The sequence below is a fragment of the Micromonospora sp. NPDC047793 genome (assembly GCF_040642635.1).
In the GTDB taxonomy this organism is placed as follows: domain Bacteria; phylum Actinomycetota; class Actinomycetes; order Mycobacteriales; family Micromonosporaceae; genus Micromonospora.
In genome coordinates this window covers 113,715-171,385 of sequence record NZ_JBEYSG010000010.1, presented here as the reverse complement: position 1 = coordinate 171,385, position 57,671 = coordinate 113,715, and the positions used below count along the sequence as shown (strand labels likewise).

The following is a 57,671-nucleotide window of genomic DNA, read 5'->3' as shown; positions in this document are numbered from 1 at the left end:
ACATGTCGCTCTACGGCAAGCTCGTCGGAGGCGGTATGCCGATCGGCATCATCGCGGGCCGCAGCAGGTACCTCGACGCCGTCGACGGCGGCGCGTGGTCGGACGTGGACGACTCCAAGCCGGCGGTCCCCACGACGTTCTTCGCCGGGACCTTCTGCAAGCACCCGTTGACGATGGCCGCGTGCCGGGCCGTGCTGTCCTATCTGCGCGAGCACGGCGCCACCGCACTCCCCGCCGTCAACCGGCTCACCGCCGACTTCGCCCGTCGTGTGAACGACTACTTCGACGCGGAGGAGGTGCCCCTGAAGGTGACGCACTTCGCGTCGCTGTACAAGTACGAGACGGTCGTGCCGCGCGACATGGGGCACATGTCGTTGACGCTGAACCTGTTCTTCAAGCTCCTGGTGTTCCACGGCGTCTACGTGTGGGAACGCAGGACCGCCTACTTCTCGCTGGCGCACACCCGCGAGCATCAGGACCGCATCTTCGAGGCCATCCGCGCCAGCGTCGAGGCGCTGCGCGGTGGGGGGTTCGACTTCCGGCGGTCGACGTCGACCGCGCCGCGTGGCCTGCCCGTCGGCGCGCCCCGGGGCACCGATCTCACGCCGCTCGACCCCACGGCGGTGTCCGAGCAGGAGAAGCGGGTCTACGTGCTGTCGCGGATGCGCGGCGGTAACGAGGCGTACCAGATCCTGGCCGGCCTGCGTTTCGACGGCGCCCCCGACCGGGAGCGGCTCGCCGAGGCGTTCCGGGCGATCGCCGACAAGCACGAGAAGCTGCGCGGCTACTACGAGATCGACGCGACCGACATCAAGGCCCGCGTCGCGGCGGAGGTCACCCCGGAGTTCCACCTCTTCGACCACACGCGCGAGCCCGGACTGCGCGCCGAGGACGTCGTCGCGGTGATGAACCGGCCGTTCGACCTGGCGACGCCGCCGCTGTGGCGTTACGGGATCGTCATCGACGAGGACGGCGTCCACCACCTGCTGCTCTCGCTGCACCACATCATCGCCGACGGCGGGTCGATCGACATCCTCCTCAACGACCTCGCCGAGCACCTCGGGCGCGGTGAGCTGAGCCCGGTGCGGTCCGACGGCTACCCGGCGTTCGTGCGGCAGCAGGCCCGCTCCGTCGGCCTGGCCTCCTACCAGGAACACCGGCGATGGTGGCTGCGCGAGTTCGAGACCGTCCCGCCGCCGCTGAGCCTGCCGACCGACTCCCCGTACCCGCTGGTCAACGACTTCCACGGGACGCACCACTACTTCCGCATCGACGACGCGCTGCACCAGGCGGCGAAGGCGGTCATCGAGCGGCACCGCACCACCCCGTTCATCTTCTATCTGTCGCTGTGGTCGGTGCTGCTGGCCAACGCCGCCGACACCGAGGACCTGTGCGTGGGCGTCCCCCTGGACCAGCGGATCATCGGCACGTACGACGACACCGTCGGCATGTTCGCCCAGTCGCTGCCGCTGCGTGTCCGTACCGCCTCGGACGCCCGTCTGCCGGACCTGCTCCACGCGGTGCGCGACACCAGCCTCGCCGCCGTCGAGCATTCGCCCTACTCCTACGACGTGCTGGTCCAGGAGTTGGACCTCGACCGGGACTTCGGACGCAACGCCCTGTTCGACGTGATGTTCACCTTCACCAACGCCCGCGAGCGCGTGCGGCGGTTCGGTGACGTGAGCGCCACGTCGGAGGACTTCGGGGTGCCCCGCTCGATGTTCGCGCTCGCCCTGGAGCTCACCGAACGCGACGGTGGCCTTTTCGGCGACCTGAACTTCTCCAGCGTGTACGGCGAGCGGCGGATGACCGAGTTGGCCGAGCAGTTCGTGCACCTGATCGCCCAGGTCGTCCGGGAGCCGGACCAGACGCTCGGGGAACTGTCCCGGTTGGACGACGAGACGCGGGACCGACTGTTGACCATGGGCACCGGACCGGTCGTGGTGGACCTGCCGACCCTTGCCGAGGCGTTCGACACGGCGGTCCGCGAGCACGCGGAGCGGGCCGCGCTCCGGTTCCGTGGCGAGGAGGTCAGCTACGCCGAGCTCGCCGAGCGGGTGAACCGGTACGCCGGTCTGCTGCATGAGCACGGCCTCGGTCAGGGCGACCTGGTCGGGCTGCTGCTGCCGCCGACGCCCGAACTGGTCACGCTGATGCTCGCGGTCAACCGCATCGGTGCCGCGTGGCTTCCGATGGACGTCAAGGACCCGGCGAAGCGGCTCCGACTCGTGATCGACACGGCCGAGCCCACGAGGGTCGTCTGCGCCGAGGAACTGGCCGGCGCGGTGGGACTCGGTGACCGTGCGCTGCATCTACCGGCGGACATCCCGGCCGGTCCGACGCCGCCGGTCGGGTCGCCGGGCGGGCCGGACGACCTCGCGTACGTGATCTTCACGTCCGGGTCGACCGGAACGCCCAAGGGCGTCGCGGTCACGAACGGGTCGTTGGCGAACTTCCTCGTCGGGATGCCCGAGGCGCTCGGATGGGCGGACCGGAAGGTGGTGGGCTGCCTCACCACCCCGTCGTTCGACATCCACCTGCTGGAGACGCTGTTGACCCTCACCAGCGGCGGCACGGTGGTGGTGGCCGGTGAGTCGGAGGTCCGTACGCCGGCGGACATCGCCGAGTTCGTCGCGGCCAACGGTGTCGAGTACCTCCAGATGACGCCGACCCGGTTGCGTCTGCTCTGCGCCGACCCCGAGGCGGCCCGCGCCACGCTGGCGCGGCTGGACAAGCTCGTCGTCGGCGGTGAGGCGTTCCCGGAGGACCTGCTGCCCCGGTTGCGGGAGCACCGGTCGCTGGGTGTTCACAACGTCTACGGCCCGACCGAGACCTGTATCTGGTCCAGCGTCAAGGACCTCACCGGGGACGACGCCACGGTCACCATCGGCGTCCCGATCGCCAACACCACGATGTACGTGCTGGACGACAACCTCCGGCTGGTGCCGGAGGGAGTGACCGGGAACCTGTGGATCGGCGGGCTCGGTGTGTCGCCCGGGTATCTGCACCGGCCCGAGTTGACCCGCGAGCGGTTCCTTGCGAACCCGTTCGGTGACGGCAGGATCTATCTCAGCGGCGACCGCGCGCGGTGGCAGGACGGCGAGCTCCACTGCCTGGGTCGGGTGGACGACCAGGTCAAGATCCGGGGCTACCGGGTCGAGTTGGGTGAGATCGAGCTGGCCATCACCGGGCACGAGATGGTGACCGGCGCGGCGGTGATCGTCCAGGAGTTGCCGAGTGGCAGCCAGGTCATCCGCGCGTTCTACCAGGTACGCGAGGGCGGTTACCTGGCACCGGAGGCGCTGCGGAACTGGCTGACCGAGCGGCTGACCGACTACATGGTCCCGGCGACCCTGGCCGTGGTGTCGGACATCCCCATGACCACGAGCGGCAAGGTCGACCGCACGGCGTTGGCGGCGCAGGCCGACGCCGGCCCGCCGGTGGAGCCGGGGCGTTCCGAGGAGCGCGGTGTCGGCGTCGCCCAGGAGTTGGTCACGGCCTGGCGCACGGTCCTCGGTGACATTCCGATCGGCGCCGACGAGAGCTTCTTCGACCTCGGCGGCAACTCGTTCAGTCTGGTCCTGCTGCTGGAGGAACTGCACCGGCAGTTCCCGGGCATGCTCGACGTGAGCGACCTGTTCGCGAACCCGACGATCGGCAAGCTCCGCAAGCTCCTGGAGTCCCGGCTCGCCGGGCAGGACTCCGACGCGCTGCTGACCGGTTTCGGGGTACGCCTGCCCGAATCGTGGTTCACGCACGACGCCACCGCCGACGGCCGGGTCGAGGCCGCGCTGCCCGCGCGGACCAGGGCGACGTTGCGGCGGCTGCGGCGCAGCGGAGCGCGGGAGCCGGAGGATCTGGCCCACGTCGCGTTCGCCGTCGCCCTGCACAAGCTCGTCGGCACGGATGACATCTCGCTGTGCGTCCTGGACGACGACGCCCGGGTGACCGTGGTGCGGTTCGACTTCGCCGGCAAGACCGATCTGGCCGACGTGCTGGACGACTACCGGCGGCAGCGCGACCACAACGACCGGCTCGACCTGCACCGCTTCGTCGCCTGCCGGGGTGTCGACCGCACCGTCTCCGTGGCGTGCGGCAGCGCCCGGCAGTGGGAGGAGGTGGACGTCCTCCGCCACTTCGACATCGGGTACGCGATCGACGTCCTGGCCGACCCCGTCGCGGTCCAGATCGACCACGCCCGCGAGGTGGACTCCACGCGGGTCGAGCAGGTGATGGGCGGCCACCTGAAAGTCCTCGCAGTCCTGGGCCGGCCCGCCTCGAAGGAGAAGGTGCAGTCATGAAGGATCTCGTGATCGTGTTTCCGGGGCAGGGCTCCCAGTTCGCGGGCATGGGCAGGAAGTGGTTCGACGAGCACGAGAGCGTGCGGGACCGCTTCGGGCAGGCGTCGGACATCGTCGGGTACTCGCTGGCCGACCTGTGCTTCACCGCACCGCCCGCCGAGGTGACCAGGACCCGGCACGCGCAGGTCGCGTTGCTGGTGCTCAGCTACTCGATGTACGAGGTGATGGCCGCCGGGCGCAGGGTGCCGGTCTCGTACCTGACCGGCCACAGCCTGGGGGAGATCACCGCGTTGCTCGCGGCGGGCGCGCTGACGTTCGAGGACGCGGTACGCCTGGTCAAGGCGCGCGGTGAGGCGATGGAGAGCTGTGCTGCGGGCAGCGGCACCGGGATGATCGCCGTGGTGCGGATGCCGGCCGCCGACGTGGAGAAGTGCGTCGGGGACTTCAACGCGGCGGGTCACGACGTGCAGGTCGCCAACTACAACGGCGAGACCCAGACCGTGCTGTCGGGCAGCCTGGACGACCTGTTGGGCGTGACCGCCCACCTGGAGGACCGTGGGGCGCGGGTGATCAAACTCAACGTCGCCGGCGCGTTCCACAGCACGTACATGGCCGCCGCGCTGCCCGAGTACACCAGGGCGCTGGACGAGATCACGTTCGCGGAACCCGCCGTCCCGGTCTACAGCAACGTGACCGGCGAGGTGTACGAGAGCGCCGAGGCCATCCGGGAGGCGCTGGCCGTCCAGCTGACCAGCCCGGTGCGGTGGAGCGACATCATGGCGTCCCTGGTGGAGCGCAAGGCGGCGGTCTGGATCGAGGTCGGGCCGAAGCAGGTGCTGAAGAAGATGCTCACCGGTGCCGTCGGCTCGGGCGAGGTGTACAACCTGGACGAGGAGCCCGAGCGGGTCGGCGCGGTGCTCGACCAGCTCGTCGAGCTGAAGAAGCGCGAGCCGGGGCTGGTCGGGCTCTGCCTGGGAGCTGCGGCGGCCACCCGCAACCGGAACTTCGACGCCGACGAGTACCACAACGGCGTCGTCGTGTCGTACCGCAAGCTCCAGGAGCTCAGCAAGCTCGACCAGGAGTCGCTCTCCGACCGGCAGAAGCAGACCGCGTTGGACCTGCTGCTCACCATCATGGGAACGAAGCGGGTCCCCGAGGCCGAGCAGCGGGACCGGGTCGAGTCGATCGTGTCCCGGACTCGTGAGGTCGGCCTCCGGACGAACGCGGGGGCGCTCGCCACATGAGTTCCCTGCTCGATCTTGACGACCTGGACCTGACGGGGCCCCCGGACGACGCCGACGTCCCCGTCACGCGCTCCAGTCCACGGCGGAAGGCCGAGCCAGTCGCCATCATCGGGATGAGCGGCCGGGTCGGCGAGGCGGAGAACCTCGACGCGTTCTGGTCGACGCTGCTGCGCGGCGAGGAAGGATACCGGGACCTGCCGGAAGCCCGACGGGCCGACGTCGACGCCTACCTCGCCGCGCGGGGCGTCCGGCTGCCGATCGCGGCCGAGCGCTACTCCGGCGGCACCCGGCTGCCCAGCGTGTCCGAGTTCGACTACCGGTTCTTCTCGCTGTCCCGGCAGGAGGCCAAGTCGATCGACCCGAACCAGCGGATCTTCCTGGAGACCGCCTGGGCCGCGCTGGAGGACGCCGGTTACCTGAACAAGGACATCGGCGGCCGGAAGGTCGGCGTCTACGCGGGCATGTCGGCCGACTTCGGCGAGGACTACCGGGCGATGATCCAGGCGGTCAGCCCGGGGGCGCCCGAGATCGCGGTCGCCGGCAACATCCGGTCGATGATCGCCAGCCGGATCGCCTACCTGCTGGACCTGCGGGGACCGTCGCTGCTGGTCGACACGGCCTGCTCGTCGGGATTGGTGGCCGTGTACACGGCGTACCGCGCGATCCAGAGCGGCGAGTGCTCGATGGCGATCGTCGGCGCGGTCAAGACCGACCTGCTCCCGGTCGACGCCGACGACGAGTCCGGCATCGGCATCAAGGACATCCAGGACACGCTCTCCGAGGACCGGCGTACCCGGACCTTCGACCGCAGGAGCGACGGCACCAGCGCCGCCGAGGGCTGCGTCGTCTTCGTGCTCAAGTCGCTGGACCGGGCGCGGCGCGACGGCGACAACATCCACGCCGTCATCATGGGCGGCGCGGTGAACCAGGACGGGGCCTCCAACGGCATCACCGCGCCCAACGCCGACGCGCAGGCCGACCTCATCACCGAGGCACTCGCCGACTCCGGGGTCCGGGCCGAGCAGATCAGCTTCATCGAGGCGCACGGCACCGCCACCAGGCTCGGTGACCCCGTCGAGGTCAGCGGCATCCAGCGGGCATTCTCCCGGCAGACCGACCGCAAGCAGTTCTGCGGCATCGGCACGGTCAAGACGTACATCGGCCACATGGACAACGCCTCCGGCCTCGCGGGGCTGGCCAAACTCGTCCTGTCGCTCAAGCACCGGGTCCTGCCGGCGAGCCTGCACTTCGAGGAGCCGAACCCGAACATCGCGTTCGCGCAGACGCCCGTGTTCGTCAACGACCGGACGGTGGCCTGGGCCGACGACGACCAGGAGACGTTGTTCGCCGGCATCAACAGCTTCGGGCTGAGCGGGACGAACTGCCACCTCGTGCTGCGCAGCGCGGACCCGGTCGGCGCACGGCCCAGCGGGGGCTCGCCGTCCTGCTTCCTGCTGCCGCTGAGCGCTCCCGACGCCCCGGGCCTGACCAGGCTCGCCGAGCGTTACCGCGAGGTCCTGGCCCGGCCCGAGACGGACCTCGCCGACCTCGCCTTCACCGCGTCGGTCGGCCGGTTGCACCATGGCGTACGCGCCGCGTTCGTCTTCGAGAACCGGGCGGAACTCGACGCGTTGCTGGCCCGGTTCCTCCAGGACGGCGACGTCGGTGCCGCAGGTCCGGACCTGAGCCGGGGCGCGTTCCGCCTGGTACTGGAGCGTGGCGACAAGCGGGAGCCGCACGACCTGCTGCACTCCGAACACGACGAGCTGAACCGGGAGGCGGCGGCGACCCTCGGTGCGACCGACCGCGCCGCGCTGCGCCGGTTGGCGTCCCTCTACGCCCGGGGTGCGGAGGTCGACTGGCAGCGGGCCGCCCCGGCGGGCGCGCGCCGGACGTCGCTGCCGACGTACCCGTTCGCGCAGACCCCGTGCTGGATCGACGCCGTCGACCAGGCACGGCGGGGTCTGGTCGACGGCGCGGACGTGGTGCGTTCGCTGCACCGCGACATCGTGGTGTGCCGGCTGACCCCCGAACGCTTCTGGGAACTGGCCGAACACCGCATCCACGGGGTCAGCGTGCTGCCCGGAACCGGGCTGGTCGAGATGGTCGTGACGTCGGCGCGGCGGCTCGGCCTGGCCGAATCGGCGGTGACGCTGCGCAACGTCCTCTTCGCCATGCCGCTGGCGGTGGCCGACGGCGAGGAGAAGGAGGTGCACGTCATCTTCGAGAGCGCGGGCGACCTCACCGCCGTCACCATCGCCAGTCGGGGCGCCGACGGTGAGTGGGTGGAGAACGCCCGCGCCGACCTGGTCCGCGACGCCGTCGTCGAGCCGGTCGCGACGCTGGACGTGGAGGGCCTGCGGCGGCGGTTGGACCGGCCGCTGCGGGAGCCGGAGGGTTCCGATCACGCGAAGGGGCTGGACGTCAGCGAGCGGTGGACCGCGACGCTGGGCGCCGGGCACGCCGACGCGGAGTCGACCGAGCTGCTGTACGAGTTCGCGCTGCCGTCGCGGTACCGGTCCGAGCTGTCGGACTACGTCCTGCACCCCTCGCTGTTCGACACCGTCATCAACGCGCCGAGCAACGTCTACGACCAGGAACGGCTGTATCTGCCGTTCTCCTACGGGGTGCTGACCGTCCGCGACTCGCTGCCGGCCCGGGTGCTCGCCCACTTCCGTCGGCGGCCCGAGTCCGTGGCCGGTGCGTTGTACGCGTTCGACGTGACCGTGGTCGACCCGGCCGGCCGGGTGCTGCTGACGGTCGACAACTACTGCATCAAGTCGGCGGTCGACCTCGATGTGACGGGGTCCGGCGAGTACGGGTACGTCCAGACCTACCGTCGGGTCGCTTTGCCCGCGTCGCCACCGCAGGGCACCGGGACCGTGCTGCTCTGCGGAGACTTCGGCACCACGTTCACCGGCGTCCGGGATCACCTCGCAGCGTCCGGTTACGACTGCGTCCACGTGTCCGGTGTGGCCGACGCGGTCGGCGACGAGCGGCTGGGGGAGCGGCGCGAGTTCGCCTTCGGCGTGCTGGCCTGCCTCCCGGCCGAGGGCGCCCCGCTGGCCGATGCCACCGGCGAGCCGGTCGAACGGGCATTGGGCCTGCTCAAGCTCATCTCGGAGCGGCAGGTCACGTTCGCCGACGGCCTGCTGGTCCTGACGCACAACGCGCTGGCGGTCACCGGCGACGAGTCCGCGCTGCACCCCGGGCAGGCCGGTCTGCTCGGGATGATGCGTGTCGCGGCCCTGGAGTACAAGGCGCTCGGGATCCGGTGTGTCGACAGCGACGAGGACACCGGGCCGGTGCTGCTGGTGGGTGAGGCCACCAGTGCCGATCGGCCGCCGTTCCTGCTCTACCGCGACGGGCGTCCGTACGAGCCGCAGGTGAAGCGGCACCCGATCCCGTCGTCCGCCGGTGAGCGGGCGCTGCCCGGTGACGAGCGGACGCCGCTGCCCGGCGGTGACGGGGTGACGGTCATGTCGGGCGGCACCGGTGACCTCGGCACCGCCGTGGCGCGGAACCTGATCCGGCGGGGCGTGCGTCGACTCGTTCTGCTGGGGTCCGACCGCGCGGCCGGCACCCGGCCGGAGTGGTCGGAGTTCGCGCGCGACCTGGACGTGTTCGAGGTGGTCCGGCTCGACCTGGGTGACCGGCAGGCGGTCGAGGCGATGGTGCGGGACCTCCGCGCGCGGCACGGCCGGATCTCCGGGGTGCTGCACCTCGCCGGGCGGCCCGGTGTCGGCTTCCTGTACACGAAGAACCTCGACGAGTTCATGGAGGTCTACCGGCCCAAGGCGCTGGGCGGGGTGCACCTGCACGAGGCGACCCTGGCCGACCGGCCCGACTACTTCGTCGCGTTCTCCAGCATCGCCGGGCTCCTGCTCAACCCGGGCCAGTCCGACTACACGGCGGCGAACCTGGTGTTGGACAGCCTGGCGCAGTACCGCGACCGCGAGCGGCTGCCCGGCCTGAGTGTCCAGTGGCCGGCGTGGCGCGAGATCGGCATCGCCCGGCGGATGGACGCGGCCGACGAGGACGAGTTGTTCCCGCCGCTGGACACCGCCGAGGCGGTGGACCTGCTCGACGCCCTGATGAGCGCCGGTGGGCGCCCGGCGGCGCTCATGCCCGGCCGGATGAGGAGGACGACCCGGCAGGCGTCCTCGGACGCCGGGCGGAGCGCGGTCGGGCGTTCCGTCGAGTTGCACGGGCTCGCCGAGTTCGGCGACCTCGAACGGGGTGTCGCGCAGATCTGGGCGGAAGCGCTCGACCTCGACGTGCTCGACGCGTACGAGGACTTCGGTGACCTCGGCGGCAACTCGCTGCTGACGGCGCAGATGTTGAAGCTCTACGACGAGCGGTACCCCGGTCTGATGGACATCACGGACCTCTTCCGCCACACCACCGTCGCCGCTCAGGTGGCCTGCCTGAAGGCCAGGCTGCACCCGGACGAGCCGACCGCCGAAGGGCCGTCATCGGCCGCCGAGGCGGACGAGGGCGACATCGACAAACTGCTGGACCTGCTGGAACAGGGCGCGATCACGGTCGACGGCAGGCGGGGCCTTCTCGAGGGAACGGACACCAGATGAGCAGCGTGAAGGATTTCATCCTCGAGCAATTCGTCAACAAGCAGATCGACCGGGAGCGCACCAAGCGGCTGCTGCGCGAACTGTCCGAGGCGAACCTGCACGAGGACATCGCGGTCATCGGACTGGCCGGTCGCTTCGCCGAGGCCACGAACGTCGACCAGTTCTGGGACTTCCTCAAGGTGAGCCGGGACTGCATCCGGGACTATCCGCAGTCCCGCAAGGAGGACATGTACGACATCCTCCGCAACCCGTACTACGCGGAGGTCATGCTGGGTCGGCCGGTCGACGAGGCCGACCTCGACCGGCTCTACTCGGTGAGCGGTTACCTGGACCGGATCGACCACTTCGACTCGCGGTTCTTCGGCATCCCCCCGCTCGAAGCGGACTACATGGACCCGAACCAGCGCATCGCGCTCGAGGTGGCGTACGAGGCGCTGGAGAACGCCGGCTACGGCGGCGAGAGCGCGATCGGGTCGAGGACCGGGGTGTTCCTCGGCCGCGACCAGTCGAACTACTCCTACTACCGGATGTTCTCCGAGCGGCACCCGATGCAGCTCTCCGGCTCGTGGGAGGGGATGGTCGCCAGCCGCATCTCCTACCTGCTGGACCTCAAGGGCCCCTGCATCATGACCGACACCGCGTGCTCCGCCGGCAGCGTCAGCGTCCACCAGGCCATCCAGTCGCTGCTGCTCGGCGAGTGCGACATGGCCCTGGCCGGCGGCATCAACCTGTCCTCCGGCGGCGAGCCGAAGACCAGCTTCCTGTCCGGCGCGACGATGGACAACGTCGTCTCCGGCGACGACAGCGTGCGCACCTTCGACGCCCGCGCGAACGGCACGCTGTGGGGCGAAGGTGCCGGCATCGTGCTGCTCAAGCCGCTGAAGAAGGCGCTGGCCGACCGCGACCACGTGCGCGCCGTCATCAAGGCCTCCGCCGTCAACAACGACGGCACGTCGAACAGCATCACCGCGCCCAACGCGCTGATGCAGGAGCGGGTCATCCTCGACGCCTGGGCCAAGGCGAACGTGCCGGCGGAGACGATCACGTACGTGGAGGCCCACGGCACCGGGACCGTCCTCGGTGACCCGATCGAGGTCAAGGGGCTGACCAACGCGTTCCGCCGGCACACCGACCGCAAGCAGTTCTGCGGCATCGGATCCCTGAAGACCACGATGGGCCACATGGTGGCCGCCTCCGGGTCGGCCTCGCTGGCGAAGGTCGTCAGGTCGCTCGAATCCGGCCTGTTGGCGCCCTCGTCGAACTTCGACGTGCCCAACCCCTACATCGACTTCACCGACAGCCCGCTGTACGTCAACGACCGGCTCATGCCCTGGGACACCGACGGCGAACCCCGTCGGGCCGGGATCAGCTCGTTCGGTTTCATCCGCACGAACTGCCACATGGTGCTGGAGGAGGCGCCCCGCTACCGCGCCGCGCCGCAGTCGCGGGAGCGTTACTGTCTCACGGTCAGCGCCAAGACCGAGGCGGGGCTGACCGCACTCCTCGACGGGTACGCGGCCGTGCTGGCGGACAGCCCCTGGTCGCTCGCCGACATCTGCTACACGTCCAACGTCGGTCGAGGCCACCACGAACACCGCGTGATGATCATCGCGGCGACGAAGGCGCAGTTGGCCGAGTCGGTCGACCGGCTCCGGCGGCACGGCCCCGGCACCGACGCGCAGCAGGGCATCCACCACGGCGTGCACGCCGTGGTCAGCGACAAGAGAGGCGATCTGCGTCCCGGCGACATCACCGCCCAGACCGGCAAGCGGCTCTCCGACTCGGCCAACGCCACACTCGCCGAGTACCGCTCGCGGGGTGACGCCGCCGCCCTCACCGCGTTGGCCGACGCGTACGTCCGTGGCGCCCGCGTCGAGTTCGCCGAGTTCTACGCCGACGAGCCGCGTCAGCGGGTGCCCCTGCCCACCTACCCGTTCGAGAGGATCCGGCACTGGGCCAAGCCCATGCACACGAGCGTGCGGAGCTTCGGCGCAGGCGAGACCAACCCCCTGCTGGGCACGGAGATCAGCCGCTCGGACAGCACGGTCGTGTTCGAGAACCGGCTGTCCGTCGACCGGCACTGGGTGCTCTCCGACCACCGCATCGAGCACCGGCCCGTGGTGCCCGGCACGACGTACCTGGAGATGGCGCGGGCCGCGCTGGCCGCGGTGGAGAACACCGGCAGCATGCGGTTCGAGAACGTGTTCTTCCTCGTCCCCCTCGCCGTCGAGGAGGGGGAGGAGGCGACCGTGCGTACCCGGCTGGACCGGCTGGAGCGGGGTTACTCCTTCCAGGTGGCCAGTGCGCAGGAGGGCGAGTGGGTCACTCACGTCGAGGGTCGGATCGGCCCGCTGGGTGACGCCGGCCCGTTGGCGTCGGTCGACATCGAGGCCCAGCAGGCCGCCGCGATCGAGGTGACCGACCCGTACCCCACCGAGACCGACACGGGTGTGTTCCAGTTCGGTGCGCGCTGGGACAACGTGCGGGCGGTGTGGCGACACGAAGCCGGTGCGTTGACCCTGCTGCGCCTACCGCAGGGCGTGCCGAGCGAGACGTTCGGGCTGCACCCGGCCAAGCTCGACAACGCGGTGAACCTCATCTCGCAGAACAGTGGCGAGACGTTCCTGCCGTACATGTACAAGAGCTTCGTGCTGCGCCGGCCGATGCCGGAGACGTTCTACTCGCTGATCCGTACCGTCCGCGACGACAGCGACGAGGGCGAGACCATCACCTACGACGTGGATCTCGTCGACGTCGACGGTGAGGTGTTCGCGCGCATCACCGACTACACGGTGAAGAAGGTCGACTGGCGGCGGTTCAGCCTTTCGGGACCGCGCCGCTTCCTCCAGGTCGAGTGGCTGTCGGTGCCACGGGTACCGGCCGACGCGGCCGGCGGCGAGGTGTGGGCGCCGGTGGTGCTGGACAACCCGGCCGGCCGGCGGCTGGTCGCCGCGGTCGAGGCGCAGGGACACCGGGTCGTCCCGTGTTACGTCGGCGAGCGGACCGACCAGGGTCGCCACGTGTTCGCCCTGCACGAGGACGGCGCGGGGCCGCTGGCCGAACGGCTGCGGCAGGAGGGGGTCGACGGCGTCCTGTTCGCCACCGACTTCACCGCGCCCGAGCACACCGACGAGGCGGCGCTCACCCACAGGCAGCGGCGGGCAACCGGTGTGGACGCGCTGTTCGAGCTGTACCGCGCCTTCGTGGCGCACCGGGTCAAACTCGCCCGTGGTCTGAAGGTCCTCGGTCGACACGCCTGGCAGGTCGGGGCCGGGGACGGTGTCACCGATCCGTACTCCGCCGCCACCGAGGCGCTCGCCCAGGTGGTCGGGCAGGAGCACCGGCATCTGCTGGTGGACGTGCTGGACGCGGGGGCGGACGTGGACCTGGACCTCCTCGTCCGGGAGTCGTTGGGCGGCGCGGGCGGCGTGCTGCGGGCGGTGCGCGGTACGCAGACCCACCTGCGGCGCCTGCGGTACGCCGAGGCGCCAGACGAGGCGGGCGAGTCGCCGTACCGGGGTGGGACGTTCGTGGTCACCGGCGGTGCGGGTGGCCTCGGCCTGAGCGTCGCCGAGGAGATGGTCCGCGAGGGCGCCGAGCGGGTCATCCTGCTGGGTCGCAGGCCCCTGGCCGAGGAGACCGCGCGGCGTGTCGAGAAGATCGTCGGCGCCGAGTACGCCCTGTGCGACGTGTCGCGGGAGGCCGAGGTGCGCGCGCTGGCCGCGCGCCTGCGGGAGGAGTCGGTCACCCTCGGCGGCATCGTCCACGCCGCGGGCGTGGCGGGTGACGGGTTCCTGGCCACCAAGCCCCGTCCGGCCTTCGACGCCGTACTGGCGTCCAAGGTCGACGGCAGTCTCGCCCTCACGGAGTTGGCGAAGGAACACCCCGGCGCGTTTCTGGTGTTCTTCTCGTCCATCACCGCGATCGTCGGCGGGCAGGGGCAGGGTGACTACTGCAGCGCCAACGCGTTCATGGACTCCCTGGCCGTGCGTGCGCGCGCCGAGGGCGTGCGCGCGCTGTCGATCAACTGGCCGACGTGGTCCGAGGTCGGCATGGCCGTGCGGTACGGGATCGGTGACGGCGACTCGCCGTTCCGCGCCCTCACCGTGAAGGACGGCCTGGCCTGGCTCGGCCACTTCCTGCGCGCCCCGGCCGACGGCGTCGTCCCCACCCGGTTCGACCTCGGGGCGCTGCGCGAACAACTGGACGAGATGCCCTTCCTGCTCGACGAGGACGTCGCCGCCGCCGTCGCGCGGGCGGGCACGGGCGGGTCGTCCGCCGACGGCGAGGCGGCCGAGGTCCGTGTCGTCGGCCTGTCCGACCCGAACCAGACCCAGCTGAGGATCGGCGCGGTCTACGGCGCGGTTCTCGGCATGACGGAGGTCGACGCCCATGAGAGCTTCCAGGACCTCGGCGGGAACTCGCTGATGACGGCGCAGCTGTTGCAGAAGATCGAGGACGTCTATCCCGGTCGGATCGACATCGCCGACCTCTACTCCTACGCGAGCGTCGTCAGCCTCGCCGGCTACATCGACGAGCGCGTCGCGGCGGAGTCCGGTCCGGCCGCGCCGGGCGCGGCGCACCTCGGAGAGATGGACCAGTCGCTGCAGGACGTCCTGGCAGAGATCGGCGACGCGGAGCTCACCACCATGTTCGCCGCCGAGACCGGCGGTGCGGGGAGGAACCAGGGATGACGTCGAACGCCGAGCTGAGGAAGGACCTGCTGCGGTACCTGCTCATGCAGGTCAAGCAGGAGGCGCTGGACGTCGACCGGGCGAAGGAGTTCATCCGGGCGATCGGAGACGAGGGCCGGGACGCCGACGACCGCGTCGCCGTCGTCGGCATGGCCTGCCGATTTCCCGGGGCGTCGGACAAGGAGCAGTTCTGGCGCAACCTGGTGGAGGGCCGGGAGTCGATCGGTGACTTCCCGCCGCTGCGCCTGGACGATCTGCGCCGCGTCGAGGGCGGCACCTCGGCCGTGCGCCGGGGCGGCTACCTGGACCGCATCGATCTGTTCGACGCGGAGTACTTCGGCATCCCGCCGCACGTGGCGACGCAGCTCGACCCGTACCACCGCAACCTCCTGGAGGTGCTGGTGGAGACGATGGAGGACGCCGGGTACGCCAAGAGCGAGTTGTACGGGTCGAGGACCGGCGTCTTCGTCGGCAACGATCACACGCACCGGCTGATCACGTCCTATCTGCCGTTCCTGTCGGAGTTGGACTTCGCGGCCATCACCGGCTCGTGGTCGGGGATCCTGGCCAGCCGGCTGTCGTACCTGCTCGACTTTCGCGGACCGGCCTCCGTCGTCGACACCGGATGTTCGTCCGGGCTGGTCGCGGTGGACGCGGCGATCAAGGCCCTGCGCAACGGCGATTGCGACACCGCGTTCGTCGCCGCCGTCAACCTGTTCCTGTCGCCGTCCAGCCTCGGCAACGAGACCGAGTCGGCCGGCCACCGGGTGCGGGCGTTCGACGCGGCGGCCGACGGCACGGTGTGGAGCGAGGGCGTGGCCGGGGTCTACCTCAAGCCGCTGTCGCGTGCGCTGGCCGACGGTGACCACGTCTACGGCGTGCTCCTCGGCAGCGCGGTTAACAACGACGGCCGCAGCAACGGCCTCACCGCCCCGAACGCGCAGGCGCAGAAGAACCTGCTGGTCAGCGCGTGGAAGCGGGCCGGGATCGCGCCGGAGTCGGTGTCCTACATCGAGGCCCACGGCACGGGTACCACGCTGGGTGACCCGATCGAGGTCAAGGGTCTGACCAGCGCCTTCGCCGAGTTCACCAGCCGCCGGCAGTTCTGCGCGATCGGCTCGGTGAAGACCAACATCGGCCACACCGTCGGGGCCGCGGGACTGGCGTCGCTCATCAAGACCCTGTTGTGCCTGGACCGTCAAACCATTCCGCCGTCGATCCACTTCGACGTGCCGAACGAGCTGCTCGACCTGGCCAACGCCCCGGTCTACGTCGCCGACCGGCTCACCGAGTGGGAGCAGGGCGACACCCCGCGTCGGGCCGGCGTGAGCAGCTTCAGCCTGAGCGGGACGAACTGTCACGTCGTGCTGGAGGAGGCGCCCGCCCGCGCGGCGGTGCCCGCCCCGGCATCGCCGCCGCAGGTCTTCCCGATCTCGGCGCGTACCGAGGACCTGCTGGCGCGCACCGCGGCGCGGCATCTGGAGCACCTCGACCGTCATCCCGAACTCCGCCTGGCCGACGTGTGCTTCACCCTGCAGGTGGGCCGCGAGCACCAGGCCGTGCGGGCGGCCATCCTGTGCGAGAGCCGGGCCGGTCTGCGCGACGGGTTGCTGCGGCTGCTGCGCCCGGAACAGGTCGACGACTCGCCGCCGGTGGACGGTGCCGTCGTACTGCGCGAGGACGCGCCGGCCCGGTCCGGCGGCACGCCCGGTCACCTCCGCGACGCGGTCGCCGCCTTCCTGGCGGGTCGCGCGCGGCCGTTCGCCGGCCTCCACCGGGACGCGGACGTGCGGCGGGTGCCGATGCCACCCCAGATGTTCCAGCGCGTACGCCACTGGGACGAGACGGTCCGGGCGCAGCCGGCTCCCGGCGAGGAGCGGTCGGCACCGGCGGACCCGGTCGACCGGCTCCGGGGCATCCTGTCCCGGCCGCCGCACCTCGAAGGGCTCCGGGAGTCCGACGCGGACGCGGTGCCCCGCACGGTGATCGCCGGGGTGTGGTCCGGCATCCTCGGCTACCCGACGATCCGTGGCGCGGACGACTTCTTCGCCCTCGGCGGCGACTCGATCTCGTCCGTGAAGATCACGCAGTTGCTCAACGCGGTGCTCGACGTCGAGATCCCGCCGACCACCCTGCTGGCGAAGCCGACGTTCGACGAGTTCGCGCACGTGGTGATCCGGGTCCACGGGGTGGACGAGCACCTGGTCCGGTCGCGGCTGAGCGGGGCGGCCCGCCGCCCGGCGCACGCGGAGCACGTGGTGGAGTCCTACGAGCTGCCGCTGACCGCCGCGCAGCGCAGCATGTTCGTCTCCAGTCAGGTCGACGAGGAGTCGGTGACGTACAACGTCAGCGGCCTGACGATCCGCTCCGGCACGCTCGACATCGGCGAGCTGGAGGCGTGGCTGCGCGTCCTGGTACGACGGCACGACAGCCTCCGCTCGACGTTCCATCTGCGGGACGGGGAACCGTTCCAGCGGGTGCACGCGGAGGTGCCGGTCGCGGTGGAACACCGCCGGCTCGGTGCCCTCCCGCCAGGTGAGAGCCACGAGAGCGCAGCCCGCCGGGCGATGCGGCTGTTCGTGCGTCCGTTCCGACTCGACAGCGCCCCGTTGTTCCGCTTCGGCTACTTCGAGTTCGACGACGGCGTGTCGTGCGTGGCGATCGACATCCACCACATCATCACCGACGGCACGTCGATGGGCATCCTGTTCCGGGACCTCGGCACCGTCGCGGACCGGGCCGCGCTGCCGCCGTTGCCGGTGAGCTACCGGTCGGCGATCCGTGGGCTGCTGGAGCGGCAGAACAGCGCCGGCATGGCGGCGCACCGCGACTACTGGGTCGCCCGGTTCGCCGACGGCGCGCCGACGCTTCAGCTCACCACGGACTGGCAGCGGGCGGAGGTCGCCACGGCGGCGGGCGCGACGCTCTTCGCGTCCGTGGACGGCGAGACGCTGGAGGCCGCCAAGCGGTACGCCCGCCACCACAACCTCACCCTCTACATGGTGCTGCTGGGCGTGTTCCAGCAGGTGTTGTCCCGGCTGAGCGGACAGGGTGACGTCGTGATCGGCGCGCCGGTGATGGGCCGGCCCGACCTGGCCTACCAGGATCTCGTGGGCATGTTCGTCACCACGCTGCCCATCCGGGTCACCGCCGCGCCCACGACCGGCGTCGGCGACTTCCTCACCGGCCTGCGGACCACCCTGCTGGAGGCGTTCGCGCACCAGGAGTACCCGCTGGAGTCCCTGGTCGAGGAGCTGAACCCGCCACGGGTGCCGGGCCGCCGGCCGCTGTTCGACGTCTGCTTCGTGCACCAGAACACCGACATGGGTCTGGAGCCCGACGACGAGCGGATCCTCCCGTTCGACGACGGCAGCGCCAAGTACGACATCACCCTGAGCACCCGGGAGGCCGACGGCGCGCTGCTGCTGGAGTGGGAGTACTCCACCGCACTGTTCCGCGAGGAGACCATGGCGCTCTACTCGGAGCGCTACGCGACGCTGCTCCGGTCCTTCCTCGCCGCCGCCGACGGCACGCCGGTGGGCACGCTCGACCTGATCCCCGTCCGGGAGGCCGAGCTGATCCGGACGTTCGCGACGGTGCCCGCGCCGACGCCGGACACCCGCAGCATCGCGCGACTGTTCGAGGAGCACGTCGCCGCCGATCCCGGCCGCCCGGCGCTGATCGCGGACGACCGGAGCCTGACGTACGGGGAGCTGAACGCCAGGGCCAACCGCATCGCGCACGGTCTGGTCCGGCTGGGCGTGGCCCCCGGCGCTCCGGTGGCGCTGCTGCTGGACCGTTCGATCGACATGGTCGCCGCCATCCTCGGTGTGCTCAAGGCGGGGTGCTTCTACCTTCCGCTGAACACCGACTTCCCGTCCGAGCGGCTGCGGGTCATGGTCGAGGACGCGGGGGCCGGTCTCCTGCTCACCTCCGACGCGCGCAGCGGGCAGGCGGCGGAGCTGGTCTCCGAACGGCTCCGGATCGTCGGCGTCCACCAGCTCGCGGAGTCGACGGCCGCGCGCGGGAACCCGGGGCTACCGGGCAGCAGCGCGGACGAGGCCTACATCATGTACACCTCCGGGACCAGCGGTGCGCCGAAGGGGTCGGTGATCCGGCAGCGGAGCGTGCTGCGCGTGGTCCACCAGTCGGTCTGCTACGCCGCTGATCCGAGCGACGTCTTCCTCATGATCTCGGACTACTCGTTCGACGGCTCCATCTACGACATGTTCGGGGCGCTCACCAACGGCGCGTCGCTGGTGTTGCTGGACAAGGCGTCCGTGCTGGACCTCGACCGGCTCGGTGCCGCGATCGAGCGGCACAGGATCACCAGCTTCTTCATCACCACGGCGATGTTCAACGCCCTGATCGACCACGCGTCGGACTCGCTCGGCGGCGTCCGCAGGGTGATCTTCGGCGGCGAGATCGCCTCACCGGCGCATGTCCGGCGGGCGTTCGAGCTGCTCGGGCCCGGCCGGATCAGCCACGCCTACGGCCCGACGGAGACCACGGTCTTCGCGACCATCCACCGCCTCGACGTGTGGGACGCCGACGACGCCCTCCCGATCGGTACGGCCGTCAACGACACCTCGCTGTGGGTGCTCGACGAGCGGTTGGAGCCGGTGCCGGTCGGCGTCAACGGCGAGCTCTACATCGGTGGATCCGGCCTGTCCGACGGCTACCTGAACCAGCCCGAGATGACGGCCCAGCGGTTCGTGTACTCGCCTGCGGTACCGGGGGAGCGGCTCTACAGGACCGGCGACATCGTCACCTTCAAGACCAACGGTCTGCTCTACTACACCGGCCGCCTCGACCAGCAGATCAAGCTCAGGGGCTACCGCATCGAGCTGGCGGAGATCATCCAGGTCGCCCTGAACGAGCCCTTCGTCCGCTGGGCGCACGCGGGACTGTACGAGACCACCGAGGGCAGCCGGAGTCTGTGTCTCTGGGTCGGGTATCTGGACGACCAGGACCACGGGCCGGCGCTGCGGGCGGCCCTGTCCCGACGGCTGCCCGACTACATGGTGCCGTCCTTCATCGTCAGGGCCGACACGGTTCCGCTGAACGCGAGCGGGAAGGTCGACGTGGCGGCGCTGCCGAAGCCCGACTTCACGGCGGGGGCGACGGCTGTGGCACCGGAGACCGACTCGCTGCGCGTGGTCGCCGACGCGTGGCAGCACGTGCTCGGTGTGCCGGTGGAGGACATCGACGCCGACTTCTTCGCGCTGGGCGGCGACTCGATCAAGGCGATCCAGATCGTGGCCCGGCTCCGCGAACAGGACATCACGATCCGGGCGGCGGACCTCCTCGGCAACGCGACCATCCGGTCGCTGGAGGAGAAGCTGTCCGAGTCCGCCGGCGCCGGGACCGGAGTGCGGGTGTACGACCAGAAGCCTCTCTCGGGACCGATCACGGCGAGCGCGATCCAACTGGCGTTCCTCGACGACCCGGAGGCCCACAACCGGGTCTTCAACCAGTGCCTGCTGGTCACGACGGCCGAGCCGGTGTCGCTGGATCGGCTGGTACACGCGGTGCAGCGGCTCGTGCGCCAGCACGACATGCTCCGCGTCGAGGTCGACGAGCAGGGTGCTCTGGTCCTGCGTGACGTCGACGCCCCGGGGCTCGTCCACGGTGACCGGCCGCCGGCCGGTCTCTCCGACGAGGCCCTGGCGGACTACCTGCGGACGGTCCAGGCGCGGGTCGACGTGCGCGGTGGCCCGGTCGTCAGCCTCGCCGCCGGGCTGGGGGAGGGGGGCGTGCAGTTCGCCATCGCCATCCACCACCTGGCCGTCGACGTGGTGTCGTGGGGCGTCCTCTTGGAAGACCTGGCCACCTGCCTCGTCGACCCGGACGCCGAGCTGCCCGCCAAGACCATGCCGTTCCCGGCGTGGACGAGCGAGGTCAAGCAGCGCGCCGAGGACGGCGGCCTCCGTGCCCAGTTGCCCTACTGGCTCGACCTGGCGCGCAGCGCTGGTGCGGCGGGCGAGGTGTTCGTCGAGCGTGACGTGAAGCGGTCCGAGACCGCCTCGACGGTGGTGCGCCTGACCGAGACCGACGACTTCGCCCTGTTCGACGCCGCACGGAAGGCGCACGGCGCGAGCCAGGTGGAGACCGTCCTCACCGTGGTGGCACGGGCGTTGGCCACCGTGACCGGCGAGCAGCGGGTGCTGTTCACCCTCGAAGGGCACGGCCGCGAACCCATCGCGGGTGACCACGAACTCAGCCGGACGGTGGGCTGGTTCACCAGCACCTTCCCGCACCTGGTGCAGGTGGAGCAGAGTGTGGCGGACACCGTGGACACGGTGCGGCGGTCGTTCGAGCGACTGCCGGACAAGGGTGCCGGCTTCGGCCCCCTGCTGCGCTTCGACACCGGCCTGGACGCGGAACGGGCCGTGCTGACCGCGGTCCGGCCGCAGATCGGCTTCAACTACCTGGGCGGTCAGGACAGCGCTGACGGCATCACCTTCACCCACCTCCCGCTGGACATCACCACCGACGGGGAACACCGCTCGCCGTACGCCCTCGACATCGTCGCCTCCCGCAGCGGGGGTGAACTCCTGATCGAGGTGCGGTACCCGCGCGCATGGGAGGCGAGCGGCGTCGCCAAGCAGATCATCGCGGCCCTGGACGAGTCGTTCCACGAGGTCCGGGACGCCCTGAGGTCCGGTGAGCCGAGAGGCTTCCAGGTCTCCTCGCCGATCCGTCAGGACGTGCTCGCCGACATCCTGCTGGACGTCGAGGGCGGGATCTGACGGTGGGCACCACGACGATCGCGCGTCCGGGCGCCGGCCGCCGGACACCACGACCTGAGCACCGCGTCAGTGTCAAGTAGAGAGCCTGGTTCATGGTTGACAAAGACAACATCGAGTCCATCTCCGGCCTGGCCGCGATGCAGAAGGGCATGCTCTTCAGCCACGCCGTGGACACCGGCTCGGACGCCTATGTGGAGCAGTTCGACTTCGTGATCTCAGGCGAGGTCGACGTCGCGCACCTGCGGACGGCGCTGGCGGGTGTGTCACGCACCTACAGCGTCCTGCGGACGATCTTCTCGTACCGCAACACCGACCAGCCGTACCAGATCGTGTTGAAGGAGTGGGCGCCGCAGCTCGACGTCCTCGACTACCGGGACCGGGGCGACCAGGACCGGGACGTCGAGGAGTTCAAGGTCGCCGACCGCGCGAAGGGTTTCGACCTCAGCGCGGACGTCCTGCTGCGGGCGACCCTGATCCGGCTGGGCGACCGCCGCTGGCGTCTCGTGTTCACGTTCCACCACATCATCCTGGACGGCTGGTCGCTCAGCCCGCTGTTCGGGACGCTGATGGGCTACTACGAGGAACTGACCCGCTCCGGCGCGTACCAGCCGCAGCTCGAGGCGATGCCGTACCGCGACTACGTCGCCTGGTACGAGCGGCAGCACGACGAGGACGCCCGACGGTACTGGGCGGAGGCGCTGGAGGGCTACGAGAACGAGGCGGTCCTGCCGGCGAGCCCCCGTCCCGGCGGCTACCGTGGCGTGACCCACCGGTTCACGCTCCCCGCCGAGCTGCACGACGAGCTGAAACTCTTCGGACAGAAGGCCGGGGTGACCCAGAGCGCCGTCTTCCAGGCGGCCTGGGGTGTCGTGCTGCAGAAGTTCACCTACGCCGACGACGTCGTCTTCGGCAGCGTGGTGTCCGGGCGCGGCATCGAGATGGCCGGCGTCGGTGACGCGGTGGGGTTGTTCTGCAACACGCAGCCGGTCCGGGTGACGACCACGCAGGACCAGCACTTCACCGGCCTGTGCCGGGACGTCCAGCAGTCGTACCTGCGGGCGAGCGCCTTCGAGCACTACGCGTTGCACGAGATCCAGGGCCTCACCCCGCTGCGGAACCGGCTTCTCAACCACGTCGTGGCCTTCGAGAACTACCCGCTGTCGGAGCAGTTGCGTGACTTCGCCGGCGACAGCGGCGAGGGGCTCGCGTTCGACGGGGTGGAGGTTTTCGAGCGGACGAGCTACGACCTGCACATCGTGGTCAACCCCGGCGCCGACTTCGCGATCACGTTCGTCTACAACGAGAACGCCTACGCGCCGGAGTTGATCCGGTCGCTGGAGCGCTGTCTGCTGAACGTCTTCACCGCGGCGGTGCGCAACCCGCGGGCGCGGGTCGCGGACATCGCCCTGTGGGAGAGCGGTGCGGTGGATGCCCCGGCGCTGGGGAGTCCTCGTTCGCGCATGTTGGACTCGTCGGTGGTGGACGTGTTCGCCGAGCGTGCCGCGACCCACGCCGGGAGGACCGCGCTGGTGTGGCGGGGCAGGGAGCTCAGCTACGCGGAGGTGGACCGCTGGTCCGATGCCGTGGCCTGGGAGCTGAGGAGCCGTGGTGTGGCGCCGGGCGCGGGGGTCGGCGTGCTCGCGGACCGCCGTCCGGAACTGATCGTGGCGATCCTCGGCCTGTTGAAGAACGGGAACTTCTACGTCCCGATCGACACCAAGGACGCCAAGCCCAGGATCGAGTACGTCGTCGCCGACGCGGGCGTACGCGACCTGTGCACGGTGGCGGAGTTCGCCGACCGGGTGCCGGCGGGGGCCCGAGCGCTGCTCGTCGAGGAGCCGGCCGGGGAGGTGCCCCCGTTTCCCGGTCGGCGCGACCTGAACGGCGCCACCGCGTACCTGATGTACACGTCGGGCTCCACCGGCAACCCCAAGGGCTGCAAGATCACGCACCGCAACATCATGCGTCTCTTCGCGGACCAGGAGTTCTTCGACTTCGACGACCGTCAGGTCCTGATGTTCACCGGATCGCCCGCCTTCGACGCCAGCACCTTCGAGATCTGGGGGACGATGCTGTTCGGCGCGACCCTCGTACTCGCCGACGAGCTGGACGTGCTCGACGGTGACCTGATGCGCGAGGCGATCAAGCGCAACGAGGTGACCGCCATGTGGCTCACCGCGCCGCTCTTCAACCAGCTGTGCGACTACGACCCGGCGATCTTCGACCGGCTGGGGCACCTCGTCGTCGGCGGCAGCGCGTTGTCGGTCCAGCACCTCGCGAAGGTCCGCGGCGTCTGCCCGGGCCTGCGGATCACCAACGGCTACGGTCCCACCGAGAACACGACGTTCTCCACGACGTACCAGGTCCGCGACGAGGATCTCCGCCGCGAGCGGATCCCCATCGGCCGTGCGCTGGCGCACTCCTCTGCCCACGTCCTGGACCGCGGCCTCAACCCGCTGCCGCCCGGCGCGATCGGCGAGCTGTGCGTGGGAGGTGACGGCGTGTCGACCGGTTACCACAACCGGCCGGACCTCGACCGGGTCGCCTTCGTCACGGTGCCGGCGTTGTCCGGCCGGCGTCTCTATCGCACCGGTGACCTCGTGCGGGAGTTGCCCGATGGGTCGCTGGACTATCTCGGACGAGCGGACGACCAGGTCAAGATCAGCGGCTTCCGGGTCGAGTTGGGCGAGGTCGAGAGCCTGCTCCGGTCCGTCGAGCATGTCGAGGACGCCGCCGTGATCTGCGTCGAGGTGGACGGCGAGAAGAGCCTGCGCGGCTACTACGTCGCCGGTGCGCGGATCGCACCGGAGGTGGTGCGGCAGGGCATGGCGCAGCAGGCCGCCCCGTACATGATCCCCGCCGGGCTGGTGCAGCTCGACCGGATTCCGTTGACCAAGAACGGCAAGGTCGACCGTACCCGGCTGGCGCAGATCCGCCCCGAGCCGGAGTCCCGCCCCGAGGCACCGGACCTCGGACCGGTCTCCGACGTGACGCGGATCCTCTTCGAGATCATCTCGGACCTCGTCCCGGTCGAGACGATCGACGTGAACCGCAACTTCTTCGATCTCGGGATCAACTCGCTCAACCTGTTGACCATCAACAACCGGCTGCGCAAGGCGCTGGACCGGAACGTACCCCTGGTGCAGCTCTTCCAGCACACCTCCATCGCCTCCCTCGCCGCCTATCTCGACGGCGCGGACAGCGCCGACGAACCGGCCACCCCCACCGACGACGCCGACGCCGAGGACGCCTTCGCCGAGCAGGACGAGGAGCACGCTTTCGCTGCCAGCGCGCTGCTGCGCGAGATCGCGGACGAGTTCGCCGAGGAACTCGCCGCCGAGCTTGAAGAGGAGCGCTGACCATGCCGCAGAGCAAGGCCGTCACGCGTCGTGACACCGGCCTGGAGATCGCCGTCGTCGGCATGGCCGGCCGGTTCCCGCAGGCCGAGGACATCGACCGGTTCTGGGCGAACCTGGTCGAGGGCGTCGATGCCATCTCCCGCTTCACCGATGACGAGCTCGTCGGGGTGGGCGTGGCCAGGGCAGCGCTCGCCGACGAGAAGTACGTCCGGGCCAAGGGTGTGTTCCCGAACATCGAGTACTTCGACGCGGAGTTCTTCAACTACGCCCCGGCCGACGCCACCCTGCTCGACCCCCAGGTCCGTGCCCTGCACGAGGAGGTCTTCCACGCCCTGGAGGACGCGGGCTACTCGGCGGAGGGTCGGCCCGAGGCCATCGGGCTGTTCCTCGGTGCCACCAACAACCTCCCCTGGGAGACGCACACCCTGACCAGCCACATCCTGGAATCCGGGATGACGTTCACCGGCATGCAGCTCAACGACAAGGATTTCGCCGCCACCCGGATCGCCTACGCCCTGGACCTGAAGGGACCGGCGTTCACGCTGCACACGGCGTGCTCGACCTCGTTGGTCGCCATCGACATGGCGTGCCGCAACCTGTGGACCGGGTCGTGTCAGATCGCGCTCGCGGGTGGGAGCGGGCTGACGCTGCCGCACAAGAACGGGTATCGCTACCAGGAGAACATGATCCACTCGCCGGACGGCCACTGCCGGCCGTTCGACCGGGACGCGGCCGGCACCGTCGAGGGCAACGGCGTCGGTGTCGTGGTGCTCAAGCGCCTGGAGAACGCCCTCCGCGACGGCGACCACGTCTACGCGGTGATCAAGGGCTCGGCGGTCAACAACGACGGCAGCCGCAAGGTCGGCTACACCGCGCCGAGCATCGAGGGACAGGCCGAGGTCATCCGCAAGGCCTATCGTGTCGCCAACGTCCGCCCCGCCGAGGTGTCCTACATCGAGACGCACGGCACCGGCACCTCGCTCGGCGACCCGATCGAGGTCGAGGCGCTGCGCAAGGCGTTCGGCACGGGTGCGCCGGGCACGACCGGGCTCGGCTCGCTCAAGGCGAGCATCGGCCACCTCGACACGGGCGCCGGTGTCGCCTCCCTGATCAAGACGTGCAAGATCCTGCAACACCGGACCGTGCCGCGCAGCCTGCACTTCCAGGAGCTGAATCCGAACGTCGACCTCGACGGCAGCCCGTTCTACGTCGTCGCGGAGAAGCAGGAGCTGCTGCCGAAGCGGTCGAAGACCGACGAGGTGCTGCCCTTGCGCGCGGGCGTGAGCTCGTTCGGTATCGGCGGCACCAACGCGCACGTGGTGCTGGAGGAGGCACCCGGGGCGAGGCCGGTCTCGGGCAAGGGGCGGGCGTACAACACGTTCGTCGTCTCGGCGACGTCCGCGCAGGCCATCGGGCGGATCAAGCGGAACTTCGTCGACCACCTGGCCGCGTACCCGGATATCGACGGCTCGGACCTGGCCTGGACCCTCCAGAACCGCCAGCGCCGCCTGGCCTTCCGGTACGCCGTGGAGTTCGGGAACGTCGAGGAGCTGCGCGAGCGGATCCAGGAGTCCCTGGACACCGAGGAACCACCCGCGCAGGTCCACAAGAACGCGCGTCGCGACGTCTACTTCCTCTTCAGCGGTCTCGGCGCGCAGCACCTGCGGATGGCCCGTGGCCTCTACGAGACCGAACCCGACTTCCGGACGCACCTGGACGAGTGCTTCACGATCAGCGCGGACCAGGGCAACGATCTGCCCCGCGAGGTCTTCTTCGGCGACTCCCCGGCGGCGGAGAAGCAGCTGAACAACATCGGGACCACCCAGATCCTGTTGTTCATGCTGGAGGCGTCGATGGCCCGGACGCTGATCGGGTGGGGCCTCAAGCCGAAGGGGATGATCGGGCACAGCACCGGTGAGCTGGCGGCGGCGTACGTGGCGGGCGTGTTCTCGCTGGAGGACGGCATCCGTCTGGTCCACGCCCGGGGCAGCCTGATGGACACGACGGTCGAGGGCGCGTTGACCTCGGTGCGGGCGTCCGAGGACGTGGTCCGGGGCATGCTGACCGACGAGTTGGCCATCGCCGCGGTGAACGGCCCGGAGGACTGCACCGTCTCCGGCACCCCGGCGGCGATCGCCGAGGTCGAACGGCAGTGCGCGGAGCGGGAGATCAGGTTCTCGCACATCGAGGCCGACCACGCCTACCACTCGCAGTACATGGACTCCATGCTCGTCCGGTTCCGTGAGGTGCTGGAGCAGGTGACCCTGCACCAGCCGAAGATCGCGTACCTGTCGAACGTGACCGGAACGTGGATCACGGCGACGCAGGCGACCGACCGTGAGTACTACTGTTCGCACGCCCGGGAGACGGTCCGGTTCGCTGCCGGCGTGGAGGCGATCCTGGAGCGGGGCGGCACCCTGTTCGTCGAGGTCGGACCCGGCAAGGCGCTGTCCTCCTTCGTGCGCGCCATCGCCCGGGACACCGAGGTCACCACGGTGAACATGCTGCGTCACCGGATGGAGGAGATCGGGGACGAGGAGCACCTGGCCCGTGCGGTCAGGAAGCTCTGGGAGAACGGAGTCTCACTGGACTGGACGACGTTCCACAGTGGTCGCTCGCCGCGTAAGGTGACGCTGCCGTTGTACCCGTTCGAGAAGGTCGAGTATCCGGTCGACATAGAGCAGTTTCAGCGGCTGGTCGAGGGCGAGACCGACGGCGGCCTGCGCGTCGCGACCGTCAAGTCCACCCGGCGGGCCGTCACCGGCGCCGTCACCGCGACCGGGCCGGCACCGGCCGCACAGCTTGCCTGGTCACGATCCGTGCGTCCGTCCTCGACCGGGAAAGAGCAGCCGAAGGTCCTGATCGTCCTCACCGACGACCGCCGTGGGATCAGGCGCGTACTGGACGAGGTCGCGCACTGGCGGACGCTCTACGTCTCGTTCGGCGCGCAGTACCGGTTCGACCGGCAGTCCGGCGCGGTGATCCGCCCCGGCCACGACGACGACCTCACGCGACTGCTCGACGACCTGGAACGGCACGCCCTGGCCGGTGACACGGTCGTGGTGGACCGCACGGAGTACGCGTCCCTGGTGACGACGCTGCGCGGCCTCTGCGCGGCCATCCCCGAGATGCGGGAGCGCTGCGTGAAGGACGTCGTGGTGCTGGACACCGCCGGCTTCCTGGGCACGCGCGGTGACCTCGTGCCACTGCTCATCGGTGTCAACCACGAACATCCGACGTTCCGGGTCCGGGCCGTGCGGTGCGACGCGCCCCTCGACGACCGGGCCGGACGCGCCGCGTGGCGCGAGCATCTCCAGACGGAGTTGGAGGCGCACCGGCCCGACGACGTCGCGGTCCGCTACGAGCGGGATCGGCGACTCGTGCCCCGGATGGTCCCGCTGGACGGTGCCGACGCGGCGGCCGGGCGGCCGACCAGGACGGTGGTCCTCACGCGCCGCGGTGACGTCGAGGACGTGGTGCGCGACCTGGCCGGGGTGAATCCCGCCCGGACCGTCGAGGTCCTGCCGTTCGACCTAGGCGCGGACCCGGCGGAGACCCGGGTCGGCGTGGTGGACGAGCGGATCACGGTGCTGCCCGTGGTCACCGGGACCACCGGGGAGGAGCTGGCCGGCAGGCTCTCGACCGGGTTGCGGGCGCTGCCCGCCGTGGACGAGGTCGTCCTCTGGGACACGCCCCGCCGCGACGGCGTCACCGACGGTCTCGACCAGCGTCGGCTGCTCGACCTGCTGACCGAGGTGGCCCGGGACCGGCGGATCCCGTGCCACGTCCTGTCCCGCCCGGGTCTGGACCGGGACGGGTGGGACCGGGAGGTCACCACCTGGTTCGCGGACAACGAGCGCGACGCCGCCGAGGTGGGCGTCACCCGGCTCTACTCGTTCGCCGAGCTGTGTGCGGCCGACCGCTCGATCCTGGACCTGTTGCCCAGGATGCGCGAGGCCGGTATCCGCACGGCCTACCACGGTGTGGACCTCCTGCGGGCGCAGGCGGCGGCCAAGCTGGTCGATGCCGAGGTGGAGCCCGGGCGGGCCGACGCGCGGCAGGCGATCGCGGCGATGATCGAGCGCGAGATCCGGACGCTGCTCGGCTTCAGCGAGATCAGCGACCGCGCGGACATCTTCGACATCGGCCTGGACTCGGTGAAGCTGGTGCAGTTCACCAACGCCCTGGACCGCAACGGCTACAAGATCCTCGCCAAGGAGGTCTACAACCACCCGACGGTCGCCGGCCTCGCCGCGTTCCTCGAGCGGACGGCGAAGGGCGGCGGAGCGGAGGACATGTCCTTCGACGGCCTCGCCGCGCTCCTGGAACAGCGCCTCGGCGCACCGTGTGCCTTCCGTGAGGTGAAGTCGGGTCGTGACGAGGACACGCTGGTCGTGCTCGGCGTGGCGGGTCTGGACGACGCGCTGAAGACTCGGCTGGTCCGGGAGTTCAACGAGCTGCGGGTGCCGCCCGAATTCCTGCCGCACTACGTGGTGCGGGGTGGCCCGGAGGAACTCGACACGGGCCTGGACTTCGAGGCGTTGAAGGCGCGTGCGGGCCTGCCGTCGTACCCGGGCGGCTACGCCGCGGTCTTCGAGGAGATCGACCGTCGGCAGGAGGAGCTGCGCAGCTCCATCGGCGCCCGGCCGGTGAAGTGGACGTACCCGATCAGCGCGATGCAGAAGCAGCACTTCGCCACCGAGTCCCGCCTCCAGCTCTACCTGATCCAGTTCCGTGAGCTCATCGACCTCGACGTGCTCCAGCAGGCGCTGTGCGACGTGATCGGGCGGCACGGGCTCATGCGCAGCTTCCTGACCCGGTCGTTCGGGCGGTTCCGGTGGAAGGAGTTCGAGGCCCCCGAGGCCATCGCGCTGCCCCGCCTGGACATGTCCGGCCTGGAGCCGCACGAGCAGGAGGAGTTGCGGGCGGAGCTCGTCAAGCGCGAGTGGAGCATGGACTTCAAGGTCGTCGACAAGCCGATGTACCAGGTCGTCCTGATCACGTACAACGACAGCTCGCACGACCTGCTCTTCCAGTTCGACCACTCGATCTTCGATGCGGCGTCCGGCCAGTTGTTCCGGGGTGACCTGCTCAAGCGCTACGAGGAGCTGGCCGCCGGCACGAGTCGGGCGATGCCGATCGCCAAGAGCTACCGGCACCTGCAGGACCAGATCGCCAAGGGTCCGGTCGACATCACCTCGGACGAGCTGATCGAGAAGTTCGACCTGGTGGAGTACGTCCGGTACGCGAAGACCATCCAGGACAGATCGGCCCGGTACGCGGACAGCCAGATCCGGGACGTCCGTTACTCGGTCGACCTGGACCGGCTGCGGGCCGCCGACGGCACCGAGCCGGACCTGTTCTATGTGGTCGTGCACCTCTACGCCCGACTCGTCAGCCGCCTGCTCGGCATCGACAAGGTGGCGTTGATCATGCTGCTCCAGTCGCGTGTCTTCGAGGACAAGGACTACTCCGAGGTGATGGGCATGGTCCTCGGCAGCCTCCCCGTGCTGGTGCCGGCGGAGCGCGACACGATGCAGGACCTCGACGGGATCATCACCGACAAGGTTCGGATGATGAACAAGAACAACGTGAGCTTTCTGAACCTCGTGCAGAACGTCCGGTCGATTTTCAAGCATCGGAAAGTGCTGTCCGTGATGGGTAAGACGCTCCGACCGACCTGCTTGTTGAACTTTGTCGGAAATGTCGAGGATGAATACGACGCGATCTGGGACATGACCCTGGCGCAACTGACGGACGATCAGGCCAAATTGGACTATGCGGACTGCTACTGTGTCTCGAAGGTGGGCAACGGGCGCCTGGATCTGCTTGTCCTGAGCAAGTGGGTCGACGACCCGCGTGACCTGGTCCGTGTGCTGGATGACGAAGTCGAGTATCTGACCAGCGGCATTTCCGCTGGGTGAAGTGTTGATTGTCGAAGGAGGGTGATAATGGCTGTAATCGAACTGGACCACGTTACGAAGACGTACAAATCAAGGGGTCGTCGAACGGTCGCCAACGACGACGTGAGCCTGCGCGTCGACGAGGGCGAGGTGTTCGGCCTGTTCGGCCACAACGGCGCGGGCAAGACGACGATCGTGAACCAGCTGCTCGGCCTGTTGAAGCCCGACTCGGGCTCGATCGTGATCGACGGCAAGGACATCACGAAGAACCGGAACCTGGGGCGCTACCTGTGCTCGGTGCAGCCCCAGTCCAAGACCCCGCTCGGTGAGCTGACGCCGCGTTCGGTCACCCGGGTCATGGGTCAGCTCCGGGGGATCAGCGCCGCCGAGGTGGACCGCCGCACGACCGAGCTGTTCGAGAAGCTCGACATCATGCAGTGGGCGGACGTGCAGGGCACCAAGCTCTCCGGCGGGGTCCTGCGCCTCACCGGGTTCTGCATGGCCGCCGTCGCGCCGGGTCGCGCGGTGATCCTGGACGAGCCGACCAACGACGTCGACCCGGTCCGGCGGCGGTTCCTCTGGAGCGCGATCCGCGACCTGACCAACGACGGCACGGCCGTCGTGGTGGTGACGCACAGCATCCGGGAGGCCGAGAGCGCTGTCGACACCATGGCGATCCTCGACGAGGGCAAGGTGCTCACGCAGGGCAACGTCCGCCGGATCAAGGGCGAGACGGCCGGCAACCGGATGAAGCTGGAAGCGGTCGCCCTCGTGCCCAAGGACCGCTTCGTACGGCCCGCGTGGAGCGAGAGCCTGAAGGTCTCGGCCGCGGAACTGACCCTCACCTTCGAGCGCGAACTCGCTGCCGAGGCCCTGAAGTGGGCCGCCGAGCAGCGTGACGGCGGCCTGCTGGCGGAGTACTCCCTCACGGAGATCACCCTCGAAGACATGTACATCGAACTCGTCGGCAACAAGGGAGCGGTCGCAGGTGTCCACCGGTAGCAAACTCAAGTACGTGATCGAACTCCAGGCCCGGAAGCAGGGCAGCTACCTGGTCGTCTTCTCGATCATCATGACCGTGATCGCCCTCGGCGTGGCGATCGGCTTCTCCTACCTGATGTCGTCGCCGGACGGCAGCGGCATGCTCTACCTCGCGACCGGCGCACCGACCATCGTGCTGATCATGACGGCTCTGGTCACCGTGCCGATGCAGAACGCGGGCGCGAAGATGACCGGCTACATCGACTTCGTCAAGGCGCTGCCGGTCAGCCGCAAGCTGTTCCTGATCGCCGATGTCGGGATCTGGGCCATGGTCACCATCCCGGCCATCGCCATCTCGGTCTTCGTCGCGCACCTGATCTTCGCGCCCGGTTACGCGATCTCGTGGAACATCATCCCGTCCTTCGTGCTCATGGTGCTGTCCTGCTTCGCCATCGGCTACGGATACTCGTTCGTCATCCCGGCCGAGCCCGCCATGGCCCTGTCGCAGCTGATCGCGTTCACCTCGCTGATGTTCTCGCCGATCAACTTCCCGATCGAACGGCTGCCCGGCTGGGTCCAGGCGGTGCACGAGGTGCTGCCGATCTACCACATGGCGGAGGTGATGCGGGCGTCGCTGGCCCACACGACGTTCGAGGCACGGCCGATCAGTTACATCATCCTCGGCGTGTGGACGGTCGTCGGGTTCTTCGGCGCCGCGAGGTTCCTGGAAAGGGCCTGACCGAGTCGGTCGGCGACACGGCCACGCGGTGTCACGGACGTGGCCGTGTCGTTGCTCCGTGGCGATCCGGGTGAACCGCTCGACAGCTAGACAGAGAGAGTGCCAGTGAGCATCGTGGAAAAACTCCCGCTCGTGTGCTTCCCGCACGCGGGTTCGGGAACGTTGTACTACAGCAAGTGGAAGTTCGCGCTCAGCGACGGGATCGACTTCCGGGTCGTCCAGTACCCGCTGCGGGAACAACGGGCCAACACCCCGATGCCGGCGTCGTTGCCCCTGCTCGCCCGGGACATCTTCACCGAGCTGGTCGACTCCTTCCGCGGGACGTACGCCATCTGGGGACACAGCATGGGCAGCATCATCGGCTACGAGGTGGCCAAGCTGTGCCAGCAACGCCTGGACGACCCGCCGTTGATGTTCTTCACCTCCGGGTCGGCCGCGCCGTGCGACCGGGGCTTCACCTCGGTGTCCGACCTGGACACCCAGGAGGGCATCAGGCGGGTGTTGCGCGAGTACGGCGGGCTCAGCGAGGAGAACCTCGCCGACCCGGACTTCATGAACTTCTTCGCGCCGATCATCGGGGGCGACCTGAGACTGCTCGGCGGCTACCAGGACCTGGCCTTCGCGCAGTTGCAGTGCCCGATCGTGGTGATGAAGGGCCGTGACGACCGGGTCGTCACCGACCAGTGGCAGCGGTACACCGAGTTCCCCGTGGAGACCACCGAGTTCGACGGCGGGCACTTCTTCGTCGAGGAGCGAAGGCCGGAGGTCGCCGCGTTCATGGAGTCGAAGATCCAGCTGATGTGGCAGCGGAAGAGGGCCTCGGTCAGCTGACAGGAGCCGGGGCGCCCGGCCGTACCCACGCGTCGGCCGGCCGCCCCATACGGCAGCGCACACCCCATCGACCGCCCCACGCCTCCCGACCTCGCCGGTCGGCCGGCATCACGCAGGCGGTGCGAACGCGCAGAACTCGTTGCCCTCCGGATCGGCCAGCACCCACCAGCTCACCGTGTCGTCCGGTTCCCGCAGCAGGCTCGCCCCGGCGGCGATCAGCGCGGACGGCTCGGGATCGACGAGATCGACATCCCAGTGCAGCCGGTTCTTGACCGACTTGCCTTCCGGCACGGTGTCGAAGATCCAGAAGTCCCACGGGAACCCGCCGGCACCGACGATCTTCGCGTACCCCTCGTCGCTGGGGTGTACCTCGCCGCCGACGACGCCGGACCACCAGGCGGCCTGCGCGGCCGCGTCGGCGGAGTCGACCACCAGCTCGAACGGCCCGGGAACGACATCCTCACCGGGCGGGACGGCACAGAACTCGTTGCCCTCCGGGTCGGCCAGCACCCACCAGTCGATCTCCGAGTCGGGCTCGCGGACGATCCGCGCCCCGGCCGCCAGCAGCGCCGTCGGCTGCGGCTCGGCCAACCACAGATCAAGGTGTACGCGGGTCTTGACGCTTCGTGGCTCGGGCACCCGGTTGATCCAGATCGACTCGGCCGAGGAGCGCCCAGCCGGCGGATCGACCCTCCCGTCGCCGTCCCCGGTGTCGACCAGGCTTCCGCCGAGCACCCCGGCCCAGAACCCGCCGAGAGCGTTCGCGTCAGTGGCGTCGAGACAGAGATCCTTGAAGCGCGCGAGCATGCCGCCGATCCTGCCCCCAACCCCGCCCGCCCGCACCCCGCCCCGCCGCACCGTCCTCGCCGTCCCGACCCCGCCGTGCTCGCCGTCCCGGGCCCCGATTCGCCGATCATGGAGTTGTGGTCGCCGAGAAAAGGGCTTTTCCGGGCGTACCGGGTGCCACAAGTCCATGATCGGCGGGGCGGGGCGGGGCGGGGCAGGGCAGGGCAGGGCAGGGCAGGGCAGGGCGGGGTGGGTGGGAGGGGGGAGGGGTTAGCGGCGGCCGCGCTTGACCTCGTGGAAGGCGGACATGCGGAGCAGGGGGAGCAGGTTGTCCCAGAGGGTCAGGGTGTCGTCGAGGTCGGGTACCTCGGTGAGGATCGGGCCGTGCAGACCCCGGTCGGCGCCGGGGATCATCAACACCGGCGAGCCGATGTCCGGCCCGGCCGAGCCGAACGCCAGCGCGTGTGAGGAGTGCACCTCCGCGTCCCAGCGGTCGTCGTCGAGCGCGGAGGCTGCCTCGTCGAGACCGGCCGCCGTCACGGCCTCCGCGACCAGCTTGTCGCTGGGCGGGTTGCCGGCGTCGTGGGTACGGGTGCCCAACTCGGTGTAGAACCGGCCGGCGTCCTCGTGGCGGCCCTCCGCGCGGAGCGCCTCCACCAGCCGCAGCGCCCGGCTCGACGCCGCCATCGCCTCGGCGTACTCCGGTGGGGCCTGACCCCCGCTGAGAATGCTCAGGCTGAACGCCCGCCACTCGATGCGCAGGTCACGGGCTTCGGCGGCGGCGACCAGCCAGCGCGACGTGCGCCAGGTCCACGGGCAGAGGGGATCGAAGAAGAAGGTGGCATCCACCGCCCGAGAGTAACGCCCACCCTTCGGGCCGGCCTCCGGTGTGACCCGGACCACGCAAAGTGACGTTTAAGTCGTGTCACGCGGTGGGTTTCGCGGCTTCCCGGCTCGGGCAGTGTTCCAGCCACGAGGCGCCAGGGCGGCGAACCGGCAGGTCAGAAGCCCTGGCCGTGTCGTCGTGCGCCGGGGCACGAGACCTCTCCCCGGCTGTTGGCCGAGACCGAGGGAGGGGTCATGGATCAGCCGTACAGCAGGCCCGGCGTCGTGGTGCCGGGCGGCGGCCCGGAGCGCGGCGGAGTGCCGGTATGAGCAGACGCCGACCTCGGGCACGTGTCGCGGCGGCGACCGCCGCGCTGACGTTGCTGGCACCGATGGCCGCGTGCGCCTCCGGCGACGACGGTGGGGTGCCCACGATCAACCTCTACTACCCGCCGGAGCAGAACTTCCAGCAGGTGGTCGACCAATGCAACACGCAGGCCGCTGGCCGGTACCGGATCGACTACCGGGTGCTGCCGCGCGAGGCCGACGAGCAGCGGGTGCAGATGGTGCGCCGGCTCGCGGCCAACGACGACGGCATGGACGTGCTCGGTCTCGACGTCACCTGGACGCAGGAGTTCGCCGGCGCGAAGTGGGTCCTGGAATGGACCGGGCAGGACCGGGCCGAGGTGGAGGACGGCACCCTGGAGGGGCCGCTGGAGACCGCGCGGCACGAGGACAAGCTCTACGGCGCGCCGAAGAACACCAACGTCCAGCTGCTCTGGTACCGCAAGGACCTGGTGCCCGAGCCGCCGACCACCTGGAACGAGATGATCCAGATGGCGCAGCGACTCAAGGAGCAGGGCCAGCCGCACCAGGTGCTGACCATGGGTGCCCAGTACGAGGGCCTGGTGGTGCTCTACAACACCCTGGTCGCCAGTGCCGGCGGCAACATCCTCAACGCCGAGGGCACCGAGGCCGCGATGGACGAGGGTGCGGTGCGGGCGCTGGAGCAGCTCCGCGACTTCGCCACCTCCGGGGTGACCTCGTCGTCGTTCAGCAACGCCATGGAGGACCCGGTACGGCTGGACTTCCAGGCCGGTAACGGCGCCTTCCAGATCAACTGGCCGTTCGTCTATCCGGCGATGCAGGAGGCCAACCCGCAGTTGGCCGAGCAGGTCGCCTGGGCGCGGGTGCCCGGCATCGACGAGGGCACGCCGGGCCGGGTCACCATCGGCGGGATCAACCTCGCGGTCAGTTCGCACTCGAAGCACCCGGCGGAGTCCTTCGAGGCGGCCAAGTGCCTGCGTAACGCGGAGAGCCAGAAGTTCTCGGCGATCAACGACGGCGTGCCGCCGACCATCGAGAGCGTGTACGACGACCCGGAGATGGACGAGGCGTACCCGATGAAGGAAACCATCCTCGAACAGTTGCAGGACCCGGCGGTCCGGCCGCTGACTCCGGCGTACCAGAGCATCTCGACGGTGATGTCGGCGATCCTGTCGCCGCCGTCGGCGATCGACCCGCCCGCGACCGCGGACGAGCTGCGCGACGCCATCGCGGACGCGCTGGAGTCGAGGGGGGTTCTGCCGTGACCGAGCGAACCACGACGAGCGGCACCGACACGGTCGACGAGACGACCGACGCGGCCCGATCGGTGCCCGCGCAGCGGTCCCGTCGTTCCGGTAAGGCCCCGCTGAGCGAGAACAAGCGGGCCGAACGGAAACTGGGCTGGCTGCTGTGCGCGCCGGCCGCGCTGGTCATGGTCGCGGTGACCGGCTATCCGATCCTCTATTCGGTGTGGCTGTCGTTGCAGCGCTTCGACCTGCGCTTCCCCGACGAGCGGGAGTTCGTCGGCCTGGACAACTACGTCACCGTGCTGACCAACGACTTCTGGTGGACCGCGTTCGGCGTGACGATGCTGATCACGGTGGTCACCGTCGCGGTGGAGCTGGTGCTCGGCATGGGGCTCGCGCTGGTCATGCACCGGACGCTGGTCGGCCGGGGCATCGTGCGGACGGCGGCCCTGATCCCGTACGGGATCGTCACGGTCGTCGCCGCCTTCTCCTGGCGGTACGCGTGGACCCCCGGCACCGGTTACCTGGCCAACCTCTTCTCCGACGGCGCACCGTTGACCGAACGGGCCAGTTCGCTGGCGATCATCATGCTGGCGGAGATCTGGAAGACCACGCCGTTCATGGCGCTGCTGCTGATGGCAGGGTTGGCGCTGGTGCCGGAGGACCTGCTCAAGGCGGCCTCCACGGACGGGGCCACCGCGTGGCAGCGGTTCACCAAGGTGATGCTGCCGGTGATGAAGCCGGCGATCCTGGTCGCTCTGCTGTTCCGCACCCTCGACGCGTTCCGGGTCTTCGACAACATCTATGTGCTGACCAACGGGGCCAACGAGACCTCGTCGGTGTCGATGATCGCCTACAACAACCTGATCCGGGGCCTGAACCTCGGCATCGGCTCGACCATGTCGGTGCTGATCTTCATCGCCGTGGCGATCATCGCGTTCATCTTCGTGAAGCTGTTCGGTACCGCTGCCCCCGGCAGTGACGACGGGGAGAGGCGCTGAGATGGCTGACACCACCAAGGCCAAGCTCCAGTGGGGCGTGATGAACACGATCGTGGTCGTGTTCGCCCTGGTCCCGGTGCTGTGGATCATGTCGTTGTCGTTCAAGACGCCGGCCACGCTCACCGACGGCAACTTCATCCCGCGCGAGTGGACGCTGGAGAACTACCGCAACATCTTCGCCACCGACCAGTTCGTCCGCGCGCTGATCAACTCCATCGGCATCGCGCTGATCGCCACCACGATCGCGGTCGTGCTCGGCACCATGGCCGCGTACGCGATCGCCCGGCTGGACTTCCCCGGCAAGCGCCTGCTCGTCGGCGTCGCCCTGCTGATCGCGATGTTCCCGCAGGTGTCGCTGGTCTCGCCGCTGTTCGAGATCGAACGGCAGTTGGGGCTCTTCGACACCTGGCCGGGGTTGATCCTGCCGTACATCACCTTCGCACTGCCGCTGGCGATCTACACGCTGTCCGCGTTCTTCAAGCAGGTCCCCTGGGATCTGGAGAAGGCCGCGAAGATGGACGGCGCCACCCAGGGCCAGGCGTTCCGGCGCGTCATCGCCCCACTCGCCGCACCCGGGGTCTTCACCACGGCGATCCTGGTCTTCATCTTCTGCTGGAACGACTTCCTGTTCGCCATCTCGCTGACCTCCACCGAACGCTCGCGCACGGTGCCGGTGGCGTTGTCGTTCTTCACCGGCGAGTCGCAGTTCGAGGACCCCACCGGGGCGATCTGCGCGGCCGCCGTGGTGATCACCGTACCGATCATCCTGTTCGTCCTCTTCTTCCAACGCCGCATCGTCTCCGGCCTGACCTCCGGCGCCGTCAAGGGATAGGTGATTACTCGTGGCTGACATCGTGCTCGACAAGGTGAGCAAGAAATTCCCGGACGGCACCACAGCGGTACGGGACGTCGACCTGGAGATCGCCGACGGCGAGTTCGTGATCCTGGTCGGTCCCTCCGGCTGCGGCAAGTCCACCACCCTCAACATGATCGCCGGGCTGGAGGACATCAGCTCCGGTGACCTGCGCATCGGCGGCGAACGGGTCAACGACAAGGCCCCCCGGGACCGGGACATCGCGATGGTCTTCCAGTCCTACGCGCTGTACCCGAACATGACCGTGCGGGAGAACATGGCGTTCCCGTTGCGGCTGGCCAAGCTGGACAAGGAGACGATCAACCGCAAGGTCGACGAGGCGGCCAAGGTCCTCGAACTGACGTCGCTGCTGGACCGGCGTCCGGCCAACCTCTCCGGCGGGCAGCGGCAGCGGGTCGCGATGGGCCGGGCGATCGTCCGTCAGCCCAAGGCGTTCCTGATGGACGAACCCCTGTCCAACCTGGACGCCAAGCTGCGGGTGCAGATGCGGACCGTGGTGTCCCGCCTGCAGAAGAAGCTCGGCACCACCACCGTCTACGTCACCCACGACCAGACCGAGGCGATGACCCTCGGCGACCGCGTGGTGATCATGCGAGGTGGGGCGGTCCAGCAGGTCGGCCCGCCGCAGGAGTTGTACGAGAACCCGAACAACCTCTTCGTGGCCGGGTTCATCGGCTCCCCGTCGATGAACTTCCTGCCCGCCACCATCGAAGAGGGCACCCTGCGTACCGCCCTGGGTGACGTGCCGATCGGCGACCGGATCCGCCGCGAACTGGAGGCCGCCGACGCCTCCCGGGACCTGATCCTCGGCATCAGGCCGGAACACTTCGAGGACGCCGAACTGATCGACGACGAGACCCGACGCCGGGGCATGGAGTTCGAGGCACCGGTGGACATCGTCGAGTCGATGGGTTCGGACAAGTACGTCTATCTGACCGTCGAGGGGGAGCGGGCCACCGCCGCCGAGCTGGAGGAGCTGGCCGCCGACACCGGTGCCGCCGACTTCGCCGGTGGCGGATCGAACCTGGTCACCCGCCTGTCGGCCGAGTCGACGGTGACCGAGGGGGAGAACCGGCGGGTCTGGTTCAACCTGGAGAAGATCCACCTGTTCGACCCGTCCGACGGCCGCAACCTCACCCTTCACGAGGGCCGCGCGGCCGGCGCCCTGGACGCCTGACCGCGTACGCCTGACACACCTCGTGCCCCCGACGGACCCGTCGGGGGCACGATTCTGTCTGCCCACGGCGCCCGCAGCAACGATGCTGACCACCAGGCACGCGGCAGCCGCCGATGCCCCCGCATCCGGTGACCTCCACGGGTGGACGGCCCTGAAGCGTGCCGGCACTAGGTATGCCTAGGCGGCCCGCGCACTCCGCTAAACCCCGGTGAGCAGTGAAGATAGGTACGTGTTGCCCGATGTGGCCGCACCGGTGTCAACCGACGATTGATCCATCAGCGGTTGACAAGGAGACAAGCCATGTTGATGGACCCGGGCACGATGCTGGCTCTGGCGAACGATCGTCGCCGCGAGTTGATCGCCGAGGCCGACAGCGAGCGCCTACTCACCACCGCCCGCCGGGCCCACCGGGCCCGTGACACCCCGGCCGTCCGTGGCCAGCCCGCCGGTAACCTCACGTCGTGCGAACCATCCGCGGCGGTGCCAGCCCAGTGATGATCGGGCGGGACAGCGAGCTGCGCCGGTTGGCGCAGCTCGCTTCGGCGCGGGAGCCGGCGGTTGCGCTCATCGCGGGCGAGCCGGGCATCGGAAAGACCCGGCTGGTGCACGAGCTGCTGACCACCGTGTCGCCGGAGACCGTGGTGCTGGTCGGCCAGGCGGAACCCGGCTCGCTGTCCCGACCGTACGAGGTGCTCCTGGGCGCCATCGACGGCCGTCCAGGCAGCGACGAGGAGCAGCTCGCGGCACTCGCGGACCCGCGGCGCAGCCCGGTCGAGCGCCTGCACACCGGCCTCGCGATCCTGGCCGACCTGATCGGCGACTCCCCTGCGGTCATCGTCTTCGAGGACCTGCACTGGGCCGACTCGGAGAGCGCGGCGCTGTTCGAGCGGATCGCCGACCAGCGCGGGCCACGGCTGCTCATCGGAACGTACCGGCCGGACGAGGTGACCCGTCGCAAACCGGTGGCGGGCCTGCTGGCCCGGATGGAACGCCGGCACACCGTCACCCACGTCCGCCTGGACCGTCTCACCCCCGCACAGACCGCGGCGTTGCTGGCGGCGGCCACCGGCGCTCCGGCGCCGCTGCGCGCCGTGGCGGCACTGCACCACCGCACCGGCGGCAACCCGTTCTTCCTGGAGGAGTTGCTGCGTGCGCTGCCCGGGAACGACGTGGAGGCGTTGGTCGCGCAACCGCTGCCGTGGAGTCTCGCCGAGGTGTTACGCCGACAGGTCGACGACCTCGACCCGGTCAGCCACCGCATCGTCGAGGCGGCCACCGTGCTCGGCCACCGCATCCCGTTCGACCTGCTCGCCGACGTGACCGGTGTGGGCGAGGACCAGCTCATCGCCGTGTTACGCGACCTGGTCACCCGGGGCGTCCTGGTCGAGTCCGGCGACGACGAGTTCGCGTTCCGGCACGCACTGGTGCGCGAGGCGATCGTCGACCAGATGCTCGGCCGGCAGCGCCGCCGGCTACACGAGAGGGCACTCGACGTACTCCTGAGCGGTGGTGCCTCCGACCCGGCCATGGTGGCGCACCACGCCCGTGGCGCCGGCCGGTACGACGACATGATCGCGGCGGCCCGTCGCGGCGCTGAGTTCTTCCTCTCCATCGGCTCCGCCTACCAGGCCCTGCAACTGGCGGAGATGGGCCTCGACGAGCTGCCCGAGGCCACCGACCTGCTCGCCTCGGCCGCCCGAGCGGCGTGGTTGGCCGGGCTGCTGGACGACGCCCTGCGGTACGGCCGGCGCTGGCGTGACCTCGCCGACACCACGACCGACCTTGCCGAGTCGCTGTACCTGCTGGTCCGCATCGCGTGGGAGTCCCGCGAGACCGACGAGATGCGCGCGCTGACACACGACATCGGGACCCTGATCGCGCAGCTTCCCCCCGGCGCTGACCAGGCGCGGGCGATGACCGCGATCGCCCAGTCGGCGTACCTGCGCGGCGACTGCGACGCCGTGCTGCTCTGGTCCGACCGCGCGCTGGCGCTGGCGGAGCAGTTCGACCTGCCAGCCGTACGCCTGGCCGCGCTGGTCGAGAAGGGTGCGACGCTTGTCGAGCGCCCGCAGACCGCCGCCGACGGCCGCAAGATCCTGTCCGCTCTCGTCGACGAGGCCGAAAAGGCGGGCGAGTGGGTGTTGGCGGCCCGCGCCCTCGACGCCCTGGTGCACGGCGAGCCACCCACCTCGCCGACCGAGCAGGCCGAAACACTGGAACGGATGCGGGTCGACGCCGAGCGAGCCGGCTTCGAGTCACTCGCGGTGGCCACCTACTTCCAGGGCCGAGCCCGGCTCGCGGTGCGGGCCGGCGACCTGCGCGCCGCCACCGGGGCGCTGGAGGAGGGGCGCGAGCAGGACCGCAGCTACCGGCGCCGGGGCCGCTGGGCCGACTATCACGGGGTCTTCCTCGCCGGGCTCTATCTGGAGGCCGGCGAGCTGGACCACACCGAGCAGCTCGTCACGGACCTGGCGGCGCTGCCCGACAACTGGCCGGCGACGGTTCCCAGCCTCACGTTCCACCTCGCCTGTCGTCGCGGCGACCTCCCACGCGCCGAAGCGCGCCTGGAGGAACTCACCACGGCCCTGTCCGAGCAGCCGTGGCGCAGCAACGAGACGGCCCACGATCTGATCTCTGCCGCGCTGCACATCGGCTTGCCGACGCACCGGCTCGACCAGATGGCCGCCGCGCTACTCGATGCCAACGTCTGGGACGCCTACCGGACGCTCGTCGACGCTCAGCTCGCGGAGGCACGCGGCCAGCACGTCGAGGCGCTGGCCGGCTACCTGTCCATCGCCGACGCCCACATCCTGGTGCCGGCGACCCGTGGCACCGTACGTGTCGGCGCCGCCCGGTGTCTGCTCGCCAACGACCAGCGCGAGGAGGCTGCCGCGCAGGTGGAGGCCGCCGCACCCCTGCTGGCCGAGTGGCGTGGTTGGCGGGTGGCCCAGCTCGTCCACGTCCGCGCCCAACTGGGCATGGCGCCGGTCGACGCGATACCCGCGGTCACAGGTCCGACCGCCCTGACCCCCCGCGAGCGGGAGGTGGCAGTACTGATCAGCGACGGGCTGACCAATACCGAGCTGGCCCGGCGCCTCTACATCTCACCGAAGACCGCCGCCGTGCACGTCTCGAACATCCTGCGGAAGCTGGGCGTCTCGTCCCGGACCGAGGTGGGTGACCTCCTCGGGCGGCATTGACCGCCACCGTCGACCAGGAAACCGTGCGGCAACGGCTGGCAGCAAGGCTGCGGGATGCACCAAGCTGCGGCTACTCGGCAGCCAACTGTCGCGTCAAGCGCTCCAGGCCGTCTTTGATCAGTCGCCCGTAGTCGTCGTCACCGAGCGCGCCGATACCCGCCTGCGCCTGCTGGAGACATTCGCGGGCACGGCCGAGATCACCGAGCTTGCGGTGACACTCGCCCAGGTTGAGGTGCAGCGAGGGATACAGGGCGGCAACCGACATGGGTACGCCGGCCTGCGCGGCCCGGTCGTCGGTGAGCCGATCGGCCGCCGCCAGCGCCCGGGTGTCCCAGATCAACTCCTGGTGCGGGTCGTCCTGCACGTCGGCCATGGAATGCGCCAAAACGCACACGTGCAGGGGGTCGCCGTGTTCGCCGCCGATCTCGTCCCAGATCTGCGCGAACAGGTCGCGGGCGGCGTCACGTCGTCCCTGACCGTGGTGCAACTGGACACCCTCGTTTATGCGCACCAGCATCTCATCGATGATCATCGGCTGTGCCCCCTGAGGAACGGACGACATGGTCCCGCGTGTAGGCATTCTTCGGGACTCAGTGCGGCATTCCAAGTTGTGATGAGATCAACTTGTCCGTCCTGATGCTGCGTCTCCCGATGGTCAAGACGAACGTGTCGAGGAAGAAGGCCAGCGCTGCCCTTCTGGAACTGCGTGCGCACCATGGCGAAGTCGGCACGACGATCTTTCATCTCAAGAGATACAAACGTCACCATCCCGGCACTGTGGTTGTCGGCCCAGCCGCAGAGCGTGGCCGTATAGGTCATGGCCTCGTCGCTTCTGCCACAGCGGGCCGTGCCGCCCCAAGGTCTGGGATCCGCTGGTCGGACATCCTGCAAGTCGCGAGCCTTTGCGAACATCCAGTCCAATGTCTCGGGTGGGTCGATCACCGTGCCTGCTACTGCACTGATCTGGATCGTATCGGTGAGGCTGGTCTCGCTGTTGTAAACCTCACTCAGGGTGTCGGTTGGCTTCTCGACGAACGCCCTGAGCATGTTCGTGTTTTCCCGTGCTTGCCAAGAGGAAAAGGCATCCGGTGATCTCGGGATGCCGGCGATCTGCTCGGGTTCCTCGAAGTAGGTGGACGCAGCCTGAGCCTGCGTCGGCTCACCCGCCGGCTCGACCGACGATTCGGCTTGGGACGTACACCCTGCGAAGAGGAGCGCACCGAGAGACATCGCGGTACCACGCAGGACGAGTGAACTGCCAGCGCTTGGGCCAAGGTGTCGCATCTGCTGATCAGCCTTCCCTCATGTTCGAGGCAAGACGGTACGACTTTCTCGTAGTCGTCGCTGCCCCGCTGCAGTCGGACCCCTTCGCGGGTGTGGACCTGGTGCCCGTCGGGCGACGCCAGCCGGACCTGGTAGCCGCCGCCGCACTGCGCCGCGAGCGCGAACACCTGCGACGGCCGGCGACGTCGAGCAGGACAGCGCCGTCCGCCGCCGCGATGATCACCTCCCGAGAGCCGTCAGCGCGTAAGGGCGAAGCTCTTTTGTGTCGAGTATTCGAAGCGGGCATCGACCACGGCAACGACGGTCCTCCCGCGGATCCGGCTAATTGTCCGGAACCACAGCCTCGTTTCGAACGACCGCCGACCGCAGCCCGAGAGGGCAACCTTCATCCGGCGAGACCTCGCAGGGCGTCGATCAGCGCGGCTTCCCGGGCGCTGCTCAGCCCGGCGCGGCGGTCCCGGTGCAGCCCTTCGGCACGTTCCCAGGCGAGGGTGTCGGCCAGCAGGTCGGTACGCGGGCGGTGGCGGAGACCGGCGGCCTCGGCCGCCGCGCCGCTGCGGGCCGCCCAACCGCGTGCGGCCGGGTCGGCGATCCACAGCGGCAGCGACTCCGGACCCATGTACTCGGCCACTCCCTGCGCCACCAGCCAGGCGGGGTCGGCGTGCACGAGCGGACCGGTGTGGCCGGCCACGGCCCGGGACCGGGCGACCCATTCGGCGAAGGGTACGGCCGGGCCGACCGCGTTGAACGTGCCGACCGTGCCGGCCCGTGCGCTGTCGAGCAGCCAGGCGGCCAGGTCGCGGACGTCGACGACCTGGGTCGACAGGTCGGGATCACGCGGTACGAGCAGCGGTGTGTCGGGGTCGCGGGCGGCGCGGGCGACCCAGTAGCCGGTCCGGCCGCTGTGGTCGCCCGGACCGCCGATCAACCCGGCGCGGGCCACCAGGGCGCGGTTGCCCACCTCGCTCGTGGTGATCTGTTCGCAGGCCGCCTTCGCCTCGCCGTACTCCTCGCGGTCGACCGTGTCGCGGTTCGTGGCGGGCAGCGTGGGCGCCGACTCGTCGGCGCCGGGGGTGTCGTGGTCGGCGTAGGCGCTGACCGAGGAGACGTAACTCCAGTGCCGGGCTCGGCCCCCCAGGGCCCGCAGCGCCTCCCGCACGAAGCGCGGCTGCCACGACACCTCGACGACGGCGTCCCAGTCACGGTCGCGCAGCCCGTCGTACGCGCCGGGATCGCCCCGGTCGGCGGCCACCAGGACCGCGCCGGGCGGTACCGTCCCGCTCTCGCCCCGGGCCAGGCAGGTGACGGCGTACCCCCGGTCGACCGCCTGCCGGGCGACCTCGTGCCCGAGCCACGCCGTGCCGCCCAACACCAGCATCTCCATGTCCACGAGCCAAGCAGCGGTGTACGCGGCATGCCAAGATTCTTCGCCGACGGCAGAAGCCTGCGGGCGTACGCCACCGGTCCTAGGCTGGTGGTCATGTTCCGCGACGAGGATCTCGCCCTGCTCGCCCGGCCGCTGCACGCCTTCCTCACCGTGGCGCCCCGGGGCGACCGCTGGCCCGCGCCGCGCCCGGTGTGGTTCGAGGTCACCGATGACGGGGATCTGCAGATGTTCTCGCTGCCGGACGCGCCGAAGCTGGACCGGATCCGGGAGCGGCCCCGAGCCTCCGTGGTCGTGGCCGCACCGACCGGCGAGCCCGAGCACTGGGTGTCGGTGGAGGGCCCGGTCACGTTGCACGACGACGGTGGCGTGGAGTTGGCGACCCGGCTCGCCGAGCGGTATTACGACATGAGCGATCCGGCGCGTCAGAGCCTGGTCGACGAGTGGCGCAGCGGGGGAGTGGTCCGCATCGTGCTGCGTCCCGAGCGGGTGAACCGCTTCTCCATGTGACGGTTCGCGCCGCCGAATTCGGTGGCTCGTGCTCGGGTGGGTCGGCGACGATCGGTGGATGTCCGTACCCCTGCGTCAGATCCGCGCCCGATACTCGGCCGACACCATCACCGTCTACCAGGCGTATTCTCCGCAGATCGCGGAGCCGGCGGTGGCGGCGGGTCGCTTCGTGGCCCCGTTCAAGCGGGAACGGATGACGTGGATCAAGCCGTCGTTCCTGTGGATGATGTACCGCTGCGGCTGGGCCACCAAGGAGGGCCAGGAGCGGGTGCTCGCCGTGGACCTGCGCCGCGAGGGTTTCGAGTGGGCGTTGGAGCGGGCCTGCCTCAGTCACTACGACCCGGAGGTGCACGCCGACCGTACGGCCTGGTCGCGGCAGCTCAAGACCAGCCCGGTACGGGTGCAGTGGGATCCGGAACGGTCCCTGCGCCTGGCGGCGCTGCCGTACCGGTCGTTGCAGGTGGGGCTCTCCGGTCCGGCCGTCGCCGGGTACGTCGACGACTGGGTGGTGGCCATCCGCGACGTCACCGCCGACGTGCGGCAGATCCGGGACCTGGTGCGTGCCGGCGACGACCGGGCTGCCGTCGCCCGGCTGCCGGTCGAGCAGGTGTACCCGTTGCCCGCGCCGATCGCCGCCGTCATCTGTGCCACCCGCTAGCGCAGTGACACCTCGACATGGGCGGGCCGGATCCTCCAGGGAGCCGGCCCGCCACCTGTCTTCAGATCCGCTTCGAGCGCCGTTCCAGATCGGCCTGGACGGGATCGGGACTGGCCGCAGTGGCTGTCAGCGGCCGGTGGAACCGTCGATCCTCTCGCGGATGATGTCTGCGTGCCCCGCGTGGCGTCCGATCTCCTCGATCATGTGGACCAGCACCCATCGCTGCGACGGCGGCAGGGCGTCGCGGCCGGGCGGCCGGGGTGCCGGCTGGGTCAGATCGGTCCAGGTGTCGATGACCTGGTTCGCCTGCGCGATCGTCGCCCGGTAGCCGGCGAGCAGGCCGTCGACGGTGTCGTCCCGAGTGGGCTGGAACGTGCGGCGCATGTTGGTGATCGGTTCTTCGAGGAAGTAGAACCTCTCGACGGCGGTCACGTGTTTGATCAGCCCGAGGAGGCTGGTGCCGGAGGGTACGCCGGCGGTGCGGACCTCGGGCTCCGGTACGTCGGCGACCTTGTCCATGATCGCGTTGCGGAGGTAGTCGATGAAGCCGACCAGGGTGGCCTTCTCGCCGGGGGCGGTCCACGCGGGCCCGGTGTCCTTGCGTCTCCTGGGTCGGGCGGTCGGCGACATCAGCTTCTCCGATCATGTCGGTGGATGAGCAGAACGTTGTCGGTGACGGTGGCGGTCCGGCCTCCCGGTCCGGTGGCCCGGCGGTGCGGCGTGTCGGCGCGTACGACGGACCATCGGTCCGGGTCGAGGGCGAGCTCGGCTGCGGTCTCGCCGGGTGAGGGGTAGTGCGTGTCGGGATCCTTGTTCCACGACCAGGGTGCGGTCGAGCCGTGGTCGACGATCAGGAGATGACCGCCGGTACGCAACGCGTGCGCCGCGGTACGCAGTACCCGCGCGCGATCCAGCGTGAAGGGAGTGTGCAGGTACTGCGCGGAGATCAGGTCGAACTGCCCGTCGGGGAAGCTCCGGGCCAGATCGTGCTGTTCGCCGGTCACCCGGCCGTCGATGCCGAGTTGCCGGGAGCGTGCCCGCACCCGTTCCACGGCGGCGGTGGAGATATCCACAGCGGTGACCTGCCAGCCGTGCCGGGCAAGCCAGATGGTGTCGCCGCCGACGCCGCATCCCAGGTCGAGGGCATCGCCGGGAGGCAATGTCTCGGCTGTTTCTGTCAACACCGGGTTGGGGTGCCCGGTGCCGCCGCCGCGCCGGGCGCGGTAGTGCTGTTCCCAGAACGCTTCGGCCTTGGGCGCGTCGGTCATCGGTCCGCCCCGTTCGCGAGGAGGTTCACCAGCTCGGTGGTGACGAGCGTGGGCATGATCTCGCGCCACGAGTACCCCGACTGGGGCCCGCCGTGCAGGAGGACGAGCGGCTCGCCCGTGCCGCCGGTGACATCGTGCATCTTCACACCGTCGACGTCGGCTGTCTCGTGCGTGAACTGACGGTCGAACTCGGCGTCGTCCCGGGTGGCCGCGTCGTGACCTGCCGCGACTGTGCGCGACCACCGCGCTGCTGATCTCGAAGTTGCTGCTGATGTGAGCATTGGTTGCCTACCTCCGCTGCCAGCATGACCAGCGGCGTTGCCTATTTGCGAGAAACGTTGCGGATCCGCAAGATGGGTTCATGAACGCCACGTCGCACGATGTCCTTGCGGGCGTCGGCCCGCGCCTGCACGCACTACGCCAGGCCCGGAACATCTCGCTGGCCGCCTTGGCGGCGGAGACCGGCCTGACCGCAAGCACGCTCTCGCGTCTGGAGAACGGGAAACTGCGCCCGACTCTGGAGCAACTGCTGCCGCTGGCGCGAGCGCACGGCGTCGCGCTCGACGAACTGGTCGCGGCCCCGCCCACCGGCGATCCCCGCATCCACCTGCGGCCGGTACGGCGATCCGGCTTCACCGTCGTGCCGCTGACCAGACGTGCCGGAGGCATCCAGGCCTACAAGGTGATCTATCCACCGGCCGGGAAGTCGGCCACGACGACACTGCAGACCCACGAGGGGTACGAATGGTTCTACGTACTCAACGGAAGTGTCCGGCTCGTCCTCGGTGACCAGGAATACCGGCTGGGCCCCGGCGAAGCCGCAGAGTTCGACACCCGGATCCCGCACCAGATCGGCAGCGCCGACTCTCAGGCTGCGGAGCTGCTCACGCTCTTCGGCGCCCAGGGCGAACGCGCCCACCTGTCGCCCTCCCTGACACCGCCCACCTGAACGAACCGGTCTGGACACGGCGGGCGGGCCCGCCGGGCGTCGGCGCGGCGAGCGACCTCTGCGAGGCTGCGCGAGGAGACCGGGTGCGCGATCGAGCAGTTGGCCTTCGCCGGTTACGGCTGGGGCGGACCTCAGGCTGCCCCCAGCCGGGACGGATCAGAGGGGGGCGATCGCGAGGTCGGTGACCTGGTCGTCCTTGATGCCGAACACGAACGAGAAGGACAGGGGTCCGCCGGGGAAGTCGCCGTCCCCGGAGGCCACCAGCCGGTCGTCCGCGAACGAGGTCGGCGTGAGCACGATCTTGGGGTTGATCAGATGCCCCTGGATCCACTCGCGGATCTCGGCCTCGCCGGCCCAGACCCTTCCGTCATCACGCACGGTGGCCCCGGCGCTGAAGACTGCGGCCAGCGCGTTCACGTCGTGCGCGTTGGTGGCCTCGACGAAGGTGTCGACGGCCTGGGGGAGAGTGATGTCGTTCATGTCCGTTCTCCGGTCTTCGAAGTCAGCGCTGCGGGACAGCTTCTCGTTCGCGCGCAGCTCCGCGAGGGCGTTCTCGTGCATCGCGACGACGACGTCGTAGCCGGAGTTGCCGAGCACGATCCGGTGCGGTGGAACGGGAGCGTTCATCGCGCTGATCACGGCCTGCACACCACGAACAGGGTCACCTGCCTGCTTGCCGTCAGCGTCCACGAAAGCCGCCTTGACGGTCTCGACCATCGGCACGTAGGCGTCGACGGTCTCGGTGACGGGCTCGTCGCGGAAGTAGGAGAAGGCGCTGGTGCGGAACGCTCCCGGCTCCACGGCGAGCACGCGTACGCCGAACGGTGCGACCTCCTGGCGCAGTGTCTCCGACAGTCCTTCGATCGCGAACTTCGCCGCCGCGTAGTAACCGAACCCCTTTGCGCCGACGAGGCCGGCCACCGACGACATGTTCACGATCCAGCCGTCGCCGCGTGCCCGCATACCCGGCAGGACCGCGCGGATCACGTCGACCACGGCGAACAGGTTGAGGTCGAACGTGCGGCGGATGGTCTCGTCCGGGGCCCCCTCGATCGAGCCGTACCAGCCACGGCCCGCGCTGTTGACGAGCACGTCGATCCCGCCGAACCGCTCCTCTGCCGTCGTGACCGCCGCGCGCACCTGGTCGGCGTCGGTGACGTCGAGCTGAAGCACCAGCACACGCTCACCGAACGGTGCAGCCCATTCCCGCAGTTCAGAAGGCCGACGCACCGTGACTGCCACCTGATCGCCCTGTGCCAGCGCGGCCTCGGCATAGACCAGGCCGAACCCTCCGGGCGTCCCACCGGTGATGAACCAAGTCCTCATGGACTTCTCCTTCCGCTATAGCGAGCAATGTAGCGCTACATGAGCTAATGTAGCAAGCATGCAGAGCGCGCGAGATCGACTCCTCCTTGCCGCAGCCGAGTTGCTGGAGAGCGGCGCCACGGTGTCCACGAGGGCGGTGTGCGAACGCGCCGGGGTGCAAGCCCCGACGCTGTACCACCACTTCGGCAGCAAGCAGGGCCTGATCGACGCCGTGGCGAACCACGGCTTCACCCAGTACACGGCGGTCGAGAATTCGGACGACCCGCTGGACGACCTGCGTAGTGGCTGGGACAAGCACGTGCAGTTCGGGCTGGAGCACCCCTCGTTCTACGGGCTGCTCTACGGCCGCGCCGAGCCGGGAAGGACCTGCGCCGTCACCGCTCCCGCGCACGCCGCGTTGCGCGAGCGATTCACCGCCGCTGCCGCCCGGGGCCTGCTCAAGGTGCCGGCGGCCGATGCCGCCGAGCAACTGTTCGCCGCCAACATCGGCATCACGCTCACCTTGATCAGCCAGCCGGAGCCGGACTTCGGGCTGTCCGGGCGTGCCCGCGAGGCCGCGCTGGCCGGAGTCCTGCACACGCCTTCCACCGCCGCCTCCACGACCCGTGCCAGCGCGGCCCTGACGTTGCGGGCGCTGGTCGACGACGACCCGGGCGACCTCACCCCGGGCGAACGCGGACTGCTCGGCGAACTCCTGGAGCGCCTGGCCCGCTAGAGCCGGCGCCGGCTGCCGGGGCCGCTGTTGACTCTCAGGCGACTTGAGACGCCAAGGTGGTGGTCATGAACGAGTGGTTGTCGATCGGGGATGTGGCCCGGCGTACGGGTCTGAGTGTCAGCGCCATCCGGTTCTACGCCGACGAGGGCATCGTCGCGCCGACCGGGTACACCGCTGCCGGGTACCGGTGCTACGACGCGCGGGGCGTGGCGGCCCTCGAACTGGTGCGGACGCTGCGGGACCTGGGCGCGGGGCTGGACGAGATCCGTCGGTTGCTGGCCGACGAGATCACGGTGCGGGATCTCGCGAGGGCCCATCTGGCGCTCGTCGAGCGGCAGATGGGACACCTGCGTACCCGACGGGCGGTGTTGCGGGCGGTCGTGCGGCAGGACAGCGAGGCCGGGCAGGTGAGTCTCGTGCACCGACTGGCGTCGATGTCCGACGACGACCGCGAGCAGCTCGTGGAGGAGTTCTGGGCCGAGGTCACCGACGGTCTCGACCTGCGGGAGTTCGTCGACTACCTGCGCCCGTGGCGGCCCCGGCTGCCGGAGGACCCCACCGGCGAGCAGTTGGACGCGTGGATCGAGCTGGCCGACCTGGTGCGCGACCCCGGTTTCCGGCAGGCGGTCCGCGAGTTCTTTGGCGAGACCTTCGCCAGCACGGCGGACCGCGAGCGGGCGGACCCGTCGGCGGAGGCGGACGTCGCGGCGCAGGTCGAGATCCTCGCGCAGGCCAGGGCCGCGGCCGAGGCCGGCGTACCGGTCGACTCCCGCGAGGCCCGGCAGGTGGCGACGCGGTGGGTGGCGCTTGCCGCGAGTCGCAGCGGCGACCAGGACCTGACCGAGGTACGGCGGCAGATCGCCGCCGCCGACCCCGGTCCGCAGGTGAGCCGACACGTCGCGCTGCTCGGCAGGTACCACTCGCTGACCGCCACCATCAACGGCACGGCGCAACCCGTCGGGCACGCCCCGGCATCGACCTGGCTGCACGCCGCCGTCGCCGCTCTCACCTGAGCCGCCTCGACCCCGGTCAGGGCAGGATCTCCACGTACCCGTCGGTGCCGTGGACCCGGATCCGCTGCCCGTCCCGGATCAACCGGGTGGCTCCCTCGACGCTCACCACGGCCGGCAGGCCGTACTCCCGGGCGATCACCGCGCCGTGGGTCATCAGGCCGCCCACCTCCGTGACCAGGCCGGCGACGCCGAGGAACAGCGGCGACCAACTGGGGTCGGTGTAGGCGGTGACCAGGATGTCGCCCGGTGCGAGGTCGGCCTGCCCGATGTCCAGGACGACCCGGGCGCGCCCCTCGACGGTCCCGGTGGAGACCGGCAGACCGACCAGGGCGCCGGCCGGCACGTCGTCGCGACGGTACGCCCCGTTGAGGGCCTCACCGTCGGAGGTGAGCACCCGGGGCGGGGTGAGCGCGTGGTACGAGCGGAACGCCTCCCGGCGTTGCCGGACGAGCCCGGCGTCCACCCGGTGCGTGCGTGCCACCTCGTGGAACTCACCGAACGTGAGGTAGTGCACGTCGTCCGCCTCGGCGAGCACGCCGGCCCGTACCAGGCGCTCGGCCTCGCCCAGCAGGGCCTGCTTGTAGACGTAGTAGCGGCTGACGATGTCGTACTTCGGGTACTCCCGGTACCCGGCGAAGGTGCGGACCCGATCGATCATTCGTTTGGTCTCGTCGGCCTTGTCGTGTCCGTCGGTCAGGGTCCGCAACCGGGACAGGACCTGCTCCTCCTTCTCTCGCGCCCGCTGCCGCCCGTTCGCCACGCGTCGCCCGGCCTCGCCCGGTGCGACGTTGCGGACGTGGTCCAGCAGCACCGGCAGCAGCATGCTCGGACGCTCGCGCCACCGCGGCCGGGTGATGTCGATCTCGCCCACGCCCCGCATCCCGTACCGGTCCAGGTACGCCTCGATCGCGTCGCGTGCCTCGCCGCCGCCCTCGACCTCGGGCAGCCGGTCCAGGAAGCCGTCGTCGTCGACACCCTTGAGGAACGTCACCACCTGCGGGTACGGGCGGATCACGTCCGCGACGTCGAGCAGCGCCAGACCCATCTCCGAGGTGACGTTGTCGGGTACGGCCAGCGTGAGCGTGTCGGCGGCGTTCTTCTCACCCAGCCACTCCCACAGCCGGTCGTGGAGCCACCAGGCGGCCTCCATCCCCGCCATGATCACCTTCATGCTCAGCGGGTCGGCGAGGACACGCTTGTGTTCCTCGAAGGCCGCCAGCAGGGCGTCGAACAGCTCGGGCCCGGTCTTCGTCGCGATGTCGCGCCGCAGCGCCGCGATCGACGCCTGGCTGCGCGCGACCAGGTCGACCACGACGGCCCGGTCGGTCGGGATCGGGGCAGGCGGTACGCCTGGCGGGGGACCGGCGGCAGCGGCGTCCGGCGCCGTCGGGACGACGTCGCCCCGATCCAGGACGGTCTGCAACGCGTCCCGGGTCAACGGGTCGGCCCGACCGATCATGTCCAGGAAGGCGGCGCTGCCCGGGCCGGCCAGCATGCGGATCGCGTCGACGAACAGTCGGCCGCCCGCCTCGATCATCGGCGCCATGGCCGTCAGCTGCCACACCGAGATGCCCAGCGGCTTCATCGGGTCGGTCATCATCTGCTGGTGGCCCACCGAGACATAGACGTGCTTGTCGGTGTCGTCGCGGTCGGGGACGGGGAACAACGTGGTGATCGGCCGGGTCTGCACGATGTGGAAGCGGCCGTCGGCCAGGCACCACTCGATGTCCTGCGGCCGACCGGTATGCGCCTCGATCCGTCGCCCGAGCTCCACCAGCGCCATGACCTGCGGGTCGGTCAGCGCCGGATGCGTGCGCCGCGATGCCTCGACGGTCACCTGCGCGGTCCCGCCGGCCGGTAGGGCCTGCACGGCGAACTGCTTCGTGCCCACCGACCTGCCGACGATCTCGCCGTCGCGTACCCGGTAGACGTCCGGGTTCACCAACCCGGCGACCAGGGCCTCACCGAGACCGAAGCCGGCGTCCACGGTGGCGACCCTCCGGTCGCCGCTGACCGGGTCGGCGGTGAACAGGATGCCGGACGCCTGCGGGAAGACCATCTGCTGCACCACCACCGCCATCCGCACCGACCGGTGGTCGATGCCGTGGCGCCGGCGGTAGGCCACGGCCCGCTCGGTGAACAACGACGCCCAACAGCGGCGGACGTGCGCCAGGACCGCCTGCGGCCCCACCACGTTCAGGTAGGTGTCCTGCTGCCCGGCGAACGACGCGGACGGCAGGTCCTCGGCCGTCGCGCTGGACCGCACCGCGTAGGCGGTCTGCTCCCCGTACCACGCGAGCGCGCCGGTGATCGCGGCCGTGACCTCGGCCGGAACGCTGAGCCCTTCGATGATCCGGCGGATCCGCGCACTGTGCGTGCCGATGGCCTCCGAGTCGTCCGCCGCCGACCTCGCCAGATCGTCGAGCAGCGCGTCGACCGGCGCGTCCGCCATGATCCGCCGGAAGGCATCCGTGGTCACACAGAACCCGGCCGGCACCCGTACGCCGTCGACGCGGGACAGCTCGCCCAGATGCGCGCCCTTGCCACCGACCACGGCCAGCCGCGTCGCGTCCACCTCCTGAAGATCCACCACGTACCGCTCGGTCATCGCGACACCTCCGACACCGCCGGGCGGCCTGGCCCGACCTCCCCAGGACTGCCGTCAGTCGACATCAACACCCGCACGTCTGCCCCCGTTTCCGCAGGTTGTGGCCTCGGCCGGCCGATTCTGCGGCATACCGGGGGCCTTGCCGCAAGCCCCCTGGTGCGCTATACGTTAAGAAGGGCAAGGAGACATCTCCTTGCCCTTCGTCGTCGGTGGGCCAGACGACCCGGCGTCCGGACTCAGCCCAGCCGGGTACGCCACCCGATCACCGCGAGGTCCGTCTCCAGACAGCCGATCCGCATCCAGCCCACGACGGCACGTCGACGGTCATCGCAGGTTCCTCTCCCGCACGGTGGTCAGCAGACGGTCCACGGCAGCCCGGTCGGGCTGCTCCGGCAGCGCGGTGGCAGCTGCCGCGTCGGCGAGGGCGGCCTGTAGGTCGGCGGCCCACGCGGTGACCGACTCCCAGGCCAGGTCGCCGCGCCGCACCGCGAGGAGTTCCTCGCGCAGGTGCCGCACATCGACCAGGACCTCACCGGTACGCAGGACGTGCGCCCCGGCGAGCAGCAGCCGGATCATGTGCATGGCCTGCTTGTGGTTCGTCTCGCCGGTCCGCTCCCGCCGTGCCGTCACCCGGTCGAGCTGGTCACGGGCATAGTTGCCGTAGGTCTCCGCCACCCGCCGTGACAGGAAGGCCCGCCGCATCGCCAGCAACTCCTCCCCGTCGACCGTGATCGCCTCGATCAGCGGGGACCAGAGCACCTCCAACACCGTCGGATTGCCCTGCAGGGCCAGGACGCAGAGCCGCTCCATCTCCCAGGAGAACTGCTCCTCGGCCGGTCCGTCGAGATGGGTGGGCGGCTTGTCGAGGAGCCAGAACGCGCGGGTGGGTGCCACGAACACCCCACGGCGGTCGTGGTCGGAGTCCGGGCCGTGCAGCCCGTACGCCCGCGACCCGACCACGACCGCGAGGACGGTGTGCCGTTCGACCAGATCGATCACGACGGCAGGCTACCCATGAACTATGCTCCGGTGAGCGTCGCGTGCCGGTGGCAGACCGTGTCAGGCATGGAGGCGCCCTACCGAGGGAGACCGACGGTGTTCACGTCGCATCCTTCGTCTCCGCGTGACTGAGCGCGAGACGACCAGGCTCGTCGCCTGGAGCTACGAACTTCGCCAGGTCCACAGCCGCCTCCGCAAGGCGCTCGACCTCGTCCGCACCGCGATCGCCGACGGCACATCCGGCGAGGCGGCCACCCGTGACCTGCTGCTGTACTGCCACGGGTTCTGCGCTGCCCTCGACGGACACCATCGGGGCGAGGACGCCACACTGTTCCCGGCGATCGAGGCGGCCCACCCGGAGTTGGCGCCCGTGCTGCGCTATCTCCGCCAGGACCATTCGATGATCGCGCACCTGCTCGGCGGCCTCCAGGCCGCCATCGACCGGGCCGCGCCCGTCGCCGAGCTGGATCGCCACCTGGAGGGTGTCGCCGCGATCATGGAGAGCCATTTCCGGTACGAGGAGCGACAGTTGCTCCAGGTCCTCGAAACGCTCTCCCTGGACGCCGCACCCGACGAGGTCCTGGGTCCCCTCTGAGTCGGCGTCGCAGCGGGCACCGGACAACCGGGTAGAAATCCCGTCGCCGTTCGGTGGCCGCTGCGGCGACAATGCTCGACGCGAAGGGCGGACGGTGAGCGACGGGGAGGCTGTGGGGCGTGGGTCGACGGTTGGACGGACACCCCTGGCGGGTGCTGGTCAGTACGGTCCGGCTCGGGCACCAGCAGTACCGCGTCGTACGCCCGGTGAGGCTGCCGGGATCCGCCGGCCTCTACGAGGGTCGTCTCGGCGCCCAGTTCTGCCTCGACGCGCCCACCGCGACGATGTTCGCCCTGGCCTGGGGTCTGGCCGCCCGATCACCGCACACGATCGTCTACCTTCCGTTGCGCCGTGCCGGTGCGCGTCACGACTGCGGGTGGGGACGTCCGCTCGACCTCGTGCTGGTGCACCACCGGCTCGCGTTCCCGCCGTCACGGTGGAAACAGGTCCGGTCCCGGCTGGGCCCGGGACGTCCGCACACCGTGGACCTGCCCGGGAACGCGTGGCCCGTGCTGTCGGACACCGAGCACGAGCGGGGCTGGCATCGGGAGTTCCGTGACCATCTGCGGTGGGACGTGGCCGCCGAGACGTTGGTGCTCACCGGCAGCCGTACGGCGTACGAGCGGGCAGCCGAGCAGGTACGCGCCCTGGCCGAGGAGTGCCCGGCACATCGCGCCCGCGTACCCGGGACGCACTGCTGTGCCGAGATCGTCGTGGGCAGACCCTGGCGGTACCGGGACCGGCGTCGGCCGTACGCCGACCTGCACGCCGAGTTCTGCGGGTAGCGCGGCTCAGCGCCGGGGCGCGTCGTCCTGAAGCAACCCACGGGCGGCCATGAAGGTCCGCAACGTCTCGGCGTCCCCGGCGGACATCAGGCGGCGGGGGATCACCGTCGCCGGCATCCGGTCGACGTACACGACCCAGAACTCGGGGGTGTCCTTCACCCGGGAGACACCCTCCCAGGCGATGCCACCGGACTCCGAGCCGCTGCGCATCATGATGTTCTCGTCGGTGATGTCGTAGCTGCCGTCCACGGCATAGCCGCCGGACCGGCGCCGGGCCCGCAACCGCACCCACGGCCAGTACAACATCGCCAGCAGACCACCGACGGCCATCGCCATCCACAGCGGCGTGATCTGCTCGCCCCACGACGACCCCCGCGAGACCACCAGCCCGATCACGCCGACCGTCAGCAGCACCGCGCCGACGGAGGCGTACCTGCGCAGTTGGTCGCTGCTCATCGCGGCGGCCACGCGGCCGGGGTAGGCGGGATCGGCGGGGATGTCGAAACGGATGCGCACGCCGCAACGATAGTGCGCCCACCCGCCGGCCACCGGCAGCAGGCGCTCAGGCGGACGTCGACTGCGGCGGTGTGGCCTTCTGCGGGTGGAACGTCTCGTGCCGGGCCAACATCGCGACGAACTCGACGATCTTCCGCTCCCGGGTCCGGGCCTGCTTCACGGAATTGAGGCGGTGCACGAGCGCGTACCGGTTGGTCTTCGTGAGCACGTCGAACATGGCCTGGGCGGCGG

36 protein-coding genes (2 of these 36 cut by a window edge) are annotated in these 57,671 nt (G+C 69.9%); 23 read left to right on the top strand and 13 right to left on the bottom strand.

Translation table 11 applies throughout. From position 1 onward, the window contains the following. The 10 genes from ABZ738_RS21035 to ABZ738_RS20990 all read left to right on the top strand — a co-directional run. Positions 1-4,301: the 3' portion of an amino acid adenylation domain-containing protein gene (locus ABZ738_RS21035; protein WP_357215561.1), read on the top strand. Its footprint begins 5,623 nt before the window's first position; 4,301 of the gene's 9,924 nt are visible here — the last part of the coding sequence; its start codon lies off the left edge, out of view; its stop codon occupies positions 4,299-4,301. Next, a complete protein-coding gene (locus ABZ738_RS21030; RefSeq protein WP_176094561.1) occupies positions 4,298-5,545 on the top strand; it encodes an ACP S-malonyltransferase in 1,248 nt (415 codons plus the stop codon). Before ABZ738_RS21035 ends, ABZ738_RS21030 begins: the two co-directional genes overlap by 4 nt. Next, a complete protein-coding gene (locus ABZ738_RS21025; protein ID WP_357215558.1) occupies positions 5,542-10,134 on the top strand; it encodes an SDR family oxidoreductase in 4,593 nt (1,530 codons plus the stop codon). Before ABZ738_RS21030 ends, ABZ738_RS21025 begins: the two co-directional genes overlap by 4 nt. Continuing rightward, positions 10,131-14,828, top strand: coding sequence for an SDR family NAD(P)-dependent oxidoreductase (locus tag ABZ738_RS21020; RefSeq protein ID WP_357215555.1), 4,698 nt, complete (start codon positions 10,131-10,133; stop codon positions 14,826-14,828). Before ABZ738_RS21025 ends, ABZ738_RS21020 begins: the two co-directional genes overlap by 4 nt. Then, entirely contained in the window at positions 14,825-21,580 is a 6,756-nt protein-coding gene (locus tag ABZ738_RS21015; protein WP_357215552.1) for an amino acid adenylation domain-containing protein, read from the top strand. Before ABZ738_RS21020 ends, ABZ738_RS21015 begins: the two co-directional genes overlap by 4 nt. 92 nt (positions 21,581-21,672) lie before the next feature. After that, positions 21,673-24,939, top strand: coding sequence for an amino acid adenylation domain-containing protein (locus ABZ738_RS21010; RefSeq protein WP_357215549.1), 3,267 nt, complete (start codon positions 21,673-21,675; stop codon positions 24,937-24,939). A gap of 2 nt (positions 24,940-24,941) precedes the next feature. Then, positions 24,942-30,863: a beta-ketoacyl synthase N-terminal-like domain-containing protein gene (locus ABZ738_RS21005; protein WP_357215546.1), complete on the top strand. Its 5,922-nt coding sequence runs from the start codon at positions 24,942-24,944 to the stop codon at positions 30,861-30,863. A 27-nt stretch (positions 30,864-30,890) separates the two neighbouring features. Then, positions 30,891-31,844 (top strand): ABC transporter ATP-binding protein, encoded by a 954-nt coding sequence (locus ABZ738_RS21000; protein WP_176094555.1) that lies wholly within the window; start codon positions 30,891-30,893, stop codon positions 31,842-31,844. Further along, positions 31,831-32,562, top strand: coding sequence for an ABC transporter permease (locus tag ABZ738_RS20995; protein WP_131051683.1), 732 nt, complete (start codon positions 31,831-31,833; stop codon positions 32,560-32,562). The genes ABZ738_RS21000 and ABZ738_RS20995 overlap by 14 nt, the downstream gene beginning before the upstream one ends. Before the next feature lie 105 nt (positions 32,563-32,667). Next, entirely contained in the window at positions 32,668-33,393 is a 726-nt protein-coding gene (locus ABZ738_RS20990; RefSeq protein WP_357215541.1) for an alpha/beta fold hydrolase, read from the top strand. A 108-nt stretch (positions 33,394-33,501) separates the two neighbouring features. On the opposite strand, the gene ABZ738_RS20985 is transcribed toward ABZ738_RS20990, so the two are convergent. Together ABZ738_RS20985 and ABZ738_RS20980 are read right to left on the bottom strand one after the other, a co-directional pair. Further along, positions 33,502-34,200, bottom strand: coding sequence for a VOC family protein (locus ABZ738_RS20985; RefSeq protein ID WP_357215539.1), 699 nt, complete (start codon positions 34,198-34,200; stop codon positions 33,502-33,504). A 249-nt stretch (positions 34,201-34,449) separates the two neighbouring features. Then, positions 34,450-35,028: a DsbA family protein gene (locus ABZ738_RS20980; RefSeq protein ID WP_131054664.1), complete on the bottom strand. Its 579-nt coding sequence runs from the start codon at positions 35,026-35,028 to the stop codon at positions 34,450-34,452. A 302-nt stretch (positions 35,029-35,330) separates the two neighbouring features. Between ABZ738_RS20980 and ABZ738_RS20975 the strand changes: the two genes are divergently transcribed. The 6 genes from ABZ738_RS20975 to ABZ738_RS20950 all read left to right on the top strand — a co-directional run bounded on the left by ABZ738_RS20975 (position 35,331) and on the right by ABZ738_RS20950 (position 42,830). Continuing rightward, positions 35,331-36,596, top strand: a complete 1,266-nt coding sequence (locus tag ABZ738_RS20975) for an ABC transporter substrate-binding protein (RefSeq protein ID WP_131054663.1) — start codon at positions 35,331-35,333, stop codon at positions 36,594-36,596. Between the two features lie 62 nt (positions 36,597-36,658). Next, on the top strand, positions 36,659-37,579 hold the full coding sequence (locus ABZ738_RS20970; protein ID WP_176095912.1) for a sugar ABC transporter permease: 921 nt from the start codon (positions 36,659-36,661) through the stop codon (positions 37,577-37,579). Position 37,580: 1 nt separating this feature from the next. Beyond that, entirely contained in the window at positions 37,581-38,411 is an 831-nt protein-coding gene (locus ABZ738_RS20965) for a carbohydrate ABC transporter permease (RefSeq protein WP_357215536.1), read from the top strand. A gap of 10 nt (positions 38,412-38,421) precedes the next feature. Continuing rightward, positions 38,422-39,630, top strand: coding sequence for a sn-glycerol-3-phosphate ABC transporter ATP-binding protein UgpC (gene ugpC / locus ABZ738_RS20960; protein WP_357215533.1), 1,209 nt, complete (start codon positions 38,422-38,424; stop codon positions 39,628-39,630). A gap of 300 nt (positions 39,631-39,930) precedes the next feature. Beyond that, the gene (locus tag ABZ738_RS20955; protein WP_131054659.1) at positions 39,931-40,125 is read left to right on the top strand and encodes a hypothetical protein; all 195 of its coding nucleotides are present in this window, start codon (positions 39,931-39,933) and stop codon (positions 40,123-40,125) included. After that, positions 40,092-42,830: an AAA family ATPase gene (locus ABZ738_RS20950; protein ID WP_357215529.1), complete on the top strand. Its 2,739-nt coding sequence runs from the start codon at positions 40,092-40,094 to the stop codon at positions 42,828-42,830. Before ABZ738_RS20955 ends, ABZ738_RS20950 begins: the two co-directional genes overlap by 34 nt. Before the next feature lie 70 nt (positions 42,831-42,900). Here the strand turns inward: ABZ738_RS20950 and ABZ738_RS20945 are convergent, their stop codons facing one another. The 3 genes from ABZ738_RS20945 to ABZ738_RS20935 form a co-directional block, all read right to left on the bottom strand. After that, positions 42,901-43,347, bottom strand: coding sequence for a tetratricopeptide repeat protein (locus ABZ738_RS20945; RefSeq protein WP_254876923.1), 447 nt, complete (start codon positions 43,345-43,347; stop codon positions 42,901-42,903). 11 nt (positions 43,348-43,358) lie between these two features. Beyond that, positions 43,359-44,060 carry a hypothetical protein gene (locus tag ABZ738_RS20940; protein ID WP_176094547.1) on the bottom strand — a complete coding sequence of 234 codons (702 nt, stop codon included), beginning with the start codon at positions 44,058-44,060 and terminating at the stop codon, positions 43,359-43,361. A 439-nt stretch (positions 44,061-44,499) separates the two neighbouring features. Then, positions 44,500-45,498 carry an NAD-dependent epimerase/dehydratase family protein gene (locus tag ABZ738_RS20935; RefSeq protein WP_357215525.1) on the bottom strand — a complete coding sequence of 333 codons (999 nt, stop codon included), beginning with the start codon at positions 45,496-45,498 and terminating at the stop codon, positions 44,500-44,502. Positions 45,499-45,528: 30 nt separating this feature from the next. Here ABZ738_RS20935 and ABZ738_RS20930 point away from each other — a divergent pair, with 30 nt between their 5' ends. Then, the gene (locus ABZ738_RS20930; protein WP_254876922.1) at positions 45,529-46,008 is read left to right on the top strand and encodes a pyridoxamine 5'-phosphate oxidase family protein; all 480 of its coding nucleotides are present in this window, start codon (positions 45,529-45,531) and stop codon (positions 46,006-46,008) included. 58 nt (positions 46,009-46,066) lie between these two features. After that, complete coding sequence (locus tag ABZ738_RS20925) at positions 46,067-46,666, top strand: DUF4291 domain-containing protein (protein WP_131051114.1); 600 nt, start codon at positions 46,067-46,069, stop codon at positions 46,664-46,666. Between the two features lie 126 nt (positions 46,667-46,792). Here the strand turns inward: ABZ738_RS20925 and ABZ738_RS20920 are convergent, their stop codons facing one another. Genes ABZ738_RS20920 through ABZ738_RS20910 form a run of 3 tightly spaced genes read right to left on the bottom strand, consistent with a single transcriptional unit; the run spans position 46,793 to position 48,074 of the window. Continuing rightward, the gene (locus tag ABZ738_RS20920; protein ID WP_357215521.1) at positions 46,793-47,296 is read right to left on the bottom strand and encodes a DinB family protein; all 504 of its coding nucleotides are present in this window, start codon (positions 47,294-47,296) and stop codon (positions 46,793-46,795) included. Further along, on the bottom strand, positions 47,296-47,934 hold the full coding sequence (locus ABZ738_RS20915) for a class I SAM-dependent methyltransferase (protein WP_357215518.1): 639 nt from the start codon (positions 47,932-47,934) through the stop codon (positions 47,296-47,298). Before ABZ738_RS20915 ends, ABZ738_RS20920 begins: the two co-directional genes overlap by 1 nt. Continuing rightward, positions 47,931-48,074 carry a hypothetical protein gene (locus ABZ738_RS20910; protein WP_357215515.1) on the bottom strand — a complete coding sequence of 48 codons (144 nt, stop codon included), beginning with the start codon at positions 48,072-48,074 and terminating at the stop codon, positions 47,931-47,933. Before ABZ738_RS20910 ends, ABZ738_RS20915 begins: the two co-directional genes overlap by 4 nt. 221 nt (positions 48,075-48,295) lie before the next feature. Between ABZ738_RS20910 and ABZ738_RS20905 the strand changes: the two genes are divergently transcribed. Next, positions 48,296-48,883 (top strand): XRE family transcriptional regulator, encoded by a 588-nt coding sequence (locus ABZ738_RS20905; RefSeq protein WP_357215512.1) that lies wholly within the window; start codon positions 48,296-48,298, stop codon positions 48,881-48,883. 156 nt (positions 48,884-49,039) lie between these two features. On the opposite strand, the gene ABZ738_RS20900 is transcribed toward ABZ738_RS20905, so the two are convergent. After that, positions 49,040-50,209, bottom strand: coding sequence for an SDR family NAD(P)-dependent oxidoreductase (locus ABZ738_RS20900; RefSeq protein WP_357215509.1), 1,170 nt, complete (start codon positions 50,207-50,209; stop codon positions 49,040-49,042). Between the two features lie 58 nt (positions 50,210-50,267). Here ABZ738_RS20900 and ABZ738_RS20895 point away from each other — a divergent pair, with 58 nt between their 5' ends. Both ABZ738_RS20895 and ABZ738_RS20890 read left to right on the top strand, forming a co-directional pair. Further along, positions 50,268-50,924, top strand: coding sequence for a TetR/AcrR family transcriptional regulator (locus ABZ738_RS20895; RefSeq protein WP_357215506.1), 657 nt, complete (start codon positions 50,268-50,270; stop codon positions 50,922-50,924). A 65-nt stretch (positions 50,925-50,989) separates the two neighbouring features. Further along, positions 50,990-51,937, top strand: coding sequence for a MerR family transcriptional regulator (locus ABZ738_RS20890; protein ID WP_357215503.1), 948 nt, complete (start codon positions 50,990-50,992; stop codon positions 51,935-51,937). Positions 51,938-51,953: 16 nt separating this feature from the next. Here ABZ738_RS20890 and rph read toward each other — a convergent pair whose 3' ends face one another. Continuing rightward, positions 51,954-54,545, bottom strand: a complete 2,592-nt coding sequence (gene rph, locus ABZ738_RS20885; protein ID WP_357215500.1) for a rifamycin-inactivating phosphotransferase — start codon at positions 54,543-54,545, stop codon at positions 51,954-51,956. A gap of 324 nt (positions 54,546-54,869) precedes the next feature. Next, positions 54,870-55,544: a nucleotidyltransferase domain-containing protein gene (locus ABZ738_RS20880; protein ID WP_131051107.1), complete on the bottom strand. Its 675-nt coding sequence runs from the start codon at positions 55,542-55,544 to the stop codon at positions 54,870-54,872. A gap of 124 nt (positions 55,545-55,668) precedes the next feature. Between ABZ738_RS20880 and ABZ738_RS20875 the strand changes: the two genes are divergently transcribed. Both ABZ738_RS20875 and ABZ738_RS20870 read left to right on the top strand, forming a co-directional pair. After that, entirely contained in the window at positions 55,669-56,139 is a 471-nt protein-coding gene (locus ABZ738_RS20875; RefSeq protein ID WP_357215497.1) for a hemerythrin domain-containing protein, read from the top strand. Between the two features lie 119 nt (positions 56,140-56,258). Then, positions 56,259-56,924: a hypothetical protein gene (locus tag ABZ738_RS20870; protein WP_131051105.1), complete on the top strand. Its 666-nt coding sequence runs from the start codon at positions 56,259-56,261 to the stop codon at positions 56,922-56,924. Positions 56,925-56,930: 6 nt separating this feature from the next. On the opposite strand, the gene ABZ738_RS20865 is transcribed toward ABZ738_RS20870, so the two are convergent. Further along, positions 56,931-57,440 (bottom strand): YcxB family protein, encoded by a 510-nt coding sequence (locus ABZ738_RS20865; RefSeq protein ID WP_131051104.1) that lies wholly within the window; start codon positions 57,438-57,440, stop codon positions 56,931-56,933. Between the two features lie 46 nt (positions 57,441-57,486). Beyond that, on the bottom strand, positions 57,487-57,671 hold the 3' portion of the coding sequence (locus tag ABZ738_RS20860; RefSeq protein WP_131051103.1) for a YdeI/OmpD-associated family protein. It continues 427 nt past the right edge of the window; the window shows 185 of its 612 coding nt (coding positions 428-612); its start codon lies off the right edge, out of view; its stop codon occupies positions 57,487-57,489.

Bases quoted from the DNA above. Each gene is read 5' to 3' on its own strand.
- ABZ738_RS20920 (WP_357215521.1), bottom strand. From the start codon at position 47,296: ATGTCGCCGACCGCCCGACCCAGGAGACGCAAGGACACCGGGCCCGCG.
- ABZ738_RS20955 (WP_131054659.1), top strand. From the start codon at position 39,931: ATGTTGATGGACCCGGGCACGATGCTGGCTCTGGCGAACGATCGTCGC.
- ABZ738_RS21020 (WP_357215555.1), top strand. From the start codon at position 10,131: ATGAGCAGCGTGAAGGATTTCATCCTCGAGCAATTCGTCAACAAGCAG.
- ABZ738_RS20930 (WP_254876922.1), top strand. From the start codon at position 45,529: ATGCCAAGATTCTTCGCCGACGGCAGAAGCCTGCGGGCGTACGCCACC.
- ABZ738_RS20915 (WP_357215518.1), bottom strand. From the start codon at position 47,934: ATGACCGACGCGCCCAAGGCCGAAGCGTTCTGGGAACAGCACTACCGC.
- ABZ738_RS21005 (WP_357215546.1), top strand. From the start codon at position 24,942: ATGCCGCAGAGCAAGGCCGTCACGCGTCGTGACACCGGCCTGGAGATC.
- ABZ738_RS20975 (WP_131054663.1), top strand. From the start codon at position 35,331: ATGAGCAGACGCCGACCTCGGGCACGTGTCGCGGCGGCGACCGCCGCG.
- ABZ738_RS20895 (WP_357215506.1), top strand. From the start codon at position 50,268: ATGCAGAGCGCGCGAGATCGACTCCTCCTTGCCGCAGCCGAGTTGCTG.
- ABZ738_RS21025 (WP_357215558.1), top strand. From the start codon at position 5,542: ATGAGTTCCCTGCTCGATCTTGACGACCTGGACCTGACGGGGCCCCCG.
- ABZ738_RS21030 (WP_176094561.1), top strand. From the start codon at position 4,298: ATGAAGGATCTCGTGATCGTGTTTCCGGGGCAGGGCTCCCAGTTCGCG.
- ABZ738_RS20940 (WP_176094547.1), bottom strand. From the start codon at position 44,060: ATGTCTCTCGGTGCGCTCCTCTTCGCAGGGTGTACGTCCCAAGCCGAA.
- ABZ738_RS21010 (WP_357215549.1), top strand. From the start codon at position 21,673: ATGGTTGACAAAGACAACATCGAGTCCATCTCCGGCCTGGCCGCGATG.
- rph (WP_357215500.1), bottom strand. From the start codon at position 54,545: ATGACCGAGCGGTACGTGGTGGATCTTCAGGAGGTGGACGCGACGCGG.
- ABZ738_RS20925 (WP_131051114.1), top strand. From the start codon at position 46,067: ATGTCCGTACCCCTGCGTCAGATCCGCGCCCGATACTCGGCCGACACC.
- ABZ738_RS20910 (WP_357215515.1), bottom strand. From the start codon at position 48,074: ATGCACGATGTCACCGGCGGCACGGGCGAGCCGCTCGTCCTCCTGCAC.
- ABZ738_RS20890 (WP_357215503.1), top strand. From the start codon at position 50,990: ATGAACGAGTGGTTGTCGATCGGGGATGTGGCCCGGCGTACGGGTCTG.
- ABZ738_RS20905 (WP_357215512.1), top strand. From the start codon at position 48,296: ATGAACGCCACGTCGCACGATGTCCTTGCGGGCGTCGGCCCGCGCCTG.
- ABZ738_RS20985 (WP_357215539.1), bottom strand. From the start codon at position 34,200: ATGCTCGCGCGCTTCAAGGATCTCTGTCTCGACGCCACTGACGCGAAC.
- ABZ738_RS20945 (WP_254876923.1), bottom strand. From the start codon at position 43,347: ATGCTGGTGCGCATAAACGAGGGTGTCCAGTTGCACCACGGTCAGGGA.
- ABZ738_RS20965 (WP_357215536.1), top strand. From the start codon at position 37,581: ATGGCTGACACCACCAAGGCCAAGCTCCAGTGGGGCGTGATGAACACG.
- ABZ738_RS20935 (WP_357215525.1), bottom strand. From the start codon at position 45,498: ATGGAGATGCTGGTGTTGGGCGGCACGGCGTGGCTCGGGCACGAGGTC.
- ABZ738_RS20900 (WP_357215509.1), bottom strand. From the start codon at position 50,209: ATGAGGACTTGGTTCATCACCGGTGGGACGCCCGGAGGGTTCGGCCTG.
- ABZ738_RS21015 (WP_357215552.1), top strand. From the start codon at position 14,825: ATGACGTCGAACGCCGAGCTGAGGAAGGACCTGCTGCGGTACCTGCTC.
- ABZ738_RS21000 (WP_176094555.1), top strand. From the start codon at position 30,891: ATGGCTGTAATCGAACTGGACCACGTTACGAAGACGTACAAATCAAGG.